Genomic DNA, 57,671 nt, shown 5'->3' on the forward strand with positions numbered 1-57,671 from the left:
GCTGCTCAATTAATTGCAGACTCTGATGATTTTGCTTTTATTTATTTACTTGATGCAGGAGAAGACTATCATTATTTGCGTTTTCCACTAACTAGTTGGGAGAATCTTGTACATATTTTACAAGCTAAGCAAAACCCAATGTTAAAAATAGATGAGGAAGTTATTGAACTTACAAATTTTTACGATGAATTAGAAATGCTCGTGTATAATATTGAAGGAAATTACAATTACGGAGCAGAATTTGTTCAGGCAGTGGAACAACACTTCAAGGCAGTTCTCGCTGAATAAAAAGACAAAACGAACAGACGGTATTGCTTTTGTTCGATACCGAATGTCGGGAGGTTTTAGCGATGGGACAATGGGAGATTTTTTTAAGTCCTTATAAACAAGCAGTAGATGAGTTAAAAATAAAATTAAAAGGTATGCGTTCCCAGTTTGGCATTGTCAATGCAAATTCGCCAATAGAATTTGTCACAGGACGAGTAAAGCCACTGGCAAGCATTTACGATAAAACGTTAGAAAAAGGACTAGCCTTTGAACCTTCGAAACAACTTGGCGACGAGCTTGGCGATATTGCGGGTGTTCGTATTATGTGCCAATTTGTAGATGATATTTCGACGGTGACAGAGCTAATAAGGCAACGTAAGGATATGCGCGTTGTTGAAGAGCGCGATTATATCACCCATAGTAAACCAAGTGGTTACCGTTCACATCATATGATTGTTGAATACCCCGTTGAAACCATTCAAGGAAAAAAGGTAGTGCTAGCTGAGATTCAGATTCGTACATTAGCTATGAATTTTTGGGCATCAATAGAACATTCACTAAATTACAAGTACAAAGGCATGTTTCCAGAGGAAATAAAAAATCGTCTGCAAAGTGCCGCAGAGGCTGCATTCCGGTTGGATGAAGAAATGTCATCGATCCGTAGTGAAATCCAAGAAGCACAGGCCTATTTTAGTGAATATAAAGAGGCATCGAATCCTAGTTTACTATCAGAGAAGGAGCGTGACTCACAATGAAATTTTCCATTCAATCACGTAGAGATGCACAATCGAATGAATTAATGGAGCTAGCAAAAACATATTTGCAAGACTTTGGATTAACATATGACGAAGAGACGCCTGAAATTGTTGTATCAATAGGTGGGGACGGAACGTTATTACATGCCTTCCATCGCTACTCACATTTGCTAGATCAGGTTGCGTTTGTCGGTATTCATACAGGTCATTTAGGATTTTATGCGGATTGGAAGCCTTCGGAATTAGAGAAATTGGTGTTATCCATTGCCAAGAAGGATTTTAATGTTGTTGAGTATCCTTTACTGGAAGTAAAAGTGGAGCATCATAATACTGATTCCAATACTTATTTGGCGTTAAACGAAGCGACGGTGAAATCACCGGATGTTACGCTCGTAATGGATGTAGAGTTAAACGGGAATCAGTTTGAGCGATTCCGTGGCGACGGTCTTTGTGTTTCGACACCTTCAGGTAGTACAGCCTATAACAAAGCCCTTGGAGGAGCTATTATTCATCCAACATTAGCGGCACTTCAAATTACTGAAATAGCATCTATAAATAATCGTGTTTTCCGTACGGTTGGCTCACCATTGATTTTACCAGCACATCATCACTGTGTTTTACGTCCAGTCAATGAGCAAAACTTTAATATGACAGTTGATCATATTCAAGTTACACAAGGCGATGTGAAATCCATTGCTTTTAATGTAGCCAATGAAAAAGTCCGCTTTGCACGCTTTAGACCTTTTCCATTCTGGGAACGTGTGCATGAGTCATTTGTTGCAAATGAATAATAGCGATACACGTTTTACGCTCCGTTTTTTAGCTGAAAAGGATGGCCAATTATTACGTGAAGCTTTAGCAGAATGGCAAATATCCAAACGAGCCTTAACAGCTATTAAATTTGAAGGAGGCTTATTGACGGTCAATGGTACCGAACAAAATGTACGTTACCCTCTTCAAATAGGTGATCAGGTAGAAGTAAAATTCCCACCAGAAGAGAAAAGTGATGGGCTTGCTATTGAATATGGCAAGCTTGCTGTTATTTACGAGGATGAGGCTCTGTTAGTGCTCGATAAACCAGCACATCAAAGTACCATTCCATCTCGTGAGCATCCAACTAAAAGTATTGCAAATGATGTTTGCGGCTATTTCGAACAACAGAGTTTAGCTTCTACTATTCATGTTGTGACAAGACTTGATCGGGATACATCTGGCTTGTTATGCATTGCAAAACATGCGCATATTCATCATCTAATGGGTCTAGCCCAACGCCTTGGTGAAGTGTCACGTGAATATGAAGCAATTGTACATGGACATTTAACAGAAGATTGGCAGTCTATCGTGGCGCCCATTGGACGAAAAGAATCGAGCATTATTGAGCGTGAGGTACGACAGGATGGCCAATATGCTCATACGGATGTAACAGTATTACAGCGTTTTTCTGTTCAAGGAGAGCCGATGACTCATATTCGCCTAAAGTTGCATACAGGTCGAACACACCAAATCCGTGTGCATATGAGTTATTTAGGTCATCCGCTCGTTGGTGATGATTTATATGGAGGGAGTCGCGAACTGATAGATCGGCAAGCATTACATTGCGTATCGTTATGTTTGCAGCACCCTCTAACAAAAGAGAAGCATTATTTCACTAGTCCGATAAAGGATGATATGAAACAAATATTAAATAATTGAGGAGGTGTTCGCAAAATCGGGCATCTCCTTATCATTTTTACTAAAAATAATTATCTTAATAGCATGTTAACAGAAAAATAACCAATTGTAGGGTATAGTATAGTAGAAAGTTGATGTTATCTAAAAAAAGAGTTTGCACAAACAGTACATGCACACTATTATATAAAAGGTAGATTTACATCAACGTATGTAAAATGAATTCAACGCTCGGAAGGAGGGGACAAGCATGATAGAGGAAAGAAATGAAAAGGATGATGTGCAATTCGACGAGGCACATTTACGAGGTATGCTCGAGACCAATGATATTACCGCATTCCGTGATGAGTTTTTAGAACTTCATCCATATGATCAGGCAACGTTTTATGAAAAGGTGGAGCCTGATATACGAAAGATCATCTATTCGTACTTGTCTCCGACGGAAATGGCTGATATTTTTGAGGCAATCGAATTAGATGATGATGAATATAAAGCATATTTAGCAGAGATGGATCCAGCATATGGTGCGGAAATGCTTTCCCATATGTATGCGGATGATGCCGCAGACGTTTTAAATGAGCTGGATACTCAGCAACGAGAAAGCTACTTAGGCATGATGGATGAAGAAACAGCTGGAGAGATTAATGAGCTTTTGAGCTATGATGAATATACAGCTGGTTCTATTATGACAACTGAATACGTGGCCATTCCTGAAAATTCTACAGTTCGTTCGGCAATGGCGATATTACGTAAAGAGGCACCGAATGCCGAAACGATTTATTATATTTTCGTAGTGGATGAAGTACATCGACTTACAGGTGTTATTTCTCTTCGTGATTTAATTATTGCTGACGAAGATACACTTATTCGCTCAATTATGAATGAACGAGTTGTAATGGTACATGTTGGAGATGACCAAGAGGAAGTAGCACAAATTATGAAAGATTATAATTTCTTGGCGACACCGGTTATTGATGATAAAGGTGAGCTTTTGGGGATTATTACAGTTGATGATATTATCGATGTTATTGATGAAGAAGCATCTGAGGATTACTCTAAATTAGCGGGTATTTCAGATATGGATAAATTTGATACAAGTCCTTGGCAAGCAGCGAAAAAACGATTGCCATGGCTTGTCGTATTATTGTTTTTAGGTATGCTAACAGCGAATTTAATGGGGCAGTTTGAAGATACATTAGATAAAGTTGCACTACTGGCGGTCTTTATTCCCCTCATCTCGGGTACATCGGGGAATAGTGGGACACAAGCATTGGCTGTTGCCATTCGAGGTATTGCTACAGGTGACGTTGAAGAACATAGCAAAATGAAACTGTTACTTCGAGAGGCTGGTACTGGAATTTTGACTGGTATTGTTTGTGGTATCATTGTTATCGGTATTGTATATATATGGAAAAACGAATTAATATTAGGCATGCTTGTAGGTGCGGCTATTTGTGGATCAATTTTAGTGGCAACTCTTGCTGGATCATTTATCCCTTTATTGATGCATCGCATGAAAATTGATCCAGCTGTTGCATCTGGTCCGTTTATTACAACGTTAAATGATATTACGAGTATTTTAATTTATTTAGGACTAGCGACAATGTTTTTAAGTCAAATAGGCTAAGAACCAATTTCTTCATTTTTGCATATTGTAGGGAAAAAAGGGAAGTGATAATTGTGGAGCGAGAGCCACGCTTATATATAAAATCACCAACTTATTTCTTAAACATTTCCAAAATGCTGCATGAGCTTGATTTGGATGAAAGTACGTCTGTGTACGTAAGGGATCAATATGAAAACGAGTCGAGTGAAGACGAAATGCTGCCAAAACAAATTGAAGAAAATGTCGAAATACAAGTACAAGATCAAATGGATGAATATATAATTAAACAGTTACAGTTTTTGGAAAAACCGTTTCGTCAGAAGGCCTATCAGCCATTATTAATAAGTTTGAAAGATGGCAGAAAGTTGAGTGGATCTGCCTCAGATATGCAATTAGATTCACTTATGTTAACGTCGAGGGAATTTAATACGCAAGAAATAATTCACTTTGAAGATATTGAACAAATATTATGGCGAGGGAAACAATTGCCAACATTATAAAAAAAGTGTACAGCAGAGGATGCTGTACACTTTTTTTTTATGTGTAGTGTGTCAAAGGAGAAAGACTTAATCACAAATCCCTAAGTCAACATCAGCGATACATTGTACAGCGCAGAAACAAGATAAATCCACAGTAATACAGCTATCAGTTGAGTTCCAATCATCTACTTTACAAATTTTCTTCATATTGACGCAGCAGCCATCACGACTTAATAAGTCAACTGTGCTTTCAGTAGAGTCATAAGTACATAAAGGTTCTAAAACACGTAAAGTAGCACAGCATTCATCAAACATATCTTCGACACGGAAAAATACTGATGTACATTTACATGGATCTGCTGATGGTGAGCTAAAGAATGCTTTAAATGGAGTACCGTCTTTTGTAATTAACATAAATACGCGTGTATCTGCTGCTGAACGTGCAGGACTTACAATCCCGCCTAGTGGTTCTAAGAAACAATTTGCTGTACATGGGGAACACTCATCTCGCACCGCTTGATTTTGAATATCTAAAATTGCACGAACTACGTCACAAACGCAGCCTGCTGAATGGATAGGTCCAATAGGATTTGTTGGTTTACCACAACCCATATCGTCACCTCCTTTCTTTCTAACTACTTCTACAATATGTACTTTTAGAAAATGGAATCGGGCTTTCGTTTACTTATTCAAATGAATAGTTTTTTTCTGTGTGGAGAAACTGAGAAGAAAAGGAGGGTAAATACTTGAGGTTATTAAGAATGATGTTGCCTCTTTTAGTCTGTATGACATTGCTTATTGGATGCACGGAAAAAGAAAAATTTATTGTCTATGGTTCTCCGCAAAATGAAGAAGAGCTTGAGTCCTTATTAAAAGAAGAAAAATTTGTTGAAAAAACAACTGTTATTCAATATGACGATAAAATGCTTGTAGCAGTGCAAATTAAACCAATAAAAAAATGGAACAAGACTAAATTAGAGAAAAAACTACAAAAGAAGTTTGATGAAAAATACCCTAACAAAGAAATTTTCGTTTCAGCTGATTATAAAATATTTTATGAAGCAAATAAAATAAAAAAGGATCAACTTGAAGATAATAAACTAAGCGAAAAAATTACTGAGCTAGAGAAGCTTGCAAAGGAGGAAACATAATGGAAAAAGAGCAATATCAAAAACTTGAGCAAAATATAACACCGACTCCACCCTACTTAAAAAATGCTGTAAAAGCATTCGTAGTAGGAGGTTTAATTTGTACAATCGGACAAGCAGTTTCTCTTTTTTATATCGTTTTCTTTAATTTCACGGAAGCAACTGCTGGGAATCCAACGGTAGCAACAATGGTGTTTTTCGCAATGATCTTGACTGGCTTAGGTTTATACAAAAAAATTGGTCAATTCGCTGGAGCTGGTTCGGCAGTTCCAGTTACAGGGTTTGGTAACGCCGTTATATCGGCTGCAATTGAACATAAATCTGAAGGTCTCGTACTTGGTGTTGGCGGTAACTTATTTAAATTAGCTGGATCTGTTGTGTTATTTGGAGTAGTATCTGCATTTTTTGTAGCACTTATTAAATATATTCTTGTGACGATAGGGGTGGTTTCATGGTAATCATATTTCCATCAAAACCATCGTTGTTAGCTGGTGGCGTGGTGGCAGGACCGTTAGAAGACCGTAGTACTTTTAAACAATATTTTGATACAATCTACGACGATGAGCGCTGGCAAATGGAAACAAATGAACAAGGCCATCGAAAAATGATTGAAGAAGCATGTGAAATTGTGATGAAAAAAGGTGGCATTTCAACTGGAGAAGTCGATTTTTTGTTAGGTGGCGACTTAGTTAATCAAATGACACCTACTAATTTTGCTGCAAGGGAATTAGCCATCCCATTTATCGGATTATTTTCAGCATGTGCTACCTCTGTTTCTGCTGTTATTGTAGCTAGCCTTTTAACTGAGCTTGGAGCAGCGAATTTATCAATTGCCGGTGCTTCAAGTCAGCATAATGCGATAGAACGGCAATTTCGCTATCCTATCAATTATGGGGCGCAAAAACCTCAAACGGCGCAGTGGACAGTAACGGCTGCTGGGTATGCGCTTATTGGAAAACATCAAGAAGACGCTCCATGTATTGAAGCGGCGACGGTTGGAAAGGTTATTGATTATGGAATGGATGATCCATTTCATATGGGCGCTGCAATGGCACCTGCAGCCTTTCAAACGATTAAGTCACATCTTGAGGACCGCAAGCAAGAAATATATCATTATGATTTAATTTTAACGGGTGATTTAGGACAGCTTGGCTTAAAACTTCTTAAAGGGATGCTTGTAGAGAGTGGCATAAAAAATGAAGAACTAACACTTTTACGCGATGCTGGAGCAGAATTTTACGGTCAAGATGAAGCATTTCAATCTGGGGCAAGTGGAGCAGGTTGTTCAGCGGCTGTTTTTTTTAGTTATGTTATTCAAGAACTCCGAGCAGGCACATATAAACGAGTGCTTCTTGTAGCGACAGGTGCGCTACTATCTCCACTTTCATTCCAGCAAAAAGAAACAATTCCATGTACGGCACATGCGATAGAAATTACAATGAAATGAGGCAAAAGCATGGTTACGACATTTATTTTTGCATTTATTATAGGAGGCATTATCTGTGTTATCGGTCAATTATTAATGGATGTTGGTAAATTGACACCAGCACATACATTAAGTACGTTAGTTGTCGTTGGTGCCATTTTAGATGGAATGGGTTTATACGAGCCGCTCATTCATATGGCGGGTGCAGGTGCCACAGTACCTATTACATCATTTGGTAACTCTTTAACACATGGTGCAATGGCGGAAGCAGAAAAACATGGATTAGTAGGCGTGTTAACTGGAATGTTTGAAGTAACAAGCTCAGGAATCAGCGCTGCTATTGTTTTCGGATTTATAGGAGCATTAATTTTTAAACCAAAAGGGAATATTGACTAGACGAATACCCCTCTCTAATCTGCAACTTTACATATTATAGGTTGTAGAAGGGAGGGGTGCTTTTATGGGATATCAGGGCTGGTGTGCACAACCTTATGCAGGGATGAATAGCTGGAACAATAATTATTGTGGAGGTAATAACAATAGTGGCTATGGCTCAACATTTGTCTTAATAGTTGTCCTATTCATTCTTCTAATTATTGTTGGTGCTACTTTCGTTAACTAATTTTCTAGCTATTAGTGATTGATAAAAAGTTTTATATTATTTAGGCTTTAACTTCAATTCTGTGAGTATATAAATAACTTACTAAATTAGGTTAAAGCCTCCAACAGTTGTCATAGATGTTTTGTACAAAAGCTATGGGCTACAAATCATTAGCGACAATGATGTTGAGGTGGAATTGATAGGAGGGGGAACATGCATCGCTCGTTTTTTAATTCGATTGAGCAAAAGACAGGCGTTTCAATGGATGAAATCTTTGCATTAGCAAATGCAATTCAACATGCTGATTTTACCAATGAAAAACAAGTAAGAAAAATTGTACGTCGTGTCGGCAAAGTGTCTAATAGACAAATCACACAAGAGCTTGAAGATAAAATAGTAAAGTCTATTATTCAAGATGGTGCTTCACTAGACTTCGACAAGCTTGCTAAAATGATGAAGTAATGCTGAAAGCTAGCGTTATTTAATATATAAAAGAGCTTAAATGGCTACTTAAAATAGAAAACTATCTTTAAAAAAAGGTGTTACGATTATGCTTTGGCATATCGTAACACCTATTAATTAAATTATTTTTTCCATTGCTCGATGTGGTATACCGGCATCCATAAATTCTGGAGATGTTACCGTATAGCCAAGCTTTTCGTAAAAAGGAACAGCGTAGCTTTGCGCATGGAGTTTTAATTTCTTCTGGTCAATGGAAGTCGCGTAGTTTTCCATTTCCTTCATTATTAAGGCACCCAGTTTTTTGCCACGCTGACTTTGCAAAATACATACGCGTTCAATTTTTGCAGTATGCTCTTCAATGCTACGAAGACGAGCAGCACCAACAGGTTCATCGCCCTCATACATAATGAAATGTGTTGCAGTTTCATCTTGCGCATCACATTCTAAATGAAGTGGAACACCCTGTTCCTCTACAAAAACCTTTTTTCGAACAGCAAATGCATCGTCATGTTCTTTCTCTGTTTCAACTATCTTAACGTTATACAAAAATTATTCAGCTCCAGTCAATCGGAATGTTTCATATGTTGTCCATGACCCATCTTCCAATTGATATAAAAGATGAATACGATCAATACTATCTTTTTCATCAACCCCTGTCATGCGGAGTTGGCCAAAAATATCATCATGCTCTGAATCAGTCATTTTTTGTGCAATTGTAATGTGTGGGACAAAAACATGTTTAGAATCCCCAAAAGGAATTTTTTCTTCAATCACACGATGGAATGCTTGTAATTGTTCAGTTGGTTCGATGCGGAAATAAATCGCATTTGTTGTTGGGAAAAACGAACTAATGCGTGATGCGTGAATGCTTAAAGGTGCATGATTGGCAGCAATGTCATCTAATTGCTTCACGATGGATTGAATATCCTCTTCCGTTGCATCAAAGCTGTCCTTTAACGTCATATGCGGTGTAATCTTTGCATAATGCGGATCGTAACGTTTGCGATACGTGTTCGCTAAATCTTGCAATTTTTTTGATGGAAAAGCCACAATTCCGTACTTCATAGTCCATTACCTCCCGTAAATAAACAATTTTTCTATCTAAGTATAACAGAAAATTAAAAATACGTAATTTGAATCGCCCAACATTAATTGAAATTTTCAATTAATGCACGTCTTAAATCAGGTTTCCAATATTTCCATGTATGATTTCCATCGAACTCTTCATAAAATGTAGAAAAGCCTTTGCTTAACATAAGATTATGCAACTGACGATTTGGTGTTAAGAAATCTTTTATAGTTTTATCCATTGTTACAACTTTATCTTCGTTTTTGCCAACGATATGATAAATAGAAATTGCCCCTGGATCTTTGAAGTGTTCAACAGCTTTCAGTACATCTTCGTCAACATAAGGTGATTGCAAAATAACTTTTCCAAAAATGCTTGGGTACTTTAAAGCAGCCATTAAGGAAGCGGTTGCAGCCATAGAATCACCGATGACAGCACGACTCATACCCATCTGGTACGTTGCATATTCAGCATCCAAATAAGGAACAAGTTCATGTGCTAGAAAGCGCAAATAGGCTTCGTGTTGTTCACCACTCGGAATATATTTATGACGGCGATCTTTAATATCTTTATATGGAACAAATGCAATGATTAAATTCTCGATTTCATAGTCATCGATAAGTTCATCGGCTAGTTTTGTAATACCTCCTAGTTGGAAATAGTCCTTACCGTCTGATGCGATTAAAATATTATATTTGTATAGTGGAGAATAATTAGCAGGGACATAAATATATAGCTCTAATTCCTCCTGCAATGCTTCACTATAGAATTTTAAATCTTGTACAGTTCCCTTATCCAATGATGACACTCCTTCATGTGTTTGTGACAAAATTGTACCATATTACGTAAGTAAAGGTATAATAGGTTGGGCTAGCATTATACTAGCAAAAAATCTGAAATGAGGGTTAGTTATGCATGATAAAAGTATTCGCGTACATTCAGAAGAAGTGGCGAAAGCAGCTCAAGCTGCACTAATTCGTCGTGGTGTAGAGTTAGAGGACATTGCTGAAATTGTTTATGAAATGCAAAAATCCTATAATGTAGGGTTAACATTAGAGCATTGTATTCATTCGGTTGAACGTGTATTGCGTAAACGTGAAGTCCAGCATGCTGTATTAGTTGGAATAGAGCTAGATGAATTAGCCGAAAAAGGGCTATTATCATCACCTCTTCAACAAATTATCGAATCCGATGAAGGATTATTCGGAGTAGATGAAACAATTGCGCTGGGGTCTGTGTTTACATATGGAAGTATAGCTGTAACAACATTTGGACATTTAGATAAACAAAAAATCGGTATCATAAAAAAACTCGACACAGAGCCAGGACATCATGTTAATACATTTTTAGATGATTTAGTGGGCAGTATTGCGGCTTCTGCTGCCTCTCGTATTGCTCACCGTATGCGTGACTTAGAAGAAGAAGGCGAAACATTTGCGGATATTGAGCCAGAAGAGCTTGGTCCAAAACCAAAACCACATAATGAAATTTAAAATATTATTTAAATAAAGAGCCTCTCAAAAGTTTTGGGAGAGCTTATAATGACAAAAGGTATCAAGAAGTTTCAATCTTGATGCCTTTGTTGTTTTTTTATGTTGATGGTTATAAAGTAGAATTTCCTTACCAACGTTCAGTTGATTAAAGTGAAGGGCGTCGACTCCTGCGGGAACAGCACAAAACGTAAGACGCAACAAACCGCGAGCTAGCGAGGGTTGCGGCTTACGTTGTGCCCGCGGAAAGCGCGCCCGTAACGGAAATCAACGACAGTAATCCCCTTTGACGTTATAGTGTTTAGTAATTTTTATGACCTATTAGCAATGTTCCACCATCTACATAACTTGCATAACATAGCTTGATATTTTATTTGAGACGGAAGATTTTTTATTGGTAGAGTCATACTCGGAGTAAAATTGAAAAATTCTTCAGAAGACAAATCAAATTCATTGTGATATTAGTCGACTTTATTGATAATATAATTAAATAAAGTTTTGTAATAATGATGTAAGAAGAGAGGTACTGAAAATGAGTGACAAAGATATTAAAACGTTAATTACTAGCGGAACAATTATTTTTGCTGTTATTTTGTATTTAATATTCAGATAAATTTTAAATCTTCAGTTTAAAATAACTGAGGATTTTTGATTTTAGAGAAATAAGTGTATGGAATTTAAAAATATAGTTTAACTTTAAGGAAGTAGGATATTGAATTGAAAAAATTATTATTAGCTTTGTTCTTTTCAACATTGATTATTAGTGGATGTACAGAAGAATCTAGCACCGTAAGTGGTAAAGCTGAAGATATACAAGGAATTGTAGCTTCAATAAAGGAAACTGCTGAAAAGCATGATATAAGTAAATTTGAAGAATATGAGCTACAGGATGTAATTGACGGAGACACAATAAGAATAAAATATAATGGTAGCTCTGAAAAAGTGCGTTTTCTACTTGTAGATACTCCTGAAACGAATCACGAAACGTTAGGAGTACAACCTTTTGGGCCAGAAGCGAAAGAATTTGCAAAGCAACTACTAGCTGGACAAGATACAGTTTATTTAGAATTTGATGTTTCGTATCGGGATAAATATAAAAGATTACTAGCATATGTATATACGAAAGATGGAATTAGTGTTCAAGAGCAACTATTGAAAAATGGATTAGCACGCGTGGCTTATATTTATGATCCAAATACAAAGCATGTCGATTGGTTTAAATCCATTCAAAAAACTGCGCAACAATCTGCTATTGGTATTTGGTCAGTTGAAGACTATGTAACAAATCGCGGTTATGATAAAGAAGCGTATTATGATGCTGTGAAAGATGAAAATCCAACTAAAGCAGATGAAGATGACTCAAATAATACTAGCAGTAATGAGAGCTGTAAAATTAAAGGGAATATTAATTCCAAAGGTAATAAAATATACCATATGCCAGGACAACGGGATTATGACAATACAGTAGCAGAAGAAATGTTCTGTACTGAGGAAGATGCAGTGGAAAATGGGTTTGTTCCAGCAAAGCAATAAAATAGTTGAAGTGTTATATTTTTAGATTTGAAGCATCGACAAATAAAGTAATAAACGTTCATGTAATCTATGGGTAAGCGCCAAATACAACACACCTTCAACGAATTAAACCTCCAACTACAATTATGGAAACGAATGTAGTTGGAGGTTTTTTTTTATGAAATGATTAGAACGTAAGCTGTTATGGCAATCTCGTATTTAAGCTTTTCACATAAGTGGCGAATCAAGCCGCTTGGTGTCCCAAAAAACTTGGCGTAAATCCAATTCACTTCTGAACATCGCATGCCCAAATACTAAAAAAACCGAACGACTTTCCAATAGTCGTTCGGTTTTTTAAATTTACTTTTTACTTTTTTGCGTTTGTTTTTCCTCCTCTACGGGCTTCGGTAAACCGATGACCGGGTCACCGAGTAAAGGTGTAGATAGGGCATACATGCCATGGTTTGAAAATGCCCAAATTAAATTTCGGTCCCATTCGACGAAAATGCCGTGTACCGGATTAGAATGGTCGCTTGTCGTAGTTGTACCATCTTCATTTGGAATTTCTCCAGACATCTTCGGCGCAAAGTATGCTTCGATTGTTGATTCTGTTGGGTTGGTTACGTCAAAAATTTGGACACCTGCATTGTAGAAGGCGTAAGGGATATATTGGTCGCTCGGAACACCTGGATTAATGGTTGCATAGCCACTCCGCTTCGGTCCAAAGCTGCCGCGACGTTGGCAAAAGTCTGTGAATGGTGCTGATTCTGGTGGTGTCGGGCGTTTTAACGTACTAATGATTTTAGGCTCAAGCGGATTGTTGACATCGATTGCGTAAATTTCCTTATAAGGCTCATGGCAATCTTCGCTAAGTGGATAGCCGCTATAGTAAACAATGCCTGTGCTTTCGACTTTGGAAACGTCAATATTATCCCCTTCAGTACCGCTAACACTCATTGGCATCTCAATATGCGAAACCGTTTTCATATTTGCCGGATCGGATATGTCGACAATATAAAACCCAAAGCCACCCATTGCTGCATAGCCGTATTTGCCACCCTTTTCTACAGGTGTGGGAATGAATAGCGGCATGCGAGCACCCATCCATGTTGTTTTGTTGCCAGCATGGGGGTTTTTATTATAGGCTGCTTCTTCGCCTACACGTTGACCTGGCACCCACCAAGTTGAAAGACGTTTCGGATTAGATGGGTCTGAAATATCAAAGGCCATTTGTGCACCTGAGTATAAATAGCTTTTATACTCTGTATTGATGAAGGAATCATCAGGTGCACCTGCAACAAATAAATAATCTCCACCATCATAGACAGGTACGTCTTGACAGCCAGAGCCTTCTTGTACAAGGTCACTTGCATTTGCTTTCGCATCTAAAGGTGTTTCAGATAGCAGCTCCCATTCTGAAAATAATGGGCTTGTCACTTCAAAAATGCGGAATCCACGCAGCATTTCTTTTTCTTTAATAGCCTTAACTTGCTCAGGGTATTCATACTTATTCGATAGAACACCATAACGTGGTACTTCGTAACATTGAACGGCAACTGTTTTGTCCAACTTTTTATTGTATTTTACTGTCATTGGACCGAAGCGTTTGTCTCCCTTATCTGTGTCAATTAATTTATTGGCGATACGCTTGGCATTTTTAGGATCTGTAATATCGAATACATTGTACATATCTGTTTCAAGATCGTATAAATAGCGACGACCGTCTAGATCGAATGTAGCTTGCCAGCTATGTCCCCAACCAATAACGTATGGATAGAATGCTTCTACATTCATATTTTTTGTATATTGATTTTGATCTAGATAAGGCAAACTCCCTTCAAATGGTTGTGGACCTTCATTATCCGGTGTTGCGGCTGGGTGAGTGAAAATCCCTGTCTTCGCATCATAGCCCCAGCTGTCAGGCGCGGGCTCTTTTGGTTCACCTGGTAAAAGCTTTGTTGTGCCTTCCGTTTTATTTGGCAGCGGTGCATCAGGTGCATTTTTGTTCAGACCTGCGCGCGGTGCTTCCTGCTTTTCTTCTTTTTTAGCTTCATCGTTCGCAAAGGCAATGCCTAAAGACAAGAAGAAAATAATGGCCATCATAAGAAAGGCAAAAGCTGAATTACTCAGAAAAGGATGTAACTTAAATTTTTTCATCAACGCAATCCCCCTAGAAATCTATGAATTTTTTAAAGCGTAAGAGCATTTTACTAAAGACATGTAGATTGTATAGGTGACAAATAAGTTGAAGCTGAAAAATTGTGAAATTTAGTTGTTCCGGAACTAAATAAATACTACAATCATATATGACACGGTGTCAACTTTTTATTTTCTGAATATTTAGACTATCCTAAATTTGAGTCTTCTATCCTACCTATACGCTAAAATTAGATCTCAAACAAAATAAAAAAATAGATTAATATGAATCTCCTATGGACTAACCTAATCATAAGACAATATAAAACACCTCTAAAATGGGCTAGCGATATGTAAATCATTTGGGAGGTGTTTTTTTATAGGGAAAGTCTTCAGAAGATAAATCGTAAAGGATATGAGGAAGGAAAATAAAAAAATTAGGCTACTTAACTCCCCTAGAATTTGGGAAGCAAGTAGCCTAATTGGGTTGTTTTCTATGTGTCTCAATGACTAGGTCAGTTCTTAATCAGGGTTTTTTATTTGTATAACCCATCGATATACATTGTTGTAATCGTCCAAGCAATATCCTCAATGGACTCGGACGTATCATCACGCACGAGGTCCCATTGGTGGTTTTCATTGATTAAAAACCATGAGCGTGCGACGATATCGATTTTTAAATCTGACCGTACTAAGCCTTGACTTTGCGCATATGTAATATCGCGGATAATAAAATGAATGTTCGTTTTTCGAATGTCATCCCACTTTTCATTCACGGCAGGGGAAAGGCTAATCGCTTCTGCGAATACTTTCATAATATCTTTATTGGATTTTGCCATCGTTAAAAAAGCAGTGACTTGATTCAGGACAAGCTCTTTTGCTTCTTCTTTGCTAGTAGGTAAGAAAGGTGTGTGGGCCATATCAAGAAATTCTTGCATGACTGTTTCCATGAGAGCAATTAAAATCTCGTCTTTTCCTTTGAAGTGTACGTAAGCCGTCCCATAACCAGTTTCTGCTCTCTTAATAATTTGAGTAATAGTAGTTTTTTTAAAGCCAAATTCGTAGAATAAGTCACGCGCGGCATCCAATAATTTTTGTTTCGTTGCGATAGAGCGCATATTTCTTCCGTCGATTTGCTTCGTTTCTTCACTCATTAAATGACCTCCAAGATATGACTTATTTTATTTATAATAAGCGTGCTATTGCTTGATAATCCAATGATTTATTTCATTTAATCATAGCCCATAAGAAATATTTTTACAAATGACGTTGAAAAAATTTGGTAAAAATAATATTGACACTATGTCAACTTTATTTTAGACTATGAACATATTCAGAAAATTTAAAAAATGGGGGAAAGAATTTTGGGAACTAGAGAAAGCGTTTACAACAAAGAGCATGCAAAACAATATGATGCGAATGATTCATTTCGATCATACCGCGATGAATTTTATTTACAATCAGGTGTTATTTACATGGATGGCAATTCCTTAGGCTTAATGTCCAAAAGAGCCGAGGGAAATGTCCATGAATTAATGGAATCATGGAAAGCATACGGAATTAAAGGGTGGACAACTGGTAAGTATCCATGGTTTTTCATTTCAGAGAAGCTCGGTGAAATGTGTGCACCGCTAATCGGAGCTGAGAAAAACGAAGTCATTATTGCCGGTTCAACGACTTCCAATATTCATCAAGCTGTCGCAACATTTTATAAACCAGAAGGGCGACGAACAAAAATTTTAGCGGATGAATTAACATTCCCATCAGATATTTATGCCTTACAGAGTCAAATAAAGTTAAAAGGCTATAATCCAGATGAGCATTTAGTACGTGTGAAAAGTCGTGATGGCAAGCTAATTTTAGAAGAGGATATTATCGCAGCGATGACAGATGAGATAGCGCTCATATTGCTGCCAACTGTCCTTTACCGAAGTGGTCAGCTACTAGATATAAAACGCTTAACTGCCGAAGCACACGCAAGAGGCATTTGCATTGGCTTTGATGCTTGTCATTCCATTGGGGCAATTCCGCATTACTTCAGTGAGTGGAATGTTGATTTTGCTATATGGTGTAACTATAAGTATCTCAACGGTGGTCCTGGTTCAGTCGCTGGCTTGTATGTGAATAAAAAACATTTTGGCATTCATCCGGGCTTAGCTGGCTGGTACAGCTCCAAAAAAGATAAACAGTTTGATATGGCACATTCATTAGATGTGGAAGAATCTGCAGGGGCATTTCAAATGGGTACACCGCACGTGCTGAGCTTAGCCCCTATTATCGGCTCATTAGAAATGTTTGCGGAGGCTGGTATCGAAAATATTCGTCAAAAATCATTAAAGCTTACACGTTATATGATGGACTTAATCGAGCAAGAGCTAACTGAGCTTGGCTTTTCAATTGGCAATCCAAATGAAGATGATAGACGAGGAGGGCATGTTTGCTTAGAGCATGATGAGGCGATTCGAATTTGCAAAGCTTTAGTTGATAAGGGTGTCATTCCAGACTTTAGACCGCCTAACATTATTCGTCTCGCACCAATCGCCTTTTATACGTCATTCGAGGAGGTGTGGGAAACCGTCGAAATATTAAAGGAAATCGTGACTGAAAAGCAATATGAAAAGTATGGGATGGAAAGAAATGTAGTATCTTAAACGACAATATCAAAGGGGGAAAATGTATGTCACAAGACAATCGTTTGCAAGATATCGTTGAAAGAGAAAAGGGATTAAGTCAGAGCTTAACAACACGCCAGCTAACGATGATTGCCATCGGGGGAGCAATCGGGACCGGGTTATTTTTAGGGAGTGGCTTGGCAATTGGCTTGGCGGGACCGAGTGTCATTATTAGCTATACAATCGGTGCATTAATTGCATTATTACTCATGGGCTGCTTAGCAGAAATGACTGTAGCTCATCCAGTGACAGGGTCGTTTGGTGCCTATGCAGAGAAGTATATTAATCCATGGGCTGGCTTTTCGGTACGCTATTCGTATTGGTTTAGTTTAGTATGTGCAATCGGGACGGAGGTTACAGCTGTAGCCGTTTATATGAAGTATTGGTTTCCGACCGTGCCTGCCATCGTTTGGATAATCTTGTTTGCAGCAGTGCTTTTGTATGTGAATGCAACAACGGTCAAATTATTTGGTGCTGTTGAATATTGGTTTTCAGTCATTAAAGTAGCTGCGATTGTTGGATTTATTATTCTAGCAGTATATGTCATTGTTGGCGCGGATAGTGGCACAGCTATTGGGACTCAAAATTATACAAATAACGGTGGTTTCTTCCCTAATGGGGTATGGGGCATGTGGATTGCTATATTTGTATCGCTGTTCAGTTATTTAAGTATTGAAATGATTGCTGTTAGTGCTGGTGAAGCAAAGGATCCAGAAAAAGCAGTACCGATTGCGCTTCGTTCAGCCGTTGTTCGACTTGTGCTGTTTTACTTATTAACGCTATCTTTAATGCTGATGATTGTGCCATGGGGGATGGCAGGAATCGATAAAAGTCCATTCGTAAAAGTAATGGAAATTATGAATATCCCAGGAGCAGCAGCTATTATGAATTTCGTCGTACTTGTAGCAGCGCTTTCTGCAATGAATAGTCAATTATATATTTCTACACGTATGATGTTTTCTTTATCAAGAGGTGGCTACGCGCCGAAAGTATTGGGGAAATTAAATAGCAAAAACGTACCTTCAGTTGCATTATTTGCTTCTGTTATCGGTATCGCCATCGCGACAATTTTTACAGTTGTCAGACCGGATGCGGCTTTTGCAACGATGATTTCGCTTTCTAGCTTTGGTGCGATGTTTGCTTGGTTTATGATTTTTATTACACACCTGTTCTTCCGTAAAAAATGGAATGAAACGAACGGGCGCAAATTACCGGTAAGAATGATTGGTTATCCGTACTTAACAATTTTCGGTGCAGTCCTGTTAACGTCTGTTGTACTATCAACATGGTTCTCACCTGACTTTAAACCCACATTAACACTCGGATTCCCTTGGTTAATCTTTATTACAGCTTGTTATTTCTTGTGGAAGAAGGCGAACACGAAATCTCCGGTTATTGTAGAAGATACTACAGAGAGTTCGGGAAGCGGGATTATTTAGCAGTAGGCAATCATGGTAATTAAAGTCGGTAAGCGATTTCAACACGGTATTAAAATCCATAAAAAAATATAAATATAAAATTTTAGAGGAGTGGGTTTCGTATGGCAAAATTACAAGCATTTAATCTATTAAAATGGATCGAAGAAAATAAGGACTCTTTAAAGCCACCTGTTAACAACAAAGTGCTATGGGAGGATTCGGAGTTTATTTGTATGATTTTGGGCGGACCTAATCGCCGTCGAGATTTCCATGTCGATCCATCTGATGAGTTCTTTTATCAAATTAAAGGCGATTGCTTCGTTGAGATAATTAATGAAGGAAAGCGTGAAGTGATTACAATTAAAGAAGGGGAAGTGTTCATGCTACCAGCGAATGTGCCGCACTCTCCTCATCGAATTGCCGACACATTTGGACTTGTCGTAGAAAGGAAGCGGGCAGAGGGAGAGCTAGAGGACTTCGTATGGTTCTGTGAAAACTGCGATCAACAAATGCACAAAAAAACGGTGCAATTAACAGATATCGAAACACAAGTGAAAGGTGCAATCGAAGAATTTAATGGTAGTTTAGAGCTGCGCACATGTAAAAATTGCGGTCATGTAATGTCTGAAGAAGTGAGTTTATGGCAATGCGAGTAGATTTCCATACTCATATTATTCCAGAAGATATTCCTAACTTTGTAGAGAAGTTTGGCGGAGAGCGCTGGCCAACATTAGAAAAAACTTGTACATGTGGTGCGAATATTATGGTAGCAGGTCAAGTGTTTAGAGAAGTGACAGACCAAGTATGGAGCCCAGAAAAACGCATACAGGATATGGATGCTGAAGGGGTGGATATACAAGTATTGTCCCCGATTCCTGTGACGTTCTCCTATTGGGCGGAGGCACATGCGGCAGAGGAAATGGCTCGTATTCAAAACGACTTTATTGCGAATACGGTGAAGCAATATCCGAAGCGATTCATCGGTATTGGCACAGTGCCACTCCAAGATGTAGAGGTAGCTATTCGTGAAATGGATCGTTGCATACATGAGCTAGGGCTTAAAGGCATCGAAATCGGGACGAATGTAAACGGCAAAAATTTAGACGACCCAGCTTTTACAGCATTTTTCGAAATGGCGGAGAAATGGGAAGTGCCTTTATTTATTCACCCGTGGGAAACGCTCGGGAAGGACCGAATGCCGCGCCATAATTTTATGTACACGGTAGGGATGCCGAGTGAAACTGCGCTTGCTGCTGCTAGTCTTATTAACGGCGGAGTTATCGAAAAATTCCCAAAACTTAAAGTGTGTTTTGCACACGGTGGCGGCTCTTTTCCTTATATTTTACCTCGCTTAGATCAAGGGTGGAAAGTATGGCCACATCTACGCTTAACGAGTAAACCACCGAGCTATTATGCGAAAAATTTCTATTTCGATTCTTTAAATTATGATCCGCTAAATCTTCAATATTTAATCGACCGATTTGGAGCAGACAAAATTGTGATGGGCTCAGACTATCCCTTCCTATTAAGGGAAATCACACCAGGGAAAATAGTGGATGAGACACTTCATCTTTCAGAAGAACAAAGAAGGGATATTTTAGGGAGAAATGCCTTAGCCTTTTTAAATATCGAGATAAAGGAAGAGATCGAATCATGACACCAGAGGAAAGACTTGCACAGTTAGGACTTGAATTACCATCTTTACGTCCTGCTTGGGGAGACTATGTAGGTTGTGTAAGGACAGGCAATCTCTTATTTACCGCAGGACAGGGTGTGGATCAGTACCACGGTAAGCTAGGGAGAGATTTGACGACAGAAGAAGGCTATTTAGCAGCACAACAATCGATGCTAAACCTACTCAGTGTAGTGAAACATGAAATAGGCGAATTAAGTAAAGTGAAGCAATTTGTCAAAGTATTAGGGATGGTAAATTGCACGGAGGATTTCATTGAGCAGCCAAAAGTAATGAACGGAGCCTCAGATTTAATTGGGAAAGTTTTCGGAGAGAAGGGTAAGCACGGGCGCTCTGCTGTTGGAATGGCTCAATTACCTAATAATACAGCAATCGAAATAGAGATGATTATTGAAATCGAAGAATAGGAGGAGTGGCATTGATTAATGAAAAAGTAATCGAAGAAAAATATTTAAAAGATGCCAAACTATTCATTGGTGGCGATTATGTAGACGCCTTATCAGGTGAAACTTTTAATACGATTAATCCCGCTACAAATGAAATATTAGCATCCGTAGCAAATGGCGGACATGAGGATGCAAAGCGCGCAATTGATGTTGCACATAAAGCATTTGCTAGTGGTGTATGGAGCAAGATGCCTGTTGAGGAACGCTCGCGGATTTTATGCAAAATGGCTGATTTAATAATGAAGAATGTTGAAAAACTTGCCTATGTTGAAACGTTAGACGTAGGTAAGCCAATACGGGAGAGTCTTGAATTTGATATTCCACGAGCGGCTGCTAACTTCCGTTTCTTCGCTGAGATGGCGAAATATATGACGCACGAGCATTATGATCAAAGCAAGCATTTTTCATATGTACAATATGCCCCAGTCGGTGTGACAAGCTTAATTATTCCATGGAACTTGCCGTTTATGCAAATGACGTGGAAGGCATCTGCTGCTCTTGCTGTAGGTAATACCGTTGTAATCAAGCCTGCTTCATATACACCGCTAAGTGCCATCATGCTTGGAGAAATAGCAAATGAGGCGGGATTACCTCCAGGTGTGCTAAATATTTTGACAGGTCCAGGTGGTATTGTAGGAACAGAAATGGCGACAAACCCTGCTGTGAGGAGAATCTCCTTTGTAGGTGAATCAAATACAGGAAAAACGGTTATGCGTAATGCTGCTCAAAATTTAATCCCAGTTTCGTTAGAGCTTGGTGGGAAATCAGCTAATATTGTGTTTGAAGATGCTGATTTAGAAGAAGCAGTAGCAGGATCCATCGAAGCCATTTATCGCAATCAAGGAGAAATTTGCTTAGCAGGTTCTCGTATTTTAGTGCAGGAAAGTATTTATGATCAATTTTTAGATAAATTCGTGGCAGCTGTGAAACAAATTAAAGTTGGAAACCCGCTCGATATGACAACAGATATGGGTGCTTTAGTTTCTAAGGGGCATTTAAAGCTAGTAGATGAGTATGTGCAAATTGGTCTAGCTGAGGGGGCGAAATTAGCATACGGCGGTAAGGCTGTCGCTTCACTACCTGAAGGGAACTTCTATGAGCCGACCGTTTTGTACGATGTCAATAATGGTATGCGCGTTGCTCAAGAGGAAATATTTGGTCCTGTCCCTGTCATTATTCCATTTAAAGCAGAAGAAGAAGCTATTCAGATAGCGAACGATTCTATTTATGGATTAGCAGGGGTAGTATGGACGAATGATTTACGGAGAGGACAGCGTGTGACAGCCCAAATTCATGCGGGCTTATTATGGGTGAATTGCTGGTACGTGCGGGATTTAAGAACCCCATTTGGAGGAGCGAAAGCTAGTGGTATTGGGCGCGAAGGCGGTCGTCATAGCTTTGAGTTCTATAGTGAAATAAAAACAATTACCGTAAAAAAATAAGGAATGAATAAACAAACAAACAAACAAAAGCTGGTATAGCAACCGCCTTTTGTTTGTTTTACTAAGGAGAGTGAATGGTGGTGTCAGAGAAAATTAAGCAATATGCCACACAGTTACTGACAGCTGAAAAAACAAAGCAAAGCATCGTTCCTTTAACAGAGTCGGATGCAAGTTTAAGCATAAAGGATGCTTATGAAATACAGCTTGAAATAGTAAAAATGAAGCTGGACGAAGGTCGACACATCGTTGGTAAAAAGGTTGGTTTAACAAGCGTAGCGATGCAAAAAATGCTCCATGTAGATGAGCCAGATTATGGTCATTTATTAGATGATATGGTGTTTGGAAATGAAGCTATTGTAAAAGTGTCTAGCATGCTCTCCCCAAAAATTGAAGCGGAAATTGGTTTTGTACTAGGAGAGGATTTAGTAGGACCGAATGTAACCTTTCTCGATGTCATGATGGCTACTGACTATATCGTGCCAACAATTGAAGTAATTGATAGTAGAGTAGAGGATTGGCGCATTAAATTAATTGATACAGTAGCTGATAATGGCTCGTCTGCAAAGGTCATCGTCGGGCATGAAAAGACGAAGGTAAATGAAGTTGATTTACGGACAGCAAGTATGGCACTTTACAAAAATGGGGAGCTACTCGCAACAGGGGCAGGGGCTGCTGCACTAGGACACCCGGCACACGCAATTGCTTGGTTGGCAAATAAATTACATGAGTTTGGCATTACACTTAAAAAGGGCGAGCTTATTTTACCTGGCGCTTTATCTGCGGCAGTTGTAGTAAATGCTGGAGATAGTATTGAAGCAAAATTTGGGGGCATCGGTACAGTAACGGTTCACTTTGAATAATGGGAAAGGAGAGAAGGATATGGGCAAAATCAAAGCGGCTATACTAGGCACAGGAAACATAGGCACTGATTTGCTTTATAAATTAGAGCGCAGTGAAGTGATTGAAGTTGTGGCGATGATTGGGATAGATTCACAATCAGAAGGTTTGAAGCGTGCAGCAGAGAAAGGGTATGCGACATATTCAAATGGCATCGAAGCTATCGTTGCCAATTCTAACATGGCGGCTATCGTGTTTGACGCCACATCAGCGAAAGCTCACGTACGCCATGCGAAAGTATTGAAGGAGCTAGGGATTTTAGCGATTGATTTAACACCAGCAGCAAGAGGACCGTTCTTTTGTCCGGCAGTGGGGACTACGGAAAACTTACTCGATTTACACAATGTCAATATGATTACGTGTGGTGGCCAGGCGACGATTCCAATCGTCTATGCGGTCAACCAAGTTGCAGATGTACTATATGGGGAAATTGTGGCGACTATTTCAAGCTTAAGTGCAGGTCCAGGGACGAGGGAAAATATTGACGAGTTTACGATTACGACGCGCCGTGGAATCGAAGAAGTAGGTGGAGCAAATACTGGAAAAGCGCTCATTATTTTAAATCCGGCAGACCCACCTATCCTTATGCGAGACACGATTTATTGTGAAGTGAAAAATATGAAAGAAGAGGAAATTCGCCACTCTATTTATACAATGGTAGAGAAAGTGAAGGCATATGTGCCAGGCTATCGTCTAAGACAGGAGCCATTATTTGATGGCAACCGTGTAACAATCTTTATAGAAGTAGAAGGTGCTGGAGATTATTTCCCTCCATATGCAGGGAATTTAGATATTATGACAGCTGCTGCGACACGTGTTGCAGAAGATTTTGCGCGGGCCATGTTAGAGAGAACGACATTAGAGACGCATTAAGAAAGGGGGCAGTATACATGAATTCGCAAGTTAATAAACCAATTCGATTAACAGAAGTGTGCCTCCGAGATGGCAGTCATGTCGTGGCACATCAATTTACAGAGCAGCAAGTACGAGATGTTGTGAGAGGGTTAGATGATGCAGGCATGCATTATATAGAAGTAAGTCACGGAGATGGCCTTGGGGGCTCCACTTTTCAGTATGGCAAATCACTCGTTAATGAGATGAAGCTCATTGAAGCAGCTGTTGCTGCATGCACTAAGTCAAAAGTTGCTGTGCTGTTAATACCAGGGATTGGTACTGTACACGAATTGAAGCAGGCAAATGACTTAGGTGCTCGCTTAGTGCGTGTTGCTACACATGTAACAGAGGCGGATGTGTCAGCTCAACATATGAGCAAGGCACGCGAGCTAGGGATGGAGACAGTAGGTTTTTTAATGATGGCTCATTCTGCACCTGTGGAAAAGTTAGTGGAGCAAGCGAAGAAAATGGAAAGCTACGGTGCTGAAGCGGTCTATATAACAGATTCTGCTGGCGCATTGCTGCCGCATGAGGTGCGTGAGCGTGTGCGCGCTTTACGACAATCGTTGCAAATAGAAGTAGGATTCCACGCTCATAACAATTTATCTATGGCAGTGGCGAACACGGTCGTTGCTATAGAGGAAGGAGCGACACGTATTGACGGGAGTGTGCGCTGTTTAGGAGCAGGTGCAGGGAATACTCAGACAGAAGTGCTATTAGCTGTGCTAGACCGCATGGGAATAGATATAGGTATTGATTTATATAAAATGATGGATGTCGCAGAAAATATTGTAGGCCCTCTCTTGCCAGGCTCGCAGGAAATTCGAAAGGGGAGCTTAGTGTTAGGGTATGCAGGGGTGTACTCAAGCTTCCTGCTTCATGCAGAGCGTGCGGGGAAGAAATTTGGTCTTGATCCACGCGATATACTTATCGAATTAGGTAAACAAAAAGTAGTAGGTGGTCAGGAGGATATGATTATCGATGTCGCTGCTGAGCTCGCAAAAAAAAGGGAAATTGAGGTGTGAAAATGACGGTACAAATAAATCAGCAAAAAATGGTTGATTATTTATATGAGGCAGAGCGTGATGTAAAGGAAGTCATCAAGCTGACAGACGACTACCCACAGTTGACGATACAGGATGCTTATCGTATACAGGATGCTTTACTAGCACGCAAGCTAGAGGAGAATGGCACGAAGCAAGTAGGCGTGAAGCTAGGTTTAACGAGTAAAGCAAAGCAGCAGATGATGGGAGTCAATGAAGCGATTTATGGCTATTTACATAGTGATATGCTCGCACTAGAATGGGAAGCGATTGAATTTTCACAGCTTATTCACCCGAAAGTTGAGCCTGAGATTGCCTTTTTTTTAGGTGAGGACTTGGCAGGGGAGGCGGTTACAGAGGCGGATGTTGTAAAGGCAACGAAATACGTCGCACCTGCCCTTGAAGTAATAGATAGCCGTTATAAAGATTTTCGCTTTACATTAGCAGATGTTATCGCAGATAATTGTTCCTCGGCGAAATTTATAGTGGGTAGTAAGTGGGTTTCTCCTCACATGCTTGATTTGGGACAAATTGGCATGGTTCTAAGTAAAAACAGCACTGTGGAGCAAACAGGCTCAAGCGCTGCTGTATTAGGGCATCCTGCTACTGCCATTGTGTGGGCAGTGAAAGAATTAGCCAAGGTAGGAAAAGGCTTTAAAAAAGGCGATATTATTTTAAGTGGTGCGATGTCTGAGGCGATTTCTTTTCAGCCAGGGGATACAGTTGTAGCAGATTTCGATGTGCTTGGCAGTGTGACATTATCTTGTAATTAAAGGACAGTGCTTCTTTCTTCTCAATTGTGAAAAGTCGATTGCAACCTCCTTTACTTTAAATGAGAGCATCTGGAAATGAAGTTTTATTTCCAGATGCTCTTTTAACGGTTTATAAAGGGAGAATCGCTGTTTAATGTGGAAACGGTCTTTTTATGAAACTGTCTAAATAATAGGGTTCAGTTCAATCTTTTTCAAAATGGACTTTTATTAGTTAATTTTAAATATAAAATTACAAGAGGTTTTCAATCATATTTAATTTTTGCTTTTATGATAAATAGAAAGAATTACAAAGGACATAACAGACAACAGACCGATTCCAAATAAGCTCGTAGAAAACGCATGTACAAAAGAGGCTTTGTCTAAGGTCGTATTCAAAGCTGTAGAGAATACTATGCTAATACCTGCAACTGCTAAGGAATTGGCTAAATACATGATTGTTGTAAACACCCCAGAGGCAACACCGACCTGATTCTTAGGTATTTTACTCAGAATGGCATTCGCTAAAGGTGTTGTGGCAAGCCCTAGACCAAGGCCGTAGACGAATAAAAGCACTAAAGTATAAATTGTAAATAAATTATACGGCTCGAAAGCAAGAATGCCGATAAGTATAAAAATACAAATACTCATTGTCAATGCACCAATTTTTAATACAATTAAGCCGAATAAATGAACTATTTTTGATGATAGAATCGATGTGAAAAAAAATCCAATACCAATTGGTAAAAAGATCAAGCTTGTCTCCTTCGTATTATACTGCAAGCCAAATTGTATAAAATAGCTAAGGATAAAGAAGAACGAGAACATACTCAAATAAATTGACAGTACTGAAACAATTCCAATGACAAAAGAACGGTGCTTGAACAAAGATAGATCTACAAGTGGTGTTTGATGCTTTTTTTGTTTTGATTTTTCAACAAAAATAAACGAAGCAAGCATAACACATGACAGAATAATGCAACCGAAAAACCAAGGCTGCCACCCATATGTTTGACCTTCTGATAATGGATAGATGAAAAATAATATACTAAACATCAATAAAATGGCGCCCATCCAATCAATATTATTGTTTTTCACAACTGTGGATTCAGGTATTATAGGAAGTAGTAATAGCACAAGAATGCCAAATGGGACATTGAAGAAAAAAACAATTCGCCATCCTCCATTAAATAGATTCAAACTGACTAGTAATCCCCCTAATATTAAGCCAAAGGTAAAAGCAATCCCAATGACAGCACCATACAAGCCAAAGGCTAAATTTTTCTCCTTCGAAGGGAAGATATCTTGAATAATCGATAAAATTTGTGGTTGTATAAAAGCTGCTGCAAAACCTTGCACAATTCGGACGCCAATTATAAGTAATGGATCCGATAGCATTCCTCCGACGAAGGAGGTAAGAGTAAAAAAGAATACACCAATCCATAATAATTTTTTTCTTCCGTAGATATCTCCAAGTTTACCGCCAATTATTAGAGCTGTTGCAAGTCCAATCGAATATCCAGAAAATATTAATTGCGCTCGCGAAAAACTTGCGTGTAAGTCATTTTGAATGTTCGGCAAGGCAATTTGAATCATATAAGTATTTAAAGAGATTAGCAGTGTCGGAAGTAGGATAATCGCTAAGGCCAGCCATCTATATGCATAATGTTTGCTCGAGTTATTGGATTGAAGAGTACTCATAGATTTGGCTCCTTTTATTGTTGTTTAAAATTGAGTGGTTGTCAGTCAATTAGTTAAAGCTTTATTAAATAGTTAGGGTTGGATGATACGCTATGACTAAGTTTTTAGTATGTTCATTTTGATTAATATGACAGTCAACGTCATAAACTTTTTTTACTAATTCAGGAGTTAATAATTCTTCTGGCTTGCCGTGTGTATAGATGCGCCCATTTTTTAGTACATAGAGGTACTCACAATACATGGCTGCTATAGAGAGATCATGTAATGCAGCAAGTGTACCAATTTTTAATGATTGTACAAGGGATAAGATTTGAATTTGATATTTAATGTCCAAATGATTTGTTGGCTCATCTAAAATTAAAAACTGGGGCTCTTGTGCTAAAGCACGTGCAAGAATAACACGTTGTTTTTCACCACCAGAAAGATAGGAGAAATGCTTTGAAGCATGATGTTCCAAGTTTACCTTTCGTAACACATTATCTACAAGATCATAATCTTGGTTTGTGTCAGATTCCATTATCTTTTTATGTGGAGTTCTTCCCATCAACACCATGTCACGTACAGTAAAGTCAAAATTTGCATTGTTAAATTGACCAACAACACCCAGTCTTCTTGCAATTGCTTTAGGGGAGGCTTTTACTATATCTAAATCATCTAAGAAAATCATGCCTGTTGTCGGCTTTGTTACTTTATAAATGTTTTTTAACAATGTCGATTTTCCACAACCATTTGGTCCGATGATTCCGACAAATTGCCCTTCTTGCACCCTTAACGAAACATCTTTTATAATGTCAACATCAGATACCGAGAAGGATACATTTTGTACTGTTAATTCCATACTAATTACCTCCAAAACCATATTTTTTTTTTATTAACATGTGCATAAAAACTGGAGCTCCTAATAATGATGTCACAATTCCAATCGGTAATTCGCTATTTGGAATAATTGTTCTTGCTAGTAAGTCTGTCCAAGTTAAGAAGATAGCGCCGACTAATATGACAGTGGGTACTAAATAACGATGATTAGAACCTGTAAAGATTCGCACTATATGAGGAATAATGAGACCGACAAATCCAATAATTCCACATATCGATACAATAACACCTGTCAAAATAGCAGTAATGACTAAATAGACTCTTCTATAAATATTTAAGTTAATGCCTAATGACATTGCAGCATCGTCTCCCATAAGCATTGCGTTCATAACACGCCATTGTGATAAAAAGAATAGGCCTACAATCGTAACGATTGCAGCAATCAACGGCAAGTCCTTCCAATCAGCAGAGGCTAAACTTCCCATCGTCCAAAATGAAACAGAACGGACGCCTTCAGCGTCTTTGGCAAAATATATGAATAAATTTGATAGAGCTGTGAATAAGGCATTGACCACGGTACCCGCTAGAATAAGTTTAATGACCGACATTTTTTCTCCGACACTTGATAACAGTAATACTAGAAATGTTGCAAGTAAAGCACCTAAAAATGCCCATACAATTAAGTCGAATTCTCCAAAGAAACCGCTAAAGCGATGACCTAGAATAATCGAAAATGTTGCACCTAGTGAAGCACCTGAAGAGATGCCGAGAATATAAGGATCTGCAAGTGGGTTTTGTATCGATGCTTGCATTACACTACCACAAAGAGCTAAACCTGCACCTACTATTAATGCTAGTAAAATTCTTGGAGTGCGAATTTGCCAAACGATTTCGAATGTCATTTTAGAAATAACTGTATCAACATGACCAATATTGATCCCAGTAAACTGATACAAAAGAATTTTACAAGAATCGAGAAATGGAATGCTTACTTGTCCAATAGAAGCGGAAACAATCATTGAGACGAAAACTAGTCCTATCAATAATAAAAGAAGCACGGAGAAAGGACGTTTACTATTCACCATCATTTACTACTCCAACAAAAACATCAGGATGAATGAATTTAGCGACCTGTTCATATAAGTCAGCAAGTTCAATACCACCATTGATAGCCCCAGTATATTCAGCAACCATAACGTCTTTATTTTGGATTGCTTTTATATTTTGAAGTTTTTTATCATTGATCAAGTTATTTTTCGTTTTTTCTTGGTCGGGTTGTTGAAATTCTGTGATAATAATTTTATCTGGGTTTGCTGCTATTATCGCCTCTGTTGAAAGTTCGATATAGTCTTCTTTGGATAGCTCAATATATTCAGCTCCAGCACCTTCAATCATTTCATCAATAATTGCCCATTTAGGTGAGTAATAGAAATACTTTCCACGTGCTCCACTAACTAATAGAACGTTAGGGTGATCTTTAATATTTTTAGCCTTTGCAGTAATTTTATCAATACGAGCTTGTTGCTCTTTCAAGTATTTATTAGTTTGATTTTCGATATCGAATACTTTCCCGAATGTTTTGATTTCATCAAAATAAATGTCGATACTACGTCCAATTGTAAAGTTTGTAGAAGAAACAACAGGAATCCCACGATTGCTCCAAGAAGGGATGCTCCCAATTAGTTCCTCTCGAAATGCAGAGGCAATAGAATAAATTAAGTCAGGTTGTAGCGCTATAATGGATTCTTTTGAGGGCCACATTTCACTAACTAAATGCATTTTCTCAATCTCTTCCGTAAAATTTGAATGGGCTTGATCATTATAGGCAAATCCAACGACTTTATTTTGTTGTCCAAATTTAACCATTAATTCTGCGACTGATGATCCGATAATCATTACTTTCTCAGGAGCTTGGTTAATTGTCTGAGTGACTTTTTTCCCTTCATATGTATGAACATCAAATGACATTGGATACTTTCCGCTATTGCTGATGTTCGTCACTTCTTCAGATGATTTTCCCTCTGATTGTGAGCAACCTGTAGTAACTAAAATGAATGAAAATAATAATAGACATAGAGATTTTTTTAACATTTGAATCCTCCTAATATTTTTTTGACCGACAATCACTCAGTATAATTAAATATAAAGTAAATTCATTTCTTTTTCTTAATTTGACTAGTTATTAGTCAAATGCTTAAATTAAAAAAGGGGGTAGTACAAGCGATGGTTAGAGTAACAAAGAATGCATCAGAACGGCGAAATGAAATATTAGATACCGCAGAATCTCTTTTTAGCCAAAAAGGTTATGAAAAAACTTCAACGACTGATATTACTAAAACGTTGGGAGTAGCACAGGGCACACTGTATTACTACTTCAAATCAAAAGAAGCCTTGGCAAATGCATTGATTGATAGACAGCTAAAAGTGATAAAAGAGCATTTTATCGAAGTAATTTATGACGAAACACTTTCTGCTTATGAAAAAATAGCTTGGATTTTTGTATACGAGCTTGATGATCCAACAGGGCATGTTGAAATTTTTAAGTATTTACAACACGATAGTAATGCTATCCTTCGTCAAATATTACATGTACAAACAATTTGCCAATTCACACCAATTTTAGCTGATCTAAATATTCAAGGTAATGAAGAGGGTATCTTTCATATTGATAATCCAACACTAGTAGCAGAATTTTTCCTTTCAACAATCCATCATTGGGTTGATTCATCACTATTCAAATGGAATTCACAAGAACGTATCGTAAGGATTGAAGCGATTCAATCCACATTTGAACATTTATTTGGCGTTCCTAATGGAAAGTTTGATTTAGCTCTTTTAAGAGAAACTGTGAAAACTAAATTTAATTACTGAGTGAAAAACATCTTGATTGATAATCAATATCAATTAAGATGTTTTCATTATAATTATTGACTGACAACCTGTCAAATTAATTTTACAAGCGAAGTATTTGCAGAAAAACGACTAATGGAGGAACAAAGCCTTTCGAAAAATAGGGTTGAGTGCCAAAGAACTGAAAACCAACCATAGTTCTTTTAAACTTTTAAAAACAAGCAATTTACAGCAAGTTCCTAAGTTACATGGGGAATAGCATGACAGAGAGCCTAGTGTAATCTTGTCCATGAACTGCTTCCTTTACTAGTGGATTTGGACGTATTAACATCTGACTTCATCCAATGAAATGGGCTTTTTTATGCACAATGAAATTGATTAATATTTATAGAAATTTCGAAATTTAATTTATTTTAATGTAACGCCAGTAATACATATAGATTTTCAGATTTATTTATTGCGCCTACAATTGCTTGTGATGAGTCTCGTAGAGTGCATGTTTCTTTCCTACTGGTTTGACCGAATCCTATCCAACATGTCTACTAAATCATCATTCAGCAAACCTGGATTAGACAATAATGCATATTAGTATTTGTGATTTGTGTATTTGTATTTCTTCCAGACCTTGTTAAACTATAGTTTATAATGAGAATCTTTATTAATTAATATCCTTCTAGTAGCAACATCTGATTAGAGTATTTCATGGGCGCAAAACTATTTTTACTTTAATAGCTTCAGTCATTGTATTGGCTGAGCAATGGTCGTGCTGGTGGGAATATTGTCAGTGAAAGTAGACCAGATGTACAATGTTTGGATAGGGAGCAGGTGTATTATCATGATAGACTTAGATAAATTAGCCGAGATATTTGCTAGAGGTTTTTATGATATAGAAGGTGTCCACCGTTTAGTGATCCAGCCGAAAAGTATATTAAGTGAATTTAGAACCGTCCGCCATGGATTTCTTTTTGTAATTCGTGGGGAGGCTAGAATGCGTGTGAATGGAACTGTCTATGAATTACATCCTGGCTCAGTAATTCACGTGGCTCCAAGCATGCAAATGGACGCGCAAGTTATAGGTCAATCAGAGTACGAGTACTATTTACTGTTTTATAGATTTGACAAGTTAGACGAAATATATAGCGTTCATGAATGCGACTCCCATTTCAAACTGGAGGCGGGAGCAAATCCGAGAGTACTAGAATTGCTTATTATGCTGCACCAGAATGCCAATACACTTAGTGGTATTGGGAAGCTTCGTGTCAAAGAATTATTTTTAAGTGTCATGCATCAAGTGTTGGTGGGTTGCAAGCATCGAGTGATTGGCAGTTCTCCAAGTGAAAAGGTAATAGAGGAGGCTATTGCATACATACACAGGCATTATATGAACCCGTTAACACTCGATGAATTGGCGGAGCTACATGCAATGAATACCAAGCGCTTCTCATATTTCTTTCACAAATATACTGGGCTTCGTCCAATCGACTATCTTATCAATTATCGTATGGAAAGAGCAAGTGACTTACTTAAAGTGGGGAATTTCGCCATCAACGATATTGCTATCAGTGTCGGATATGCCAATCCGCTTTATTTCAGTAGAGTGTTTAAAAAGAAATTTGGTGTGTCTCCTTCCGCATACACACATAAATTAGATAATCGTATAAATTGAGTGACTGATTTATGTTTTACGCCTGCAACTGGTGATGAACCTAGAGTGCAGGCTTTTTCCCCTTTGTCTTATTATTTCCTTCCAGAGCCCTATCCTACAAGTGGCTAAATTATCTTTCAGCAAAACTAGATTAGATAATAATACATATCGTATTGGTGATTTGTGTATTTGCATTTGTTGCAGACCTTGCTACACTATGGTTGATAATGAGAATCATTATTAATTAATAGCCTTCTAGAAACAACATCTGATCAGAGTATTTCATGGGTGCAAAACTATTTTTACTATATAGAAAGGGTTGGTAATATTGACGACAAATAGACAATTATGTATTGGATTAGTCTTATCTACTTGGGTGAAAGGAGGCGACTGGCGGCGCCCAGACAGCGGTGTGGAAAAAATGGATTCAATTGACCCTTACATTGATTTGGCAAAGATGGCGGAGAAGACAAAGCTCGATTTTCTTTTCAGGGCGGATTATCTTTTTGTTAGTCCACAGATGCTTGGCGATTCTGCTAATTTTGGTAGCCCTGACCCCACTATGATATTTGCAGCGATTGCTCGTGAAACTGAGCGGATCGGTCTAGTAACGACTATTTCTACCACTTTTAATCCACCATATGTTGTTGCTAGACAGCTTCAGACTTTGCATTGGCTGAGCAATGGACGTGCTGGCTGGAATATTGTCACTTCTATTGAAGGTGCCGAAAATTTTGGTGAGTCACCTATGCCTTCTTCCAAAGAAAGATATGCGAAAGCAATTGAATTTACTGAGGTCGTACGTAAACTCTGGGAAAGTTTTCCGAAAGAAGCCATTGTTATTGACCGTGAGACAGGTATATTTTCCGATAAGGATAAAGTTTCTCCAATTAATCATTCAGGTGAGTTTTTTAGTGTTAAGGGACCACTTACTTTGCCTGCACATAAATCGGGACCAATTCCATTATTTCAAGCAGGTGCGTCGGACACAGGACGAAATTTTGCCTCTTCAATAGCAGATGCTATTTTTGCTGCGATGCCAGACCTTGAGTCAGGAGTAGAATTGCGAAATGATCTGAGAAGAAGAACTATTGAGCATGGACGCGATCCGGACACCATAAGAGTTTTGCCAGGTTTATATTTTTTCTTGGCCGAAACTCGCGAGGAAGCCCATGAATTACATAAGGCGGCACACGCACATTTGACTATTGAGCGTAGACATGCATCGCTTAAATCAGTACTGGGTCTTGATTTGAGCAGCTTTGCTTTGGATAGTCATGTAACTTCCGAAATGCTTCCCGATCCGAATCAGCCAGTCCGCAGCCGAACACATGCTGAGCTGTTGCGCCGGTATATTACAAATTATCAGCCTACAGTGGAAGAGGTATTGGCAAGGCCGGAGGTTGTCGGGTCTGCTCACTGGGTTTCCGTTGGAACGGTTGAAGACGTTTTGAAAGATATAATTGAGCGATTTGAGGCTGGAGCTATTGACGGATTTATAGCTATTCCGGGTGGTTCAGAAAAATCTTTGAAATTATTTTTTGAAAAGCTGATGCCGCAGTTGGTTGAAAGAGGCTTGTTCAGAAGTGAATATACGGGTGTCACTTTGCGGGACCATTTAGGGATTAATATTACTGATCATTAATATAGGGGTACTTTTGAAAGGGGTTTAGGAGAAAAATGAACAAAAAGTTTATAATAGTTTGTTTGATAGCATCATTCGTAATTATTTTGGCTGCATGTGGAGGAGGAGACAAACAGAGCAAATCAACAAACTCCGACAGCAACGGTGAATCAGCGCAACATCAAGTGGACAATACAGGAACAAGCGAAACAAGAACGATTGATTATCTCGGCGAAAAGTATATCATCCCACAAAAAGTAGAAAAAATTGTAATTGGGGCTATGGAAGCGATGGAAGATGCGGTAATGCTTGACGTTCATCCAGTAGGGGCAATATCAGTAGGCGGAAAGTTTCCGGAAATGTTTGCTTCAGTAACGAGCAAGGCGGAATCAATTGGTGAAAAAAGACAACCTAACTTGGAGAAGATATTGCAATTGAAGCCAGACGTTATTCTAGGTTCAACCAAGTTTCCAAAAGAGGTGGAGGAGAAATTGCAAAAAATTGCTCCCACTATTTTGGTGTCGCACGTTTCTACGAACTGGGAAGACAATTTGAAGTTAATGGCTGAATTAACTGGAAAGCAAGCAGAGGCAGAAAAAATTATATCTCAATATAAAATAGATACACAAGAAGTAAAAGCATCGTTAAAAGAAAAGCTTCAAGGTAAAAAAGTAGCTGCTGTTCGTATTCGCGGAGGGCAAGCTTACATTTTTGCAAAAAATGTAGACTTTAACCCTTTTCTATACAATGACATTGGTTTAGAAATGCCAGAACAGATTAGCATGGCAAAATTGCAAGATGCGATCTCTGTCGAGCAACTGGCGGAAATGAATCCAGACTATTTGTTTGTGCAATTCTCTACGAATGATAACAAAGATGCAGAAAATGCATTCGAAGACTTAAAGAAAAATCCAATTATCCAAAATATTAATGCATTTAAACTCGATCACGTATATGTCAATGTGGTTGATCCTCTTCTAGAAGGAGGCCCTGTTTATAGTCGAATCAAGTTTTTAGAAAGTGTGCAAAAGCATTTGAACAAGTAATGGAATGGAGCAGGGAGGAATGAATTCGTTATTAAGCCATAAATTTGTTCAAATTGTCGTATTATGCATTCTTTTCAGTGTGACAGTAGTTTTATCTCTTTTCTATGGTTCGAAATCAATGAGTTTTGAAATGATGTGGCAGGCGTTTTTTCATTTTGATTCAGAGAATATGGATCATTTAATCATCCAAACATCGCGCCTTCCGCGTGTGATAGGAGCGCTATTGGTTGGCGCCTTCATGGCGGTTTCAGGGGCTTTAATGCAGGGGATGACAAGAAATTATCTTGCCTCCCCTTCGATTATGGGCGTGGCCGATGGCTCAGTGTTTGTCATTACAATATGTATAATTTTCTTGCCAGGTGCATCTTCTATGACCCTTATTATATACTCGTTAATTGGTTCAGCACTAGGCGCCGCCCTAGTTTTTTCAATAGCTAGAATGTTACCTAACGGAATGACACCGCTAACTTTGGCTATATTAGGGACGATTCTTGGGACTTTTCTCAATGGGATTTCTCAAGCGTTAGCTACGTATTTTCAAGTTTCGCAAAATATTAGTTTTTGGTATAACGCAAGGTTGCATCAAATGGATCCGACGCTCATCAAATGGACGATTCCATTTGCGATTGTTGGATTACTGCTTGCTTTTGCTGTAGCTCGTTCCATTACTGCTATTTCACTAGGGGATGAACTCGCTCATGGGTTGGGTATCAATCTTTTAGTGGTTAAAGCTTTGACGATGTTAAGCGTGGTAATTTTAACAGGAGTATCGGTCGCAATAGCTGGAAATATCCCTTTTATCGGTTTAATCATCCCTCATATTACGAGGATACTGGTTGGGCAAGACTACAGGAGAATTATTCCTTATGCAGCGGTGGTGGGGGCTTTATTTTTAGCATGGTCTGATATCATCAGCCGCTTTTTGAATTATCCATACGAGACGCCGATTGGTGTAGTAACCGCGTTATTTGGTGTCCCTTTCTTCCTTTATTTAATTAAGAAGAAAGGGGGATGGAACATTTGAATAAGCTTAGTCAGCACGCTCAATTTTTGTTTGTTTTCTTATTGACTTTAGCACTTTCTATCGTTGTGATGTATGTTGCCGTAACGAATGGAACGTTTGATATGTCTGTGTTAGATGTTCTTAGGACGTTATTTCGTTTTCAATCCGTTAGCGAGTACGATCTAGTGATTTTCGAATTTCGGTTACCGCGGATTGTGATTGGAGCACTGGTCGGATTTGCGTTAGGGATTGCTGGTGCTGTCCTTCAAGGAGTTACAAGAAACCAACTAGCAGACCCGGGCATTCTTGGGATTCATTCAGCTGCTGGAATGGCGATCATTTTGTACATGTTTTTCATTCAAGGAACGGTGAAAGGCGCTAATTGGTTATCAATTATGACGATGCCGCTTTTCGGTTGGCTTGGTGGCATGGTGGCGGCGTTATTATTGTTGCTTTTTGCTCGATACAAAGGTGCACTTGATCCACAGAGATTAATCTTAGTAGGGATTGCCTTTAGTTCAGGTTTTGGGGCCATTACTCTTTATATTTCATTAAAGATGGACCCACAAGATTTTGAAATGGCGACTGTTTGGTTATCAGGCAGCCTTTATAGTACGACCTGGATACATATATTAGCGGTATTGCCATGGATAATCATTTTAACTCCAATTATTTGGTGGAAATCGAACAAACTTAACCTATTAAATTTGGATGAAGTATTAGCCATTGGATTAGGTTTAAATAAAGACCAAGAAAGAATGATTTTTCTTTTATGCTGCGTCGGGTTAGTTAGCGCGTGTGTATCTGTAGCAGGAAACGTTGGATTTATTGGCTTAATTGCCCCTCATATGGCTAGAAGGCTAGTCGGTATTCATTATCAATATGTAATACCTGTCTGTGGAGCAATTGGCATGCTTATGGTGTTAGTCGGGGATTTTATCGGAAAGACGATCTTTGCTCCAGCTGAACTGCCTGTAGGAATTGTCATTTCCATTATCGGTGTTCCTTATTTCGTATATCTGCTGTTTAAAAAAAGAAAATAGAATAAAGAGAGAAGGAAGCCACTCGTTGTACACAAAAAGAAGTGGAGAAGAAATTCAATTAAAATTAATCTGCTCAGACTAACGACAAACTTATAACAAAATAAAATTTTAGGTGGATTATTCATGTCATTAACAGTAGAAACACAGCAAACAAAAGTGATAAAAACTACTCCAATATTAATTTCTTTCTTAATTGCTGGTTTCATTGGATTGTTCAGTGAAACGGCTTTAAACATGGCTCTCGGAGATTTAATACAAGTATTTTCTATTAGTTCTTCCAAGGTTCAATGGCTAACAACAGGTTATTTATTGACCTTGGGAATATTAGTTCCTGTCTCGGGTCTCTTACTTCAATGGTTTAGTACACGTCAAATATTTATTGTGTCATTGATTTTTTCAATTATTGGGACACTAGTCGCAGCTCTTGCACCAAGCTTCGGAATATTAATGTTTTCCCGAGTGATTCAGGCTATAGGTACTGGATTATTGCTGCCTCTAATGTTTAATTCGATCTTATTGATTTTTCCCATCCATAAACGAGGTGCAACAATGGGACTAATAGGGTTGGTCATTATGTTTGCACCTGCAGTTGGACCCTCAATCTCAGGACTAATTCTAGAAAAACTGACTTGGCATTGGATTTTCTGGGTTTGTCTACCGTTTTTAATTCTTGCGTTGGTATCGGGTATCGTGTATATGCAGAATGTATCAACCATAACTAAACCGAAAATTGATATATTATCTATTGTTCTATCTTCGATTGGTTTTGGCGGGATTGTCTATGGTTTTAGCAGCGCGGGTGAGAATGGCTGGGGAAGCGCGATTGTAATCACGATGATTATAATGGGTCTTACTGCACTTTCCTTGTTTTCTTGGCGACAATTAAAAATGGATAAACCGATGCTTGATTTACGTGTATTAAAATATCCAATGTTTACTCTAGGTTTATTGTCCGTATTTATTTGTTTCATGGTAATAATGTCCACAATGATTTTGTTGCCATTATATTTGCAAACGGGACTAGCATTGACTGCATTCACTGCGGGGCTTGTTTTGTTGCCAGGTGGTGTGCTAAATGGATTAATGTCCCCAATCACAGGTCGTATCTTTGACAAATTCGGACCAAGAGGACTTGTTATACCTGGATTTGCAATCATGCCTATCATGTTATATATCATGTCAAACGTAACCATTGAAACGTCGGTTAGTATGGTGATTGTGATGCATTCCATTCTATTTATAGGTGTATCAATGGTTTTAATGCCTGCTCAGACAAATGGACTAAATCAATTACCTAAAAATCTTTACCCAGATGGGACTGCTTTAATGAATACATTACAGCAAATGTCGGGAGCAATTGGCACTGCAGTTGCAATTACGATTATGTCCGCTTCTCAGAAAAGAAATATGAACAATATAACTGATCTATCAGACCCCTCTTCAATTGGAGCTTCATTAACAGCGGGAGTACAGGACTCCTTTAGATTCACTCTAATTATAGCTATGATTGGTTTAGTTATTTCCTTCTTCATCAAATCTTCCCGTGTTAAATAGGGCTTACTGAATAATTTAAAACTCTCATTTCACGACTCAAAACAAAAATAGAAAAACATCTGCAAATCCTGTATTGTTGTAAGTCCTAATCAAACAAAATGTTTAGTGAATCTGTTGCAAGGATAATAAATACGTAGTAAATTCAATAAATAACTTTTGCTCATTTTTATTCATTAAAATAAGCAAATAGAAACTACTTGTCTATTCAAGAAAAAGCTATGATTATGGAATGTTTAAGACGAATTCTGTGAGATACAGCAGGAAGCACAACAATTAAAATTAAATATTTGGTCGCACGATAATTATTTCCAATTAGACAAATCGTCTGCTGTTGAAAATCATTTCATGCAGTAAACTGCCCCATAAAAGTTAGACATAAAATCTAACCTTTACGGGGCGTTTTAATTTTTATTGAATGGAAACTCGATCCTATAACTTTGAAGCGTTCTAACAAAATAATTAGGTAAGAGCATATTGATTGAGAACTTCTAATTTAATTAAGAGATAATCCTTCCTTTACCGAAGGGTATACATAAAGGCGTACCGTATATAGGATCATTTGTCATCTGACATTCTAAATCGAAAACATGTTTTACTAATGCAGTTGTCATAATTTCTTCAGGTTTTCCCTCTTGATAAACTCCTCGATCACGCACCGTAATAATGTGATCAGCATATCGACATGCCAAATTAATATCGTGTAGAACCATAACGATTGTTCTATTTTGTTTATTTAATTCAAAAAGTAAATCTAAAATTTCAATTTGATGTGTTAAATCTAAATAAGTAGTAGGTTCATCTAACAGAATAATATCTGTATCCTGAGCTAGCGTCATAGCAATCCAAGCGCGTTGACGTTGACCACCTGAAAGCTCATCCACTGGTTTATCCTGTAAATGATCCACGCCCGTCGCTTTTAAGGCGTTTAACACTATTTCTTCATCTTTTTCTGTCCATTGTTTTCGCCAGCTTTGATGAGGGTAACGACCTTGTTTTACAAGTTGTAAAACTGTTAACCCTTCTGGTGCTACTGGTGATTGAGGAAGAATAGAAAGCTTTTTAGCTACTTGTTTTGTGGACAATTTAAAAAGGTCTTGTCCATCTAATAATACCGTGCCTTGTTTAGGCTTTAATAAACGAGCGATTGAGCGTAAAAGTGTAGATTTTCCACAACCATTGGCACCAATCAACACAGTAATTTCATTCATAGGAATAGATAAATTTAGATTTTCAATAATATTGGAATCACCATAATGTAGTGTAAGTGATTTAGTTTCTAAAGTTTTAGTCATGAAGTTTGACTCCTTTATTTTCTAGGATTTCTCAATAATAAATAGATGAAATAAGGGGCACCAATAGCAGCTGTAAACACTCCTGCCGGCACTTCTAAAGGACTAAATGCAGTGCGTCCAATAATATCTGCAACCATTACTAATAAAGCACCAATAGCAGCGGATGTAGGAATTAATACACCGAATGCTGGACCTACAATACGTCTTGCAATATGTGGCGCCATTAAGCCGACGAAACCAATAGCTCCTGCAAATGAAATGGCACTAGCAACGAGACTTGAACTCAAGAGTAATAAGAAAAAACGAGTTTTTTGTACAGTTTGACCTAAACTTGCAGCTGTGTCATCACCCAATTCTTGCACGTTTAACTGTCGAGTAATAAAGACTGTTAGAAGCAGAAGGATTATAATTATTGGAACGATAATTTGAACTTGATTCCAATCTGCACTTTTGACGCTACCTGTAATCCACTTATTGGCTTCACTAGCTTGATAAATAGGACCGATAACCATCAACATCGTCGTAATAGCCTGCATAAAAGCAGAAACCCCGATACCAATTAATACAAGACGGGTTGCAGTCACACCATCTTTCCAAGCAAATATATAAACAATAAATGCAACGGCAGTAGCTCCAATAAATCCTGCAAGAGGTAGCCATTCAATACTAACTGTTAATGAATGATTGGAGTCACTGAAAATAGCTAAAAAACCAACTACCGCAGCTCCACCACCAGCAGAAATACCGATTATGTCTGGTGAAGCAAGTGGATTTTTAATCAGACCTTGTAAAATAGCACCTGCCACTGCTAAAGCCATACCTGCAAACGCTGCAATAAAAATTCTTGGCAGTCGAAAGTCAATAATAATTAATTGATCAAAATCAGAACCTTGTCCGATTATCGTTTGCATTACTTTTAACGGATTTATAAATGAATCACCAAACGATGCACTGAAGAAAAAAACAAATAGTGCTGTGATACTAAGAAAAGTTAGCTTTTTAGAAGCTTTTACATCTAGTAAAAAAGAAATTTTATTTTGTAGTAAACGAACTGTTTTTAATTGTTTCATTATTTTTTTCCACCTTTTCGCGCAAGGTAAATAAAGAATGGTGTGCCAATCATGGCTGTCATTACGCCAACTGGCACTTCTTGAGGCATAATAATATAGCGTGCTGCCACATCTGCTAACAGTAAAAGAATCCCACCTAATATAGCAGCCATCGGAATAAGCCAACGATGATCAGTACCAACAAACTTTCGCGCAAAATGGGGTACTACAATTCCAACAAATCCTATAGGACCAGCTATTGCAACTGAGCTACCTGCTAAAAAAATAACAATAATGCCAACTGCTAATTTCATCATGCCTAGTGGTAACCCGAGACCTCTTGCTATATCATCCCCAAGGGCAAGAATATTCATTTTAGAAGAGATAAGTAGAGCTGCAATCCAACCAATAACTAAATATGGTAACACAGATATTAGAATCTCCAGCTTTCTCCCTTGTACAGATCCAGCTAACCAAAACAGTACTTGCTCAAGTTCTGCTTCGTTTGTTGCAAGTAAACCTTGTGTAAAAGAAGCGAAAAGTGCACTGATTGCGGCTCCAGCTAACGTTATTTTGACTGGAGTTACGGCATCTCGTCCAGATGAACTAATGCCATAAACTGATAGAGCAGCTATTGCGGCACCTAAAAATGCAACCCATGCTAAAGATTGTAAAGCTGAAATATGGAAGAAAATCATTGCAAATACGACTGCAAAGCCAGCTCCAGTATTGATTCCTAAAATTCCAGGGGATGCTAGTGGATTTTTCGTTAATGTCTGCATCAGTACCCCTGTAATAGCTAAAGAAGCCCCCACACATGTAGCAATTAGAGCCCTAGGAATACGAACATTTTGAATAATGATATGCTCGTTTGAATTATTAAACTGGGTAAAAGATTCAATCGTCGTTTGAATGGAGGTATTTGCATAGCCATATACAATACTTATTCCCATGCAAATAAGTAAGAGAAGTGTTCCTACTATTAATGCTAAAGATTTTGAAAAATTATTTTTAAAAATCATATATTCATACTCTTTCTTCTATATAGAATGTACTCGCATTTTATTAAAAATATATTGACAGTAATAAATTCTTGCAATATTATTGACTTCGTTCTTAATAAAAATGATAATCATTATCACCAAACAATTTTATCATATACAATGGGGGAAAAAAAGATGCAAAAAGCATTTCAAAAGTTATTAGTATTGCTAGCTGTTATGGCTATTTTTGTTCTTGCAGCGTGTGGCAATTCTAAAGATAACGAGAAGGAAGAAAGTTCAAAAGAAAGCAATGCTTACAGTGTCGAACATGCAATGGGGACAACTGAAGTAAAAGACACACCAAAACGTATTGTTGTATTAACAAATGAAGGAACAGAAGCACTTTTAGCTTTAGGAATTAAGCCAGTAGGTGCTGTTCAATCTTGGTCAGGTGATCCTTGGTATGATCATATTAAAGATCAAATGGACGGTGTAGAAGTAGTTGGTGTTGAACATGAAATTAATATTGAAAAAATCGCTTCCTTAAAGCCTGATTTAATCATTGGTAATAAACTAAGACAAGAAAAAGATTATGCGAAACTTAGCAAAATTGCTCCAACAATTTTTTCAGAAACATTACGTGGTGACTGGAAAGAGAATTTTAAATTATATGCAAAAGCAGTGAATCAAGAAACAAAAGGTGAAGAAGTATTAACAGCCTACGAAGATAAATTACAAGCACTTAAAGAAGAACTTGGTGATCAAACGAATAAAGAAATTTCGTTCGTACGTTTTATGGCAGATAAATCTCGCATCTATTACACAGATTCATTCTCAGGTGTCATCTTTGATGCATTAGGATTTAAACGTGTTCCAGCTCAAGCAGACTTATTTAAAGATAATGCAAAATTAGGGAAGTTGGCTATTGATTTAGGAAAAGAAGCAATTCCTCAAATGGATGGCGATGTTATTTTCTACTTCACTTACATGCCAACGGGTGATGATTCTGCGTTAGCAACTGAACAAGAGTGGACACAAGATCCACTTTGGAAAAACCTAACTGCTGTTCAAAAAGGCAACGCACACAAAGTGGATGATGTCATTTGGAATACTGCTGGAGGCATTCTAGCTGCTAATATTATGTTAGACCAAGTTAAAGAATATTTTATTAAATAAGATTTTCACTTTCTAACAATTAAATAAGAACTATTTTTTAGGCGCTATACAATTCCACAATTGATTGTATAGCGCTTTTAATTTCATAATTTTTTTAAATGTAAAACATCGTTAAAGATACTATATTTGATAGTAAACGTATTGTTTTAATTGTTTCATTATTTTTTTCCACCTTTTCGCGCAAGGTAAATAAAGAATGGTGTGCCAATCATGGCTGTCATTACGCCAACTGGCACTTCTTGAGGCAAAATGATATAGCGGGCTGCAACATCGGCTATCAATAACAATATGGCACCTAAGAGTGCAGCCATTGGAATGAGCCAACGATGATCTGTTCCAACAAACTTTCGCGCAAAATGGGGTACTACAATACCAACAAAACCTATTGGACCAGCGATTGCAACCGAACCACCTGCCAAAATAATAACAATAAGCCCTACTACCATCTTCATGAATCCTAGTGGTAATCCTAGCCCTCTCGCTACATCATCTCCAAGAGCAAGAATATTCATTTTAGAAGAAATGAACAAAGCAGCAATCCATCCAATAACTAGATAGGGTAGTATAGATAAAAGAATTTCAAGCTTTCTCCCTTGTACGGAACCTGCTAACCAAAACAATGCTTGTTCAAGTCCTGCTTCGTTTGTTGCAAGTAAACCTTGAGTAATAGAAGCAAATAACGCACTGATAGCCGCCCCTGCTAAAGTTATTTTGACTGGCGTTACTGCGTCTCGTCCAGAAGCGCTAATACCGTAAACAGCTAGTGCAGCGATTGTGGCACCTAAAAATGCAATCCATGCAAATGATTGCAAACTTGTCACACGGAAGAAAATTATAGAAAAAACGACAGCAAATCCAGCTCCAGCATTAATTCCTAATATTCCAGGTGATGCTAAAGGATTTTTCGTGAATGTCTGCATAAGGACTCCTGTAATGGCTAAGGAAGCTCCCACACATGTAGCAATTAAAGCTCTAGGAATACGAACATTTTGAATAATAATATGCTCGTTAGAATTATTAAAATTGGTAAAAGATTCAATCGTCATTTGAATGGAGGTATTTGCATAGCCATATACAATACTTATCCCCATACAAATGAGTAGGAGAAGCATTCCTACTATTAACGCTAGGGACTTTGAAGAATTATTTTTTAATATCATATAAGTCATACACTTTCTTTCCATTTGATGTGTTTGCATATTCGTAAAATTTTTGACAACGATAGATTATTAATAATATAATTATTTTGTCGCCAACTAATCGATAATGATTATCATTCTCGATAAATAGAATATCATATACATTGGAGGAAGAAAAGATGGGAAAAACATTTCATAAATTACTAGTTTTACTAGCGGTTATGGCCATTTTTGCTCTTGCAGCGTGTAGTAATTCTAAGGAAGAAAGTTCAAAAGAAAGCAGTGCTTACAGTGTTGAACATGCAATGGGGACAACAGAAGTAAAAGACATACCAAAACGTGTTGTCGTATTAACAAATGAAGGAACAGAGGCGATTTTAGCTTTAGGAATTAAGCCAGTAGGTGCTGTTCAATCTTGGTCAGGCGATCCTTGGTATGACCATATTAAAGACCAAATGGACGGTGTTGAAGTAGTTGGTGTTGAACATGAAATTAATATTGAAAAAATCGCTTCTTTAAAGCCAGATTTAATTATTGGTAATAAACTAAGACAAGAAAAAGATTATGAGAAACTTAGCAAAATTGCTCCAACAATTTTTTCAGAAACATTACGTGGTGACTGGAAAGAGAATTTTAAGTTATATGCAAAAGCGGTGAATGATGAAGCGAAAGGCGAGGAAGTTATAAAAGCATACGAAGATAAAGTTCAAGCTTTAAAAGAAAAGCTTGGCGATAAAACGACTCAAGAAGTTTCAATCGTTCGTTTTATGGCCGATAAATCCCGCATCTACTACACAGATTCATTCTCAGGCGTTATTTTTGATTCATTAGGATTCAAACGTGTACCAGACCAGGCAGAGCTATTTAAAGATAATGCGAAATTAGGAAAATTAGCTGTTGAAGTAGGAAAAGAAGTAATTCCTAAAATGGATGGAGATGTACTATTCTACTTTACTTATATGCCTACAGGTGACGATACAGCATTAGCGACTGAAAAGGAGTGGACAGAAGATCCACTTTGGAAAAACTTAAGTGCAGTACAAAAAGGCAATGTCCATAAAGTGGACGATGTCATTTGGAATACTGCTGGAGGCATTCTAGCTGCTAATATTATGTTAGACCAAGTCGAAGAATATTTTGTTAAATAAGATTTTCATAAATCAATTATTTTCAATTTCTAACAAACAATTAATCAATTAACTATAAGAAGCGTTATACAATTATCACAAAATTGTATAACGTTTTTTATTTTGAATAAGGACTAACCACAAACATGGTGGAGGCTATTCAATGCTTAAATAGAAAAAAGCAATTTGTTGAAAATATCATTTATCTTTACTTTTTTATACACAATTATTGTAAATTTGCATAAACCTATCCTAATAAGTTGTTATAATAGGTTTTTAGAAATTTAAGATTTAATCATTCGATATGACTTTTTGTGATAAATTTATTTATGAAATGAAGTAGAGGTGAACGGTAGATGAAACAGGTGTTGGTACTAAAGAATGAACGCTCATTAGCAAAGAAAATCGTAAGCGGACTAAAACAAGAAGGCTATTTCATTTTAACACTTCATAATGAAAACAAAGGTTTAAATATAGTATATGAGCAAGATTGGGATATTATCGTATTGGATTGGGATTCGTTAAGTATATCTGGACCGGAAATATGCAGACAAATACGGGCTGTAAAAACGACACCAATCATTATTGTGACCGACAATGTATCCGACAAGGATTGCATAGAAGGATTACAAGCAGGGGCAGATGATTATATAAGAAAACCATTTGTGAAAGAAGAATTAGTAGCAAGGATAAAAGTTATTTTAAGGAGAGGGGACGTTATCCAACCAAATGAGACTAATTTCTTTCGGTTTAAAGATCTCTTCGTTGATGCATCCCACAATATTGTGACAAAAAGTGGCGAAATACTCCCTCTTACTCAGCGCGAGTATGACCTCCTTATATTTTTAATCAAGAATAAAAATAAAATTTTGAGCCGTGAAATGCTTTTGAATCAGGTATGGGGATATGACGCAGCAGTCAGTCCAAATGTAGTGGATTTATATATTGGGTATTTAAGAAAAAAGCTAAAGTGTGAGAAGAAAGATAGATATATTCAAACATTACATGGTAGAGGCTATTCAATGATTGAATAATAAAGTGAAGATAATAGGTCAATCGAGAAAAAAAGAGTAAAAACAGTTTCAAACAGTTTTTACTCTTTTTTTGTTCTGTAAAATATATTGAAAATTCTGTTTATTAATTAAAAAGATATGAAAATTACATATTTTATTTTGCATCCAAGCTATGCTTGATGATCAAAAAGTAACTTAATATATCAACCTACAGCCTTCACAAGATTTTCACATAATTAATGACTATACTATACCACAGAACGTTCAAATGAAAATGATTATCAATGGCAATTGAGGTGGATAGTAATTACGATTCAATTCAATCTATAGATTTCATCATTTTCAAAAAAAATCATTATAAGGAGTATATGTATGAAAAAATCTATGTTTTTAAAATTAGTTGGTATTTTAGCAGTTTTGACTTTAATGTTAGTAGCTTGCTCAGATTCAAGTAATAAAACTGATGAAACTAGTCAAGAGTCAAAGGCTAATGAAGATAATGGAAGTGAAGAGGTTACTAAACCTACGACGGTTGAAATCACTGATGCCCATGGAACTGTTACTGTTCCAGTAAACCCAAAGAATGTAGTTGCTTTGGATAATAGAACTTTTGAAACGTTAGCGGATTGGGATATTGAATTAGTAGCTGTTCCAAAAGATGTTATGCCTGCAGATTCACCATATGTAAAGGACGATTCAGTTCAAAATGTTGGAAATCACCGCGAACCAAATCTTGAAATTATAGCAGCTGCAAACCCTGAACTTGTGATTATCGGTCAAAGATTTGCTGGCTATTATGAGGATATTAAAAAATTAGTGCCAAATGCAGCAGTTATCGATCTTAATGTTGATGTTTCTGAGGAAGCTGCAACGCCTGGGGAAAATTTAGAAAATGGACTTAAAAATTCAACAATTGCTTTAGGACAAATTTTTGATAAAAATGAAGAAGCTAAACAATTGGTAGCTGATTTTGATAAAGTGATCGAAAATGCTAAATCTGCTTATAACGGAACAGATAAAGTTATGAGTGTTATCGTTGCTGGTGGGGATATTGGTTTTTCAGCTCCTCATTCTGGACGTGTTTGGGGACCAATGTATGAAATTTTCGGTTGGACTCCAGCATTAGAAGTAACTGATTCTACTTCAGATCATAAAGGTGATGAAGTTTCTGTTGAAGCTATTGCGCAAAGCAATCCTGATTGGCTTTTCGTATTAGATCGTGATGCTGCAACATCTGATGCGGGTGATTCAGTTCCTGCTAAGGATGTTCTCGCTAACTCACCTGCTCTTCAAAATACAACTGCTGTTTCTAAAGACCGAATTATTTATGCACCAGCAGATACGTATACAAATGAATCAATTCAGACTTATATAGAGTTATTTGAAAATCTTGCAAATACTTTAGCTAAGTAGTGCAAAGGAGTTTGGAATGGTGCCAAAAAATATAATTTCTAGGGTTGAGAATTTTTCTCAACCCCAGTTTTATAACTACAATAAGATATGGACAAAACCTTTTATATTAGCGATTATCGTTGTTATTATTTTAGGCATTATATCACTGTTTACTGGAGTTTATGATATACGTGGACAAGAGGATGGAATGGAGATGTTTTTCATAACTCGTGTTCCAAGAACTGCTGCATTAATGCTAACTGGAGCTGCAATGTCAATGGCAGGGCTCGTAATGCAACTGATTACACAGAATCGTTTTGTTGAACCTACTACAACAGGGACAATTGAATGGTCAGGTTTAGGGCTGCTTCTTGTTTATTTATTATTTCCTGCCCCGACTTTAGTTCTAAGAATGACTGGGGCAATCATTTTTTCTTTTATAGGAACAATGATTTTCTTTTTATTTTTAAGAAGAGTTAAACTTCGCTCGTCTTTAATTGTTCCGATTATTGGATTGATGCTTGGAGCGGTCATTTCTGCAGTATCCACTTTTATGGGACTCCTTTTTCAAATGACGCAAAGTATTGAAACTTGGTTTGTGGGTTCTTTTGCGGCCGTTCAGGTGGGAAGATATGAATATTTATGGCTAATTGTGATCGTTACGTTGCTTATTTTTATTTATGCAAATCGATTGACTTTAGCTGGACTAGGGGAAGACATAGCAACAAGCCTCGGCGTTAATTACAATAGGATTGTTCTTTTTGGAACTGCCCTTATTTCTGTTGCAGTTGGAATTGTTGCAGCTGTTATTGGTAACTTACCTTTCTTGGGTTTAATTGTCCCGAACATTGTTTCAATGTTTAGAGGTGATGATCTTAGGAGTAATTTGCCTTGGGTATGTGTGATAGGAATGGGGACTATAACTGCATGTGACATAATTTCCCGAACAATAATAATGCCATTTGAAGTACCTGTTTCATTAATACTAGGAACAGTGGGGTCAGTCGTGTTTATTACTATTTTATTGAGACAAAGAAAACCTAGGAGGCTACGATGAACACATTGGATTATAGAAATAAAGAAAATGTCGAAATCGATGCTAGCCTTCACAATGAAAATAGATCAGCTAGGGCTTTTCGTACTAAGAAGGAAGAAAGACGTTATTGGGTTTTGCTAATAACATTGATTGCGTTGGGCATCCTTTCTTCATATGGTCTTTTAGTTTATAACAATCCAGTTCCGATAGATTCGCCTTCTTTTATCCCAGTTGTTATGAGAAGGATTGTAGCGCTTGTTGCAATGATTATTGCTGCAGTTTGTCAGAGCTTGTCGACTGTCGCTTTCCAATCGATTACGAATAATAGGATAATAACTCCGTCGCTTTTAGGTTTCGAATCACTTTACTCAACAATTCAAACGAGTACAATATTTTTCTTCGGTGCTAGTGCATTGATAAATTTTACTGGAATCGGATCATTTTTATTTCAAGTTGTTGTCATGGTTGTGATGAGTTTGATACTTTATGGATGGTTACTTTCGGGTAAATATGGGAATTTGCAACTTATGCTTTTAGTTGGGATTATTATTGGTACTGGGTTAAATTCTGTGTCGACTTTCATGAGAAGACTACTTGCACCTTCTGAATTTGATATTTTACAAGCAAGATTGTTTGGTTCTGTTAATAATGCAGATTCTGCATATTTTCCTATTGTAATTCCTATGGTAATAATTGTAGCAATATTACTGCTTGCTCATTCTAAAAAACTAAATATATTGTCACTAGGAAAAGATGTTTCTACTTCATTTGGAGTTAAATATCAATTTAGTGTAATTTATACGCTTGTATTAGTTGCTATTTTGATGTCAATTTCAACAGCTTTGATTGGACCGCTAACTTTCTATGGCTTTTTAGTAGCAACTTTAAGTTATCAGGCGGCATCAACTTATGACCATCGATATATTTTTCCAATGGCTCTTGCTATAGGATTTTTGATAATAACGAGTGCATACTTTTTGATGTATCATGTATTCCATGCTCAAGGTGTAGTTTCAGTTATTATTGAATTATTTGGTGGAATAATATTTTTAACTGTAGTTTTAAGGAAGAGGGCTTTATGATAAAAATTGATAATGTTAAAAAGTTCTATACTGATAAGGTGAAAATAGGACCTTTGGATATTGAAATACCAAAAGCAGGATTTACTTCTTTAATTGGACCAAATGGTGCTGGAAAGTCTACGACACTTTTAATGATTGGAAGACTCTTAGAGATGGAAGAAGGTCAAATCCAAGTGGCGAATATGGATATTTCTGAAACCAAATCAAAAGACTTAGCAAAAATTTTGACTATATTACGGCAAGAAAATCATTTTGTAACTAGGCTTACTATTAGACAACTAGTCGGGTTTGGACGCTTTCCTTATTCAAAGGGGAGATTGACTAAAGAGGATGAGGTTATTATATCTAAATATATCGATTTTTTAGACTTAACGGATTTAGAGAATAGATATTTAGATGAGCTTTCTGGAGGTCAAAGACAAAGGGCATATGTAGCAATGGTTTTATGCCAAGAGACTGAATATGTACTTTTGGACGAGCCTCTGAACAACCTTGATGTTGCTCGTTCTGTTCAAATGATGGAGCATTTGAGACGTGCTGCTAATGAATTTGGAAGAACAATTCTGACTGTTATGCATGATATAAATTTTGCAGCCAAATATTCTGATAGTATTTGTGCTATGAAAGATGGACAAATTGCCGCTTTTGGAACAGTAGAAGAGGTTATGGACTCAAAAATTTTGACTGATATTTTTGAAACAAAAATAGAAATTATTGAAGGTCCTTATGGGCCAATCGCTGTTTATTAGCTTCAATACTTGCAAAGATTATAATAGCTGAAGCTGCTGTCTGTATTTTATAGGCGGCAGCTTTTTTAAAGTGGGTAGTATTGCAATCTAGAAGAAGTAAACGAATACAACAGATGAACCATTTACTGTAGAAAATCATTTCATACAGTAGGTGGTTTTTTGCTTCGCGGAAAAAGCGTGTGCTATCGCGGAAAAAAGTGCTCGAATCGCGGAATAACGATGTGCAATCGCGGAAAAAAGTGCTCGAATCGCGGAAAAACGGTGTGCAATCGCGGAAAAAGGTATTCGAACCACAGAAAAAAGCACCAACCACAAAAAGCTCCTCCAATTGTATGGAAATCCCGTCCCTTTTGGATTACATCGCATTCACGGATGAACGCCTATTTGAACAAAATTTGCGCCTCATATTATAGAAAATGGGTAAACGCATTAACTTGCTTCAGCACAAGTCCTTCACTTCTATAAGTGAGGAATGTTTGCCACAAATGTACTTCACGGCCCCAACAGATGTCACAAATTTTGAGAGGATCTTTTCGAGCAGGCTTGAAAAAATCTAGATGCAATTATGCCAAGGCATTATTGATAGGAGGGAAATCATGCATTGGATAACCATCATTTTGATTGGTATAGCTGCCAATTTAGATAATCTAGGGATTGGCCTTGCCTATGGGGTTAAGCGAGTAAAGATACCGATAATATCGAACGCAGTCATTGCTATCATTTCAATGATTGTCACTTACGTGGCAGTGACGGCTGGTAGTACAGTAGTAGAGTATATTTCTCCACACACGGCCAATCTTTTAGGAAGTCTTTTGCTGTGTGCTATTGGGGTATATACATTATTCTCTAATCGTCTTTCCAAAAATGGCATCGCGAAAAATCCTGAAGTGTTTGATGAAGATAAAAATCATATTATTTCAATTAGAGAGGCAATGACACTTGGATTTGTTTTATCAGCGAACTGTTTTGCAGGCGGAATCGCTATTGGAGCAAACGGTATTTCAGCTATATGGACGGTCATCTCGATTGGAACCTTTTCTTTTATAACTGTGGGAGTGGGAATTCATTTTGGTGCCCTTCTTTCAAAAACATATATTGGCGTGTACTCCACAGCAATTTCAGGATGGTTATTAATCTTAATTGGGGTGTTTGAAGTTTTTGCTAAATAATAAAATTGAGGGATATTACTGATGTTTAACAGTAATATTCCTTTTTCATTGAGGTAAATTTGACATATTGAGGACGTTTTTGGATTGCTAGTTGACATAGTAAGGTATCAGAGATTATTCTTTGGTTATATAGTGTAATTGAGAATTATTTTCGTTTTCATTTTCATAATATTGCTTTCATGGAAATATTGAGAATATTATTCGTTTCAATTATAATGTTTAATGGAAAATAAATAAAAATTTTCCATAATTATCGAAGGAGGCGTGCAACACATGAAGAAAATAATGATGTTGGTCATGCTAGTTAGTATGGTTATTTTTAATTTAGCGTTACCACATGCATCTGCTCAAATGGCTGATGGCACATATTCTGTAAAATATCAGGTCAATAAACCGGATAGCAGCTCTGCGTCTATTGCGAATGATTATTTCGTAAAGCCAGCTAAGGTGACAGTAAAAGATGGTACAGCTACTGTGCAAATTACATTAAAGAATAGTGCTTGGATTACTAAATTCCAACCGCCAGGGGGAGCAGCAGTTGTTAGCGAAGATAAAGCAGCTGATACACGTGTTGTACAATTCACTGTAAAAGACTTATCAAAACCAGTTGTAACATCTATGAAAATTGATATCGATGATATTAATTATCACCATGAATATAGCGTTTCACTAGTATTTGATGCAGCGGTATCAGGAAGTTCAGCAGCAACAACAACAACAGCAACAAATAATACGAAAACGTCAACAGCATCTGAAAGTCAAGTGTCTAATCCACAAACAAGCGATGCGATGCCTTATTTGTTATTAGTTGCATTTGCAGGATCAGCATTTTTACTTTATAGAACTAAATACAAAACAAAAATGGAGGGTCAATAATGACTAAAAAACGTCAATCTCGCGCAACAAAAATCGTACTCGCTTCATTATTAGCAGCATCACTTTCAGTTCCAACATTTGCATCAGCAAAGGTGGCTGATACAACAACGACAACTATATCTACAGACGTAAAAGTGGAAGCTACAGCTGAAACAAAAGAAGGGACAGTTGTAAAGTTCCAAACGTTTAAACCTGGTACAGAACAAGCAGGATACATGGATAAATATTTTGCTGGAACAGGCTTACTTGTTGAAAAAGATGGTACATACACAGTGAAACTAACGATCCCAGCTCAATTCGCTGCAATGATTCCTGGTTTCCAAGTAAAACAAGGCGATAAATATGTTGATGCGACAATTGAAAAGCAACAAGATGGTTCAAGCATCGTGTCATTCCCAGTAGATCCAAAGGTGAAAACAGCAGCAAAAGTACATGTAGTTGTTTCACAAGCTAACATGGATACATGGTATGACTTTGATTTCCAACCAGTTGCTACAGATGAAGTAGCAGAACCGACTGAGGAAGTAAAAGAAGAGCAACCTGAAAAAGAGGAAACAGTTGTTACTGATGAAGCTGTATATGAAGGTACTGTAACAGTTTATAAAGATGGTACTAAAGAAGAATCAATGATGAAAAATTATATTAGTCCTGCTATAGCTGTTAGTGAAGTAGATGGCGGTTACGTTGTAGGTATGGTATTCCCTAAAGGTCAATATGTTCAATCATTTAAAGTAGACGGTAAAGACGCTGTATTAGAAGAAGAAGATAAAGAAACAAATGAACGTATTTATACTTTTGAAGTGAAAGATTTAAAAGCACTAACAAATGCACAGATTCATATTATCGTAGATGAGCCTGCAGCAGGAGTTAAATATGATTCAGTTCATACAGTTCAATTTAGCTTTAATGTAGACTTAGACAAACCAGTAACAGATACTGAAGAAACACCAATTGTTAACCCGTTTAAAGATATTGATAACAACGAAAATAAAGAAGCAATCTTAAATTTACTTGCTTATGATATTATTGTTGCGCAAGATAAATTCAATCCAAATAACAATTTAACACGTGCTCAATTTGCATTAATGATTGCACGTACTTTAGAGTTAGAACCTACTGAAGTTGCTGGTTTCCAAGATATTAAAGGCATCGAAGCAGAAAAAGCAATTAACGCTCTTGCTGAATATGGTATCGTAGAATCACGTGAAAAATTCAATCCAAATGGCATTTTAACACGTCAACAAGGTGCATTAATGATTTACCGTGCAATCCAAGCTGTCACTGAAGGCGACTTAAATGTTGAAATTTCATTACCTTATGCTGATGTAGCGACAATTGCGAATGATGAAGCGAAAGAAGCATTCTCATTACTTAACAAAGAAGGCATTATGACAGGTTCTGTTGCTAAAGATGGTAAAACATACATCAATGCAAACAAACCATTAACACGTGGTCAAATGGCAAAAATTTTAAATAACTCTTTACAGTTTTTCTATGAATTTGAAGAATAAGAATAATTAGTAAACAGCAACTTCCTTTCTCACTTTGATGAGGAAGGAAGTTACTGTTGCTTCTATAGAAATTGGGGGTATTTGATGAAAACATACAATAGAAAAGGAGTCTTTTTATTAGCTCTTATTAGCGCTATTATCTTGGTGTTTATCCCTCAATTGCCGTTACATGCACAAGCTGAAGTAGATAGGTCATTAGGAAATGGGAGCTATCAAGTTGAACTAAGTTTTTCATCCCTTGATGGAATAGAACAAAACAGATTTTTCAATGAAGAAGCAACACTCAACGTAAAGAATGGCAAATATACATTGTCTATGACAATTAATCATCCATATATTTTACAAGAGGTACATATTGAACAGACGGAAAAAACGTTTTCATCTATTTTGAAGTGGACTGAAAATTTAGTTCAGTTTGATGTAAAAGATTTAAAAGAGCCTATTATGATAAAAGGTCTTTTGGCTTCTGAGTCAGAAGAGGATAGTTTTCAATTTGCACAGGAACTTCGCATCATATTAAAAGCACCCATCGAAGAAAATGAACAAGGTACTATAATAGAAGAAACTACACCTGAAAAAGAATGGTCGATTGATTACATATTGTACGTTGATGGAAAAAAAGAGCAATCAATTATGAATACATATGTCAATCCAGTGGCCAAGATGATAAAAAAAGACGGCAGTTACTATGCTCAGATGACCATTTTAAAATCTGCTTGGGTAACGGGGTTAACAGTAGATCAACGAGGGCAACAGGCAGAACCAACGCTTGTATCCGATGTGGAAAATGAGAGAATTGTCGAATTTGAAGTAGTTGATTTAGAAAAACCACTGCGCATGTGGGTACAGGTAGATATACCGGAGATTGCTTATCATCATCAATATTTTGTTGATTTACAATTTGATGAACAACAAGTGGCGAATATTTTAGAAAAGCCTATAGAAACGGAGCCTCCTAAGCAAGACATAAACGTGAAGCCTCCTGTCGTCAATAGTGACAAAATAGAGAAGCCATTAGAGAAAAAAACAGAGGAACCTATAACAAAATCCAACAGCATTTCATTGCCAAAAGTTCAACCTCCTTTCACAGCATTAGTGGAAGAACAGTTAGCTTTTGACCGTACACTTGATGCAAATACTGAAGAAGTAGTAGAAGAAGAACCTACTGTAACTGAAGAAGAAAAGCAACCAAACATTGAGCAGGCTGAAAACAAAACGAATATAGATCAGCAACTTGCCCAGTTAGATAAAGTGAAAATTGTATTGTTAGTGTTGATTTGTATTTTATCGGGCTGGTTACTCGTTCGTCGCTTTAAAAATTCTAAAAATAACTAGGAGGTGACTATATGTGCAAAAAACAAAATAACTGGTTGGCATTGATAGCGCTTATGACCGTATTTTTAATTGCTGGTTGTAGCGGTGGGAGCGATCAAGCAAAGAATGAAGCATCTACTAACAAAGAGGAAGTTACAGTAACAGCAAATACACCAAGTGAAAATCGGATTATTGCAGGTACAGTTGTTATAGCTGATATTTTAGATAAGCTAGAGCTTGATGCTATCGCAGTACCGGAAACTGAAAAAGAGTTAGCGAAACGCTTTGAAGGTTTACCTACAATAGGGAATGCTATGGAGCCTGATATGGAAATTGTTAAATCATTAACTCCTACGGATGTATTATCAGTGTCAACATTACAATACGATTTAGAAGATAAATTCGAACAATTAAAAATACCTGTGAATTTTTTAAATTTCCAAAGTGTTGATGCGATGTTAGCTGAAATTAAAACGTTAGGTGAGCGTTATGATCGTAAGGCTCAAGCCGAAGAATTATTAACGGGGCTACAGAAAAACATTGATGCCATACAAACTGTTGCTGCTAATAAAGAAGGACCTCGTGTTTTAATTTTACTTGGTATTCCAGGCAGTTACTTAGTAGCAACTGAAAACTCTTACGCTGGGGATCTTGTCAAACGTGCTGGAGGAATTAATGTGATGGAGGGGCAAGAAGCAGAGTACTTATCATCAAATACGGAGTACTTGCATAATAGCAATCCTGATATTATTTTACGTCTATCACACGGCATGCCCGACGAGGTTGTCAAAATGTTTGATGAAGAATTTAAAACAAATGATATTTGGAAGCACTTTGACGCAGTGAACAATGGTAAAGTGTATGATTTGGAAGAAGAATTATTTGGTACTACAGCTTCTTTACAAGCGCCACAGGCTTTAGGACAGTTGATGGAAATTTTTTATCGCTAATAAGTAAGTTGAAATTGTCGCTCGTATTGCAGGATAAACCTTGCCATAGAGCGCTTTTCTTATATTTCTTGTAGCACAAAGGATATTACATATTACTTTTCGTTCCAAAGCAACCGTAGTGAGCGAATCTTTAAATGAAGTAAAGTCGAAGCAATCGCAACAATGGATGCGCACACTCTGTGCAAAAATATTGTGCGGAATATGATGAGAAAAAGGAATCCGATATGACTAAAAAAATAATAAGTTTTGCAATGGTAATATTGTTGTTGCTTGTTTCGATGGTTTACTCAGCAACGACAGGTAGTATTAAAATGGGCTTTTTTGAATTTATAGGGGCGTTGTTTGAAGAAGGGAATAGCCAGATGGAGGCAATACGTGATTTGCGATTTCCTCGTATTCTAGTCGCATTATTTGCTGGGGCTGCGCTTTCTGTTTCAGGCGTATTATTGCAATCAGTAATGCGTAATCCGCTAGCAGACGCGGGTGTGATTGGTATTTCATCAGGTGCAGCATTTGTACAATTATTTATTATTTCATTTTTTCCAGCTTTATTTTTCATGACGCCGATATTGGCGTTTATAGGTGGGGCATTTGCTTGTGCGCTAGTGTTTGCCTTGTCATGGAAATCGGGATTGAGTCCACTAAAATTAATTTTAGT

General features: G+C 37.4%; 58 protein-coding genes (2 of these 58 cut by a window edge). 44 read left to right on the forward strand and 14 right to left on the reverse strand.

What is annotated here, in order from left to right:
- From ACIP9G_RS18255 to ACIP9G_RS18280, 6 genes are all read left to right on the forward strand, one after another.
- Nucleotides 1–288, forward strand: the 3' portion of a protein-coding gene (locus tag ACIP9G_RS18255; RefSeq protein WP_340826278.1) for a UPF0738 family protein. 96 nt of this gene lie to the left of the window's left edge; 288 of the gene's 384 nt are visible here — the last part of the coding sequence; its start codon lies off the left edge, out of view; it ends in the stop codon at nucleotides 286–288.
- A 62-nt stretch (nucleotides 289–350) separates the two neighbouring features.
- A complete protein-coding gene (gene yjbM / locus ACIP9G_RS18260; protein WP_340826276.1) occupies nucleotides 351–1,022 on the forward strand; it encodes a GTP diphosphokinase in 672 nt (223 codons plus the stop codon).
- The gene (locus tag ACIP9G_RS18265; protein ID WP_340826274.1) at nucleotides 1,019–1,813 is read left to right on the forward strand and encodes an NAD kinase; all 795 of its coding nucleotides are present in this window, start codon (nucleotides 1,019–1,021) and stop codon (nucleotides 1,811–1,813) included. The genes yjbM and ACIP9G_RS18265 overlap by 4 nt, the downstream gene beginning before the upstream one ends.
- Nucleotides 1,788–2,714 carry an RluA family pseudouridine synthase gene (locus tag ACIP9G_RS18270; protein ID WP_401021199.1) on the forward strand — a complete coding sequence of 309 codons (927 nt, stop codon included), beginning with the start codon at nucleotides 1,788–1,790 and terminating at the stop codon, nucleotides 2,712–2,714. Before ACIP9G_RS18265 ends, ACIP9G_RS18270 begins: the two co-directional genes overlap by 26 nt.
- Before the next feature lie 226 nt (nucleotides 2,715–2,940).
- Nucleotides 2,941–4,317 carry a magnesium transporter gene (mgtE, locus tag ACIP9G_RS18275; protein WP_340826271.1) on the forward strand — a complete coding sequence of 459 codons (1,377 nt, stop codon included), beginning with the start codon at nucleotides 2,941–2,943 and terminating at the stop codon, nucleotides 4,315–4,317.
- A gap of 53 nt (nucleotides 4,318–4,370) precedes the next feature.
- Nucleotides 4,371–4,796, forward strand: coding sequence for a hypothetical protein (locus tag ACIP9G_RS18280; protein ID WP_401021202.1), 426 nt, complete (start codon nucleotides 4,371–4,373; stop codon nucleotides 4,794–4,796).
- A gap of 66 nt (nucleotides 4,797–4,862) precedes the next feature.
- On the opposite strand, the gene ACIP9G_RS18285 is transcribed toward ACIP9G_RS18280, so the two are convergent.
- A complete protein-coding gene (locus ACIP9G_RS18285; protein ID WP_340826268.1) occupies nucleotides 4,863–5,387 on the reverse strand; it encodes a CotY/CotZ family spore coat protein in 525 nt (174 codons plus the stop codon).
- A 134-nt stretch (nucleotides 5,388–5,521) separates the two neighbouring features.
- On the opposite strand from ACIP9G_RS18285, the gene ACIP9G_RS18290 reads away from it, so the two are divergent.
- The 6 genes from ACIP9G_RS18290 (at nucleotide 5,522) to ACIP9G_RS18315 (ending at nucleotide 8,412) form a co-directional block, all read left to right on the forward strand.
- Nucleotides 5,522–5,926 carry a YhcN/YlaJ family sporulation lipoprotein gene (locus ACIP9G_RS18290; protein WP_401021205.1) on the forward strand — a complete coding sequence of 135 codons (405 nt, stop codon included), beginning with the start codon at nucleotides 5,522–5,524 and terminating at the stop codon, nucleotides 5,924–5,926.
- Nucleotides 5,926–6,381 (forward strand): stage V sporulation protein AC, encoded by a 456-nt coding sequence (gene spoVAC / locus ACIP9G_RS18295; protein WP_340826265.1) that lies wholly within the window; start codon nucleotides 5,926–5,928, stop codon nucleotides 6,379–6,381. The genes ACIP9G_RS18290 and spoVAC overlap by 1 nt, the downstream gene beginning before the upstream one ends.
- Nucleotides 6,375–7,370 carry a stage V sporulation protein AD gene (locus ACIP9G_RS18300; protein WP_401021207.1) on the forward strand — a complete coding sequence of 332 codons (996 nt, stop codon included), beginning with the start codon at nucleotides 6,375–6,377 and terminating at the stop codon, nucleotides 7,368–7,370. The genes spoVAC and ACIP9G_RS18300 overlap by 7 nt, the downstream gene beginning before the upstream one ends.
- A 9-nt stretch (nucleotides 7,371–7,379) precedes the next feature.
- Nucleotides 7,380–7,745, forward strand: a complete 366-nt coding sequence (spoVAE, locus tag ACIP9G_RS18305; protein WP_340826262.1) for a stage V sporulation protein AE — start codon at nucleotides 7,380–7,382, stop codon at nucleotides 7,743–7,745.
- A gap of 64 nt (nucleotides 7,746–7,809) precedes the next feature.
- Entirely contained in the window at nucleotides 7,810–7,971 is a 162-nt protein-coding gene (locus ACIP9G_RS18310) for a YjcZ family sporulation protein (RefSeq protein ID WP_401009779.1), read from the forward strand.
- A gap of 192 nt (nucleotides 7,972–8,163) precedes the next feature.
- Entirely contained in the window at nucleotides 8,164–8,412 is a 249-nt protein-coding gene (locus ACIP9G_RS18315; RefSeq protein ID WP_340826260.1) for a stage VI sporulation protein F, read from the forward strand.
- A gap of 117 nt (nucleotides 8,413–8,529) precedes the next feature.
- Here the strand turns inward: ACIP9G_RS18315 and ACIP9G_RS18320 are convergent, their stop codons facing one another.
- The 3 genes from ACIP9G_RS18320 to ACIP9G_RS18330 form a co-directional block, all read right to left on the reverse strand.
- Nucleotides 8,530–8,958 (reverse strand): GNAT family N-acetyltransferase, encoded by a 429-nt coding sequence (locus ACIP9G_RS18320; RefSeq protein ID WP_340826259.1) that lies wholly within the window; start codon nucleotides 8,956–8,958, stop codon nucleotides 8,530–8,532.
- A gap of 3 nt (nucleotides 8,959–8,961) precedes the next feature.
- Nucleotides 8,962–9,477 (reverse strand): YjcG family protein, encoded by a 516-nt coding sequence (locus tag ACIP9G_RS18325; RefSeq protein WP_401009774.1) that lies wholly within the window; start codon nucleotides 9,475–9,477, stop codon nucleotides 8,962–8,964.
- A gap of 83 nt (nucleotides 9,478–9,560) precedes the next feature.
- Entirely contained in the window at nucleotides 9,561–10,280 is a 720-nt protein-coding gene (locus ACIP9G_RS18330) for an alpha/beta hydrolase (protein ID WP_340826256.1), read from the reverse strand.
- 112 nt (nucleotides 10,281–10,392) lie between these two features.
- Between ACIP9G_RS18330 and ACIP9G_RS18335 the strand changes: the two genes are divergently transcribed.
- Nucleotides 10,393–10,974, forward strand: coding sequence for a phosphatidylglycerophosphatase A family protein (locus tag ACIP9G_RS18335; protein ID WP_340826254.1), 582 nt, complete (start codon nucleotides 10,393–10,395; stop codon nucleotides 10,972–10,974).
- 714 nt (nucleotides 10,975–11,688) lie between these two features.
- A complete protein-coding gene (locus ACIP9G_RS18340; protein ID WP_401021210.1) occupies nucleotides 11,689–12,504 on the forward strand; it encodes a thermonuclease family protein in 816 nt (271 codons plus the stop codon).
- A gap of 339 nt (nucleotides 12,505–12,843) precedes the next feature.
- On the opposite strand, the gene ACIP9G_RS18345 is transcribed toward ACIP9G_RS18340, so the two are convergent.
- Both ACIP9G_RS18345 and ACIP9G_RS18350 read right to left on the reverse strand, forming a co-directional pair.
- Nucleotides 12,844–14,640 carry an LVIVD repeat-containing protein gene (locus ACIP9G_RS18345; RefSeq protein WP_401021213.1) on the reverse strand — a complete coding sequence of 599 codons (1,797 nt, stop codon included), beginning with the start codon at nucleotides 14,638–14,640 and terminating at the stop codon, nucleotides 12,844–12,846.
- 515 nt (nucleotides 14,641–15,155) lie between these two features.
- Entirely contained in the window at nucleotides 15,156–15,773 is a 618-nt protein-coding gene (locus ACIP9G_RS18350; protein ID WP_340826251.1) for a TetR/AcrR family transcriptional regulator, read from the reverse strand.
- Between the two features lie 210 nt (nucleotides 15,774–15,983).
- Here ACIP9G_RS18350 and kynU point away from each other — a divergent pair, with 210 nt between their 5' ends.
- The 10 genes from kynU to ACIP9G_RS18400 all read left to right on the forward strand — a co-directional run bounded on the left by kynU (nucleotide 15,984) and on the right by ACIP9G_RS18400 (nucleotide 25,897).
- Nucleotides 15,984–17,270, forward strand: coding sequence for a kynureninase (kynU, locus tag ACIP9G_RS18355; protein ID WP_401021216.1), 1,287 nt, complete (start codon nucleotides 15,984–15,986; stop codon nucleotides 17,268–17,270).
- Nucleotides 17,271–17,296: 26 nt separating this feature from the next.
- On the forward strand, nucleotides 17,297–18,730 hold the full coding sequence (locus ACIP9G_RS18360; protein ID WP_340826249.1) for an amino acid permease: 1,434 nt from the start codon (nucleotides 17,297–17,299) through the stop codon (nucleotides 18,728–18,730).
- A gap of 101 nt (nucleotides 18,731–18,831) precedes the next feature.
- Nucleotides 18,832–19,365 carry a 3-hydroxyanthranilate 3,4-dioxygenase gene (locus ACIP9G_RS18365; RefSeq protein WP_340826248.1) on the forward strand — a complete coding sequence of 178 codons (534 nt, stop codon included), beginning with the start codon at nucleotides 18,832–18,834 and terminating at the stop codon, nucleotides 19,363–19,365.
- A complete protein-coding gene (locus ACIP9G_RS18370; RefSeq protein WP_401021443.1) occupies nucleotides 19,356–20,366 on the forward strand; it encodes an amidohydrolase family protein in 1,011 nt (336 codons plus the stop codon). The genes ACIP9G_RS18365 and ACIP9G_RS18370 overlap by 10 nt, the downstream gene beginning before the upstream one ends.
- A complete protein-coding gene (locus ACIP9G_RS18375) occupies nucleotides 20,363–20,809 on the forward strand; it encodes a RidA family protein (protein ID WP_401021219.1) in 447 nt (148 codons plus the stop codon). The genes ACIP9G_RS18370 and ACIP9G_RS18375 overlap by 4 nt, the downstream gene beginning before the upstream one ends.
- Before the next feature lie 11 nt (nucleotides 20,810–20,820).
- On the forward strand, nucleotides 20,821–22,290 hold the full coding sequence (locus ACIP9G_RS18380) for an aldehyde dehydrogenase (RefSeq protein WP_401021221.1): 1,470 nt from the start codon (nucleotides 20,821–20,823) through the stop codon (nucleotides 22,288–22,290).
- A 74-nt stretch (nucleotides 22,291–22,364) separates the two neighbouring features.
- On the forward strand, nucleotides 22,365–23,150 hold the full coding sequence (locus tag ACIP9G_RS18385; RefSeq protein WP_401021223.1) for a 2-keto-4-pentenoate hydratase: 786 nt from the start codon (nucleotides 22,365–22,367) through the stop codon (nucleotides 23,148–23,150).
- Nucleotides 23,151–23,169: 19 nt separating this feature from the next.
- Nucleotides 23,170–24,060 (forward strand): acetaldehyde dehydrogenase (acetylating), encoded by an 891-nt coding sequence (locus ACIP9G_RS18390; protein WP_401021226.1) that lies wholly within the window; start codon nucleotides 23,170–23,172, stop codon nucleotides 24,058–24,060.
- Nucleotides 24,061–24,077: 17 nt separating this feature from the next.
- On the forward strand, nucleotides 24,078–25,106 hold the full coding sequence (dmpG, locus tag ACIP9G_RS18395) for a 4-hydroxy-2-oxovalerate aldolase (RefSeq protein WP_340826243.1): 1,029 nt from the start codon (nucleotides 24,078–24,080) through the stop codon (nucleotides 25,104–25,106).
- Nucleotides 25,107–25,108: 2 nt separating this feature from the next.
- Nucleotides 25,109–25,897: a 2-keto-4-pentenoate hydratase gene (locus ACIP9G_RS18400; RefSeq protein WP_401021228.1), complete on the forward strand. Its 789-nt coding sequence runs from the start codon at nucleotides 25,109–25,111 to the stop codon at nucleotides 25,895–25,897.
- A gap of 252 nt (nucleotides 25,898–26,149) precedes the next feature.
- Here the strand turns inward: ACIP9G_RS18400 and ACIP9G_RS18405 are convergent, their stop codons facing one another.
- The 4 genes from ACIP9G_RS18405 to ACIP9G_RS18420 form a co-directional block, all read right to left on the reverse strand.
- Nucleotides 26,150–27,574: an MFS transporter gene (locus ACIP9G_RS18405; RefSeq protein WP_401021231.1), complete on the reverse strand. Its 1,425-nt coding sequence runs from the start codon at nucleotides 27,572–27,574 to the stop codon at nucleotides 26,150–26,152.
- A 64-nt stretch (nucleotides 27,575–27,638) separates the two neighbouring features.
- On the reverse strand, nucleotides 27,639–28,412 hold the full coding sequence (locus ACIP9G_RS18410; RefSeq protein ID WP_340826239.1) for an ABC transporter ATP-binding protein: 774 nt from the start codon (nucleotides 28,410–28,412) through the stop codon (nucleotides 27,639–27,641).
- Between the two features lies 1 nt (nucleotide 28,413).
- A complete protein-coding gene (locus ACIP9G_RS18415) occupies nucleotides 28,414–29,478 on the reverse strand; it encodes a FecCD family ABC transporter permease (RefSeq protein ID WP_340826238.1) in 1,065 nt (354 codons plus the stop codon).
- Entirely contained in the window at nucleotides 29,465–30,481 is a 1,017-nt protein-coding gene (locus tag ACIP9G_RS18420; protein WP_401021234.1) for an ABC transporter substrate-binding protein, read from the reverse strand. Before ACIP9G_RS18420 ends, ACIP9G_RS18415 begins: the two co-directional genes overlap by 14 nt.
- A gap of 132 nt (nucleotides 30,482–30,613) precedes the next feature.
- Here ACIP9G_RS18420 and ACIP9G_RS18425 point away from each other — a divergent pair, with 132 nt between their 5' ends.
- From ACIP9G_RS18425 to ACIP9G_RS18455, 7 genes are all read left to right on the forward strand, one after another.
- Entirely contained in the window at nucleotides 30,614–31,261 is a 648-nt protein-coding gene (locus tag ACIP9G_RS18425; RefSeq protein ID WP_401021237.1) for a TetR/AcrR family transcriptional regulator, read from the forward strand.
- 814 nt (nucleotides 31,262–32,075) lie between these two features.
- The gene (locus tag ACIP9G_RS18430; protein WP_401021239.1) at nucleotides 32,076–32,906 is read left to right on the forward strand and encodes an AraC family transcriptional regulator; all 831 of its coding nucleotides are present in this window, start codon (nucleotides 32,076–32,078) and stop codon (nucleotides 32,904–32,906) included.
- A 307-nt stretch (nucleotides 32,907–33,213) separates the two neighbouring features.
- The gene (locus tag ACIP9G_RS18435) at nucleotides 33,214–34,530 is read left to right on the forward strand and encodes an NtaA/DmoA family FMN-dependent monooxygenase (RefSeq protein WP_401021241.1); all 1,317 of its coding nucleotides are present in this window, start codon (nucleotides 33,214–33,216) and stop codon (nucleotides 34,528–34,530) included.
- Nucleotides 34,531–34,565: 35 nt separating this feature from the next.
- Entirely contained in the window at nucleotides 34,566–35,555 is a 990-nt protein-coding gene (locus tag ACIP9G_RS18440) for an ABC transporter substrate-binding protein (RefSeq protein ID WP_401021244.1), read from the forward strand.
- A 19-nt stretch (nucleotides 35,556–35,574) separates the two neighbouring features.
- Nucleotides 35,575–36,579: a FecCD family ABC transporter permease gene (locus ACIP9G_RS18445; RefSeq protein WP_401021246.1), complete on the forward strand. Its 1,005-nt coding sequence runs from the start codon at nucleotides 35,575–35,577 to the stop codon at nucleotides 36,577–36,579.
- Nucleotides 36,567–37,601, forward strand: a complete 1,035-nt coding sequence (locus tag ACIP9G_RS18450) for a FecCD family ABC transporter permease (protein WP_401021248.1) — start codon at nucleotides 36,567–36,569, stop codon at nucleotides 37,599–37,601. Before ACIP9G_RS18445 ends, ACIP9G_RS18450 begins: the two co-directional genes overlap by 13 nt.
- Before the next feature lie 123 nt (nucleotides 37,602–37,724).
- Nucleotides 37,725–39,155 (forward strand): DHA2 family efflux MFS transporter permease subunit, encoded by a 1,431-nt coding sequence (locus ACIP9G_RS18455; RefSeq protein WP_401021249.1) that lies wholly within the window; start codon nucleotides 37,725–37,727, stop codon nucleotides 39,153–39,155.
- A gap of 497 nt (nucleotides 39,156–39,652) precedes the next feature.
- Here the strand turns inward: ACIP9G_RS18455 and ACIP9G_RS18460 are convergent, their stop codons facing one another.
- Genes ACIP9G_RS18460 through ACIP9G_RS18470 form a run of 3 tightly spaced genes read right to left on the reverse strand, consistent with a single transcriptional unit; the run spans nucleotide 39,653 to nucleotide 42,518 of the window.
- On the reverse strand, nucleotides 39,653–40,447 hold the full coding sequence (locus ACIP9G_RS18460) for an ABC transporter ATP-binding protein (protein WP_401021252.1): 795 nt from the start codon (nucleotides 40,445–40,447) through the stop codon (nucleotides 39,653–39,655).
- A 14-nt stretch (nucleotides 40,448–40,461) separates the two neighbouring features.
- On the reverse strand, nucleotides 40,462–41,517 hold the full coding sequence (locus ACIP9G_RS18465) for a FecCD family ABC transporter permease (RefSeq protein WP_401021254.1): 1,056 nt from the start codon (nucleotides 41,515–41,517) through the stop codon (nucleotides 40,462–40,464).
- Nucleotides 41,517–42,518 (reverse strand): FecCD family ABC transporter permease, encoded by a 1,002-nt coding sequence (locus ACIP9G_RS18470; RefSeq protein WP_401021256.1) that lies wholly within the window; start codon nucleotides 42,516–42,518, stop codon nucleotides 41,517–41,519. The genes ACIP9G_RS18465 and ACIP9G_RS18470 overlap by 1 nt, the downstream gene beginning before the upstream one ends.
- A 156-nt stretch (nucleotides 42,519–42,674) precedes the next feature.
- Here ACIP9G_RS18470 and ACIP9G_RS18475 point away from each other — a divergent pair, with 156 nt between their 5' ends.
- Nucleotides 42,675–43,655, forward strand: coding sequence for an ABC transporter substrate-binding protein (locus ACIP9G_RS18475; protein WP_401021258.1), 981 nt, complete (start codon nucleotides 42,675–42,677; stop codon nucleotides 43,653–43,655).
- A gap of 158 nt (nucleotides 43,656–43,813) precedes the next feature.
- On the opposite strand, the gene ACIP9G_RS18480 is transcribed toward ACIP9G_RS18475, so the two are convergent.
- Complete coding sequence (locus tag ACIP9G_RS18480; protein ID WP_401021446.1) at nucleotides 43,814–44,815, reverse strand: FecCD family ABC transporter permease; 1,002 nt, start codon at nucleotides 44,813–44,815, stop codon at nucleotides 43,814–43,816.
- Between the two features lie 158 nt (nucleotides 44,816–44,973).
- Here ACIP9G_RS18480 and ACIP9G_RS18485 point away from each other — a divergent pair, with 158 nt between their 5' ends.
- The 12 genes from ACIP9G_RS18485 to ACIP9G_RS18540 all read left to right on the forward strand — a co-directional run.
- Complete coding sequence (locus tag ACIP9G_RS18485; protein WP_401021260.1) at nucleotides 44,974–45,942, forward strand: ABC transporter substrate-binding protein; 969 nt, start codon at nucleotides 44,974–44,976, stop codon at nucleotides 45,940–45,942.
- Between the two features lie 335 nt (nucleotides 45,943–46,277).
- A complete protein-coding gene (locus tag ACIP9G_RS18490) occupies nucleotides 46,278–46,955 on the forward strand; it encodes a response regulator transcription factor (RefSeq protein ID WP_340826225.1) in 678 nt (225 codons plus the stop codon).
- A gap of 351 nt (nucleotides 46,956–47,306) precedes the next feature.
- Nucleotides 47,307–48,347: a siderophore ABC transporter substrate-binding protein gene (locus tag ACIP9G_RS18495; RefSeq protein WP_401021262.1), complete on the forward strand. Its 1,041-nt coding sequence runs from the start codon at nucleotides 47,307–47,309 to the stop codon at nucleotides 48,345–48,347.
- 19 nt (nucleotides 48,348–48,366) lie between these two features.
- Nucleotides 48,367–49,383, forward strand: coding sequence for an ABC transporter permease (locus tag ACIP9G_RS18500; RefSeq protein ID WP_401021448.1), 1,017 nt, complete (start codon nucleotides 48,367–48,369; stop codon nucleotides 49,381–49,383).
- Nucleotides 49,380–50,444, forward strand: a complete 1,065-nt coding sequence (locus tag ACIP9G_RS18505) for an iron chelate uptake ABC transporter family permease subunit (RefSeq protein ID WP_401021264.1) — start codon at nucleotides 49,380–49,382, stop codon at nucleotides 50,442–50,444. Before ACIP9G_RS18500 ends, ACIP9G_RS18505 begins: the two co-directional genes overlap by 4 nt.
- On the forward strand, nucleotides 50,441–51,193 hold the full coding sequence (locus ACIP9G_RS18510; RefSeq protein WP_401021266.1) for an iron ABC transporter ATP-binding protein: 753 nt from the start codon (nucleotides 50,441–50,443) through the stop codon (nucleotides 51,191–51,193). The genes ACIP9G_RS18505 and ACIP9G_RS18510 overlap by 4 nt, the downstream gene beginning before the upstream one ends.
- A 596-nt stretch (nucleotides 51,194–51,789) precedes the next feature.
- Nucleotides 51,790–52,362 (forward strand): manganese efflux pump, encoded by a 573-nt coding sequence (locus ACIP9G_RS18515; RefSeq protein ID WP_340826221.1) that lies wholly within the window; start codon nucleotides 51,790–51,792, stop codon nucleotides 52,360–52,362.
- 273 nt (nucleotides 52,363–52,635) lie between these two features.
- Nucleotides 52,636–53,238 (forward strand): heme uptake protein IsdC, encoded by a 603-nt coding sequence (gene isdC, locus ACIP9G_RS18520; RefSeq protein ID WP_401021269.1) that lies wholly within the window; start codon nucleotides 52,636–52,638, stop codon nucleotides 53,236–53,238.
- On the forward strand, nucleotides 53,238–54,749 hold the full coding sequence (locus ACIP9G_RS18525; RefSeq protein ID WP_401021271.1) for an NEAT domain-containing protein: 1,512 nt from the start codon (nucleotides 53,238–53,240) through the stop codon (nucleotides 54,747–54,749). The genes isdC and ACIP9G_RS18525 overlap by 1 nt, the downstream gene beginning before the upstream one ends.
- Nucleotides 54,750–54,833: 84 nt before the next feature.
- Nucleotides 54,834–56,084 (forward strand): NEAT domain-containing protein, encoded by a 1,251-nt coding sequence (locus ACIP9G_RS18530; protein WP_401021274.1) that lies wholly within the window; start codon nucleotides 54,834–54,836, stop codon nucleotides 56,082–56,084.
- A gap of 11 nt (nucleotides 56,085–56,095) precedes the next feature.
- Nucleotides 56,096–57,013 (forward strand): heme ABC transporter substrate-binding protein IsdE, encoded by a 918-nt coding sequence (gene isdE, locus ACIP9G_RS18535; protein ID WP_340826216.1) that lies wholly within the window; start codon nucleotides 56,096–56,098, stop codon nucleotides 57,011–57,013.
- A 224-nt stretch (nucleotides 57,014–57,237) separates the two neighbouring features.
- Nucleotides 57,238–57,671, forward strand: partial view of a FecCD family ABC transporter permease gene (locus tag ACIP9G_RS18540; RefSeq protein WP_401021277.1) — the 5' portion only. It continues 532 nt past the right edge of the window; the window shows 434 of its 966 coding nt (coding positions 1–434); the start codon lies at nucleotides 57,238–57,240; its stop codon lies beyond the right edge, outside the window.

Origin of the sequence: Lysinibacillus sp. NPDC093197 (assembly GCF_044754025.1) — a bacterium.
Taxonomy (GTDB): Bacteria; Bacillota; Bacilli; order Bacillales_A; family Planococcaceae; genus Lysinibacillus.

Excerpts from the sequence above, each read along its gene's own strand:
- yjbM (WP_340826276.1), top strand. The coding sequence starts at position 351 with ATGGGACAATGGGAGATTTTTTTAAGTCCTTATAAACAAGCAGTAGAT.
- ACIP9G_RS18265 (WP_340826274.1), top strand. The coding sequence starts at position 1,019 with ATGAAATTTTCCATTCAATCACGTAGAGATGCACAATCGAATGAATTA.
- ACIP9G_RS18270 (WP_401021199.1), top strand. The coding sequence starts at position 1,788 with ATGAGTCATTTGTTGCAAATGAATAATAGCGATACACGTTTTACGCTC.
- mgtE (WP_340826271.1), top strand. The coding sequence starts at position 2,941 with ATGATAGAGGAAAGAAATGAAAAGGATGATGTGCAATTCGACGAGGCA.
- ACIP9G_RS18285 (WP_340826268.1), bottom strand. The coding sequence starts at position 5,387 with ATGGGTTGTGGTAAACCAACAAATCCTATTGGACCTATCCATTCAGCA.
- spoVAC (WP_340826265.1), top strand. The coding sequence starts at position 5,926 with ATGGAAAAAGAGCAATATCAAAAACTTGAGCAAAATATAACACCGACT.
- ACIP9G_RS18300 (WP_401021207.1), top strand. The coding sequence starts at position 6,375 with ATGGTAATCATATTTCCATCAAAACCATCGTTGTTAGCTGGTGGCGTG.
- spoVAE (WP_340826262.1), top strand. The coding sequence starts at position 7,380 with ATGGTTACGACATTTATTTTTGCATTTATTATAGGAGGCATTATCTGT.
- ACIP9G_RS18310 (WP_401009779.1), top strand. The coding sequence starts at position 7,810 with ATGGGATATCAGGGCTGGTGTGCACAACCTTATGCAGGGATGAATAGC.
- ACIP9G_RS18315 (WP_340826260.1), top strand. The coding sequence starts at position 8,164 with ATGCATCGCTCGTTTTTTAATTCGATTGAGCAAAAGACAGGCGTTTCA.
- ACIP9G_RS18325 (WP_401009774.1), bottom strand. The coding sequence starts at position 9,477 with ATGAAGTACGGAATTGTGGCTTTTCCATCAAAAAAATTGCAAGATTTA.
- ACIP9G_RS18335 (WP_340826254.1), top strand. The coding sequence starts at position 10,393 with ATGCATGATAAAAGTATTCGCGTACATTCAGAAGAAGTGGCGAAAGCA.
- ACIP9G_RS18345 (WP_401021213.1), bottom strand. The coding sequence starts at position 14,640 with ATGAAAAAATTTAAGTTACATCCTTTTCTGAGTAATTCAGCTTTTGCC.
- ACIP9G_RS18350 (WP_340826251.1), bottom strand. The coding sequence starts at position 15,773 with ATGAGTGAAGAAACGAAGCAAATCGACGGAAGAAATATGCGCTCTATC.
- ACIP9G_RS18360 (WP_340826249.1), top strand. The coding sequence starts at position 17,297 with ATGTCACAAGACAATCGTTTGCAAGATATCGTTGAAAGAGAAAAGGGA.
- ACIP9G_RS18365 (WP_340826248.1), top strand. The coding sequence starts at position 18,832 with ATGGCAAAATTACAAGCATTTAATCTATTAAAATGGATCGAAGAAAAT.
- ACIP9G_RS18370 (WP_401021443.1), top strand. The coding sequence starts at position 19,356 with ATGCGAGTAGATTTCCATACTCATATTATTCCAGAAGATATTCCTAAC.
- ACIP9G_RS18375 (WP_401021219.1), top strand. The coding sequence starts at position 20,363 with ATGACACCAGAGGAAAGACTTGCACAGTTAGGACTTGAATTACCATCT.
- ACIP9G_RS18385 (WP_401021223.1), top strand. The coding sequence starts at position 22,365 with ATGGTGGTGTCAGAGAAAATTAAGCAATATGCCACACAGTTACTGACA.
- ACIP9G_RS18390 (WP_401021226.1), top strand. The coding sequence starts at position 23,170 with ATGGGCAAAATCAAAGCGGCTATACTAGGCACAGGAAACATAGGCACT.
- dmpG (WP_340826243.1), top strand. The coding sequence starts at position 24,078 with ATGAATTCGCAAGTTAATAAACCAATTCGATTAACAGAAGTGTGCCTC.
- ACIP9G_RS18400 (WP_401021228.1), top strand. The coding sequence starts at position 25,109 with ATGACGGTACAAATAAATCAGCAAAAAATGGTTGATTATTTATATGAG.
- ACIP9G_RS18405 (WP_401021231.1), bottom strand. The coding sequence starts at position 27,574 with ATGAGTACTCTTCAATCCAATAACTCGAGCAAACATTATGCATATAGA.
- ACIP9G_RS18410 (WP_340826239.1), bottom strand. The coding sequence starts at position 28,412 with ATGGAATTAACAGTACAAAATGTATCCTTCTCGGTATCTGATGTTGAC.
- ACIP9G_RS18415 (WP_340826238.1), bottom strand. The coding sequence starts at position 29,478 with ATGATGGTGAATAGTAAACGTCCTTTCTCCGTGCTTCTTTTATTATTG.
- ACIP9G_RS18420 (WP_401021234.1), bottom strand. The coding sequence starts at position 30,481 with ATGTTAAAAAAATCTCTATGTCTATTATTATTTTCATTCATTTTAGTT.
- ACIP9G_RS18425 (WP_401021237.1), top strand. The coding sequence starts at position 30,614 with ATGGTTAGAGTAACAAAGAATGCATCAGAACGGCGAAATGAAATATTA.
- ACIP9G_RS18430 (WP_401021239.1), top strand. The coding sequence starts at position 32,076 with ATGATAGACTTAGATAAATTAGCCGAGATATTTGCTAGAGGTTTTTAT.
- ACIP9G_RS18440 (WP_401021244.1), top strand. The coding sequence starts at position 34,566 with ATGAACAAAAAGTTTATAATAGTTTGTTTGATAGCATCATTCGTAATT.
- ACIP9G_RS18445 (WP_401021246.1), top strand. The coding sequence starts at position 35,575 with ATGAATTCGTTATTAAGCCATAAATTTGTTCAAATTGTCGTATTATGC.
- ACIP9G_RS18450 (WP_401021248.1), top strand. The coding sequence starts at position 36,567 with ATGGAACATTTGAATAAGCTTAGTCAGCACGCTCAATTTTTGTTTGTT.
- ACIP9G_RS18455 (WP_401021249.1), top strand. The coding sequence starts at position 37,725 with ATGTCATTAACAGTAGAAACACAGCAAACAAAAGTGATAAAAACTACT.
- ACIP9G_RS18460 (WP_401021252.1), bottom strand. The coding sequence starts at position 40,447 with ATGACTAAAACTTTAGAAACTAAATCACTTACACTACATTATGGTGAT.
- ACIP9G_RS18465 (WP_401021254.1), bottom strand. The coding sequence starts at position 41,517 with ATGAAACAATTAAAAACAGTTCGTTTACTACAAAATAAAATTTCTTTT.
- ACIP9G_RS18470 (WP_401021256.1), bottom strand. The coding sequence starts at position 42,518 with ATGATTTTTAAAAATAATTTTTCAAAATCTTTAGCATTAATAGTAGGA.
- ACIP9G_RS18475 (WP_401021258.1), top strand. The coding sequence starts at position 42,675 with ATGCAAAAAGCATTTCAAAAGTTATTAGTATTGCTAGCTGTTATGGCT.
- ACIP9G_RS18480 (WP_401021446.1), bottom strand. The coding sequence starts at position 44,815 with ATGATATTAAAAAATAATTCTTCAAAGTCCCTAGCGTTAATAGTAGGA.
- ACIP9G_RS18485 (WP_401021260.1), top strand. The coding sequence starts at position 44,974 with ATGGGAAAAACATTTCATAAATTACTAGTTTTACTAGCGGTTATGGCC.
- ACIP9G_RS18490 (WP_340826225.1), top strand. The coding sequence starts at position 46,278 with ATGAAACAGGTGTTGGTACTAAAGAATGAACGCTCATTAGCAAAGAAA.
- ACIP9G_RS18495 (WP_401021262.1), top strand. The coding sequence starts at position 47,307 with ATGAAAAAATCTATGTTTTTAAAATTAGTTGGTATTTTAGCAGTTTTG.
- ACIP9G_RS18505 (WP_401021264.1), top strand. The coding sequence starts at position 49,380 with ATGAACACATTGGATTATAGAAATAAAGAAAATGTCGAAATCGATGCT.
- ACIP9G_RS18510 (WP_401021266.1), top strand. The coding sequence starts at position 50,441 with ATGATAAAAATTGATAATGTTAAAAAGTTCTATACTGATAAGGTGAAA.
- ACIP9G_RS18515 (WP_340826221.1), top strand. The coding sequence starts at position 51,790 with ATGCATTGGATAACCATCATTTTGATTGGTATAGCTGCCAATTTAGAT.
- isdC (WP_401021269.1), top strand. The coding sequence starts at position 52,636 with ATGAAGAAAATAATGATGTTGGTCATGCTAGTTAGTATGGTTATTTTT.
- ACIP9G_RS18525 (WP_401021271.1), top strand. The coding sequence starts at position 53,238 with ATGACTAAAAAACGTCAATCTCGCGCAACAAAAATCGTACTCGCTTCA.
- ACIP9G_RS18530 (WP_401021274.1), top strand. The coding sequence starts at position 54,834 with ATGAAAACATACAATAGAAAAGGAGTCTTTTTATTAGCTCTTATTAGC.
- isdE (WP_340826216.1), top strand. The coding sequence starts at position 56,096 with ATGTGCAAAAAACAAAATAACTGGTTGGCATTGATAGCGCTTATGACC.